This is a genomic window from Sporolactobacillus caesalpiniae (assembly GCF_040513385.1).
GTDB lineage: Bacteria > Bacillota > Bacilli > Bacillales > Sporolactobacillaceae > Sporolactobacillus.
In genome coordinates this window covers 1-57671 of the sequence record NZ_JBEVCB010000006.1, presented here as the reverse complement: position 1 = coordinate 57671, position 57671 = coordinate 1, and the positions used below count along the sequence as shown (strand labels likewise).

The 57671-nt window shown below is 42.2% G+C and carries 51 protein-coding genes and 1 pseudogene; 17 read left to right on the top strand and 35 right to left on the bottom strand.

Going from position 1 to position 57671, the window contains the following annotated elements; translation table 11 throughout:
- Positions 1-78: 78 nt before the first annotated feature.
- Positions 79-291, top strand: a complete 213-nt coding sequence (locus ABWW58_RS12655) for a PspC domain-containing protein (protein WP_353869473.1) — start codon at positions 79-81, stop codon at positions 289-291.
- Positions 292-575: 284 nt separating this feature from the next.
- On the opposite strand, the gene ABWW58_RS12650 is transcribed toward ABWW58_RS12655, so the two are convergent.
- Positions 576-788 (bottom strand): YneF family protein, encoded by a 213-nt coding sequence (locus ABWW58_RS12650; protein WP_093669355.1) that lies wholly within the window; start codon positions 786-788, stop codon positions 576-578.
- A gap of 349 nt (positions 789-1137) precedes the next feature.
- Complete coding sequence (yneA, locus tag ABWW58_RS12645) at positions 1138-1431, bottom strand: cell division suppressor protein YneA (RefSeq protein ID WP_353869472.1); 294 nt, start codon at positions 1429-1431, stop codon at positions 1138-1140.
- Positions 1432-1591: 160 nt separating this feature from the next.
- Here yneA and lexA point away from each other — a divergent pair, with 160 nt between their 5' ends.
- From lexA to ABWW58_RS12630, 3 genes are all read left to right on the top strand, one after another.
- The gene (gene lexA / locus ABWW58_RS12640) at positions 1592-2206 is read left to right on the top strand and encodes a transcriptional repressor LexA (protein WP_177184587.1); all 615 of its coding nucleotides are present in this window, start codon (positions 1592-1594) and stop codon (positions 2204-2206) included.
- Between the two features lie 822 nt (positions 2207-3028).
- Positions 3029-3355, top strand: coding sequence for a phasin family protein (locus ABWW58_RS12635; protein ID WP_353869471.1), 327 nt, complete (start codon positions 3029-3031; stop codon positions 3353-3355).
- Positions 3356-3373: 18 nt separating this feature from the next.
- Positions 3374-5053 (top strand): ABC1 kinase family protein, encoded by a 1680-nt coding sequence (locus ABWW58_RS12630; RefSeq protein WP_353869470.1) that lies wholly within the window; start codon positions 3374-3376, stop codon positions 5051-5053.
- On the opposite strand, the gene ABWW58_RS12625 is transcribed toward ABWW58_RS12630, so the two are convergent.
- Positions 5027-6325, bottom strand: coding sequence for an MFS transporter (locus ABWW58_RS12625; protein WP_353869469.1), 1299 nt, complete (start codon positions 6323-6325; stop codon positions 5027-5029). The two genes, ABWW58_RS12630 and ABWW58_RS12625, sit on opposite strands and share 27 nt — an antisense overlap.
- 128 nt (positions 6326-6453) lie before the next feature.
- Positions 6454-7044 carry a hypothetical protein gene (locus tag ABWW58_RS12620; RefSeq protein ID WP_353869468.1) on the bottom strand — a complete coding sequence of 197 codons (591 nt, stop codon included), beginning with the start codon at positions 7042-7044 and terminating at the stop codon, positions 6454-6456.
- 238 nt (positions 7045-7282) lie between these two features.
- Here ABWW58_RS12620 and ABWW58_RS12615 point away from each other — a divergent pair, with 238 nt between their 5' ends.
- Positions 7283-9013 (top strand): pyruvate oxidase, encoded by a 1731-nt coding sequence (locus ABWW58_RS12615; protein WP_353869467.1) that lies wholly within the window; start codon positions 7283-7285, stop codon positions 9011-9013.
- A gap of 105 nt (positions 9014-9118) precedes the next feature.
- Here the strand turns inward: ABWW58_RS12615 and gnd are convergent, their stop codons facing one another.
- The 5 genes from gnd to ABWW58_RS12590 all read right to left on the bottom strand — a co-directional run bounded on the left by gnd (position 9119) and on the right by ABWW58_RS12590 (position 16340).
- Complete coding sequence (gene gnd / locus ABWW58_RS12610) at positions 9119-10018, bottom strand: phosphogluconate dehydrogenase (NAD(+)-dependent, decarboxylating) (protein WP_353869466.1); 900 nt, start codon at positions 10016-10018, stop codon at positions 9119-9121.
- Positions 10019-10161: 143 nt separating this feature from the next.
- Positions 10162-12351: a glycosyltransferase-like membrane protein gene (locus ABWW58_RS12605; protein ID WP_510770843.1), complete on the bottom strand. Its 2190-nt coding sequence runs from the start codon at positions 12349-12351 to the stop codon at positions 10162-10164.
- Between the two features lie 149 nt (positions 12352-12500).
- A complete protein-coding gene (locus ABWW58_RS12600; RefSeq protein ID WP_353869464.1) occupies positions 12501-14411 on the bottom strand; it encodes a PTS fructose transporter subunit IIABC in 1911 nt (636 codons plus the stop codon).
- Between the two features lie 165 nt (positions 14412-14576).
- Entirely contained in the window at positions 14577-15344 is a 768-nt protein-coding gene (locus tag ABWW58_RS12595) for a DeoR/GlpR family DNA-binding transcription regulator (protein WP_353869463.1), read from the bottom strand.
- Positions 15345-15467: 123 nt separating this feature from the next.
- Positions 15468-16340: a putative RNA methyltransferase gene (locus tag ABWW58_RS12590; RefSeq protein WP_353869462.1), complete on the bottom strand. Its 873-nt coding sequence runs from the start codon at positions 16338-16340 to the stop codon at positions 15468-15470.
- A 142-nt stretch (positions 16341-16482) separates the two neighbouring features.
- Between ABWW58_RS12590 and ABWW58_RS12585 the strand changes: the two genes are divergently transcribed.
- Together ABWW58_RS12585 and ABWW58_RS12580 are read left to right on the top strand one after the other, a co-directional pair.
- On the top strand, positions 16483-16932 hold the full coding sequence (locus ABWW58_RS12585; protein WP_353869715.1) for a DUF4395 domain-containing protein: 450 nt from the start codon (positions 16483-16485) through the stop codon (positions 16930-16932).
- 99 nt (positions 16933-17031) lie between these two features.
- On the top strand, positions 17032-17382 hold the full coding sequence (locus ABWW58_RS12580; protein ID WP_353869461.1) for a hypothetical protein: 351 nt from the start codon (positions 17032-17034) through the stop codon (positions 17380-17382).
- Positions 17383-18041: 659 nt separating this feature from the next.
- Here the strand turns inward: ABWW58_RS12580 and ABWW58_RS12575 are convergent.
- The 4 genes from ABWW58_RS12575 to ABWW58_RS12560 all read right to left on the bottom strand — a co-directional run bounded on the left by ABWW58_RS12575 (position 18042) and on the right by ABWW58_RS12560 (position 21637).
- Entirely contained in the window at positions 18042-18587 is a 546-nt protein-coding gene (locus tag ABWW58_RS12575) for a DUF6944 family repetitive protein (RefSeq protein ID WP_353869460.1), read from the bottom strand.
- 98 nt (positions 18588-18685) lie between these two features.
- A complete protein-coding gene (locus tag ABWW58_RS12570; protein WP_353869459.1) occupies positions 18686-19285 on the bottom strand; it encodes an ECF transporter S component in 600 nt (199 codons plus the stop codon).
- A gap of 321 nt (positions 19286-19606) precedes the next feature.
- The gene (locus ABWW58_RS12565) at positions 19607-20011 is read right to left on the bottom strand and encodes a phage holin family protein (RefSeq protein ID WP_353869458.1); all 405 of its coding nucleotides are present in this window, start codon (positions 20009-20011) and stop codon (positions 19607-19609) included.
- 579 nt (positions 20012-20590) lie between these two features.
- A complete protein-coding gene (locus tag ABWW58_RS12560; RefSeq protein ID WP_353869457.1) occupies positions 20591-21637 on the bottom strand; it encodes a C39 family peptidase in 1047 nt (348 codons plus the stop codon).
- A 163-nt stretch (positions 21638-21800) separates the two neighbouring features.
- On the opposite strand from ABWW58_RS12560, the gene ABWW58_RS12555 reads away from it, so the two are divergent.
- Positions 21801-22748: an exonuclease domain-containing protein gene (locus ABWW58_RS12555; protein ID WP_353869456.1), complete on the top strand. Its 948-nt coding sequence runs from the start codon at positions 21801-21803 to the stop codon at positions 22746-22748.
- Between the two features lie 478 nt (positions 22749-23226).
- Here ABWW58_RS12555 and ABWW58_RS12550 read toward each other — a convergent pair whose 3' ends face one another.
- The 11 genes and pseudogenes from ABWW58_RS12550 to ABWW58_RS12500 all read right to left on the bottom strand — a co-directional run bounded on the left by ABWW58_RS12550 (position 23227) and on the right by ABWW58_RS12500 (position 32960).
- A complete protein-coding gene (locus ABWW58_RS12550) occupies positions 23227-23733 on the bottom strand; it encodes a DUF3189 family protein (RefSeq protein ID WP_353869455.1) in 507 nt (168 codons plus the stop codon).
- A gap of 290 nt (positions 23734-24023) precedes the next feature.
- Positions 24024-25358 (bottom strand): type I glutamate--ammonia ligase, encoded by a 1335-nt coding sequence (glnA, locus tag ABWW58_RS12545; protein ID WP_353869454.1) that lies wholly within the window; start codon positions 25356-25358, stop codon positions 24024-24026.
- Between the two features lie 57 nt (positions 25359-25415).
- Positions 25416-25802 carry a MerR family transcriptional regulator gene (locus ABWW58_RS12540; RefSeq protein ID WP_093669397.1) on the bottom strand — a complete coding sequence of 129 codons (387 nt, stop codon included), beginning with the start codon at positions 25800-25802 and terminating at the stop codon, positions 25416-25418.
- Between the two features lie 105 nt (positions 25803-25907).
- Positions 25908-27188, bottom strand: a complete 1281-nt coding sequence (locus tag ABWW58_RS12535) for a methionine gamma-lyase family protein (protein ID WP_353869453.1) — start codon at positions 27186-27188, stop codon at positions 25908-25910.
- A gap of 2 nt (positions 27189-27190) precedes the next feature.
- A pseudogene (gene hflX, locus ABWW58_RS12530) lies at positions 27191-28445 on the bottom strand (GTPase HflX).
- A gap of 23 nt (positions 28446-28468) precedes the next feature.
- Positions 28469-29422: an AAA family ATPase gene (locus ABWW58_RS12525; RefSeq protein ID WP_353869452.1), complete on the bottom strand. Its 954-nt coding sequence runs from the start codon at positions 29420-29422 to the stop codon at positions 28469-28471.
- A gap of 269 nt (positions 29423-29691) precedes the next feature.
- Positions 29692-29925 (bottom strand): RNA chaperone Hfq, encoded by a 234-nt coding sequence (hfq, locus tag ABWW58_RS12520; protein WP_353869451.1) that lies wholly within the window; start codon positions 29923-29925, stop codon positions 29692-29694.
- Between the two features lie 214 nt (positions 29926-30139).
- A complete protein-coding gene (miaA, locus tag ABWW58_RS12515; protein ID WP_353869450.1) occupies positions 30140-31081 on the bottom strand; it encodes a tRNA (adenosine(37)-N6)-dimethylallyltransferase MiaA in 942 nt (313 codons plus the stop codon).
- A 71-nt stretch (positions 31082-31152) separates the two neighbouring features.
- On the bottom strand, positions 31153-31341 hold the full coding sequence (locus tag ABWW58_RS12510; RefSeq protein ID WP_353869449.1) for a hypothetical protein: 189 nt from the start codon (positions 31339-31341) through the stop codon (positions 31153-31155).
- 143 nt (positions 31342-31484) lie between these two features.
- Positions 31485-32105 (bottom strand): DUF5052 family protein, encoded by a 621-nt coding sequence (locus tag ABWW58_RS12505; protein ID WP_353869448.1) that lies wholly within the window; start codon positions 32103-32105, stop codon positions 31485-31487.
- A 558-nt stretch (positions 32106-32663) separates the two neighbouring features.
- Positions 32664-32960, bottom strand: coding sequence for a hypothetical protein (locus tag ABWW58_RS12500; RefSeq protein WP_353869447.1), 297 nt, complete (start codon positions 32958-32960; stop codon positions 32664-32666).
- Positions 32961-33568: 608 nt separating this feature from the next.
- Here ABWW58_RS12500 and ABWW58_RS12495 point away from each other — a divergent pair.
- The 3 genes from ABWW58_RS12495 to ABWW58_RS12485 all read left to right on the top strand — a co-directional run bounded on the left by ABWW58_RS12495 (position 33569) and on the right by ABWW58_RS12485 (position 35576).
- Positions 33569-33745, top strand: coding sequence for a hypothetical protein (locus ABWW58_RS12495; RefSeq protein WP_353869446.1), 177 nt, complete (start codon positions 33569-33571; stop codon positions 33743-33745).
- A gap of 611 nt (positions 33746-34356) precedes the next feature.
- On the top strand, positions 34357-35118 hold the full coding sequence (locus tag ABWW58_RS12490) for a hypothetical protein (RefSeq protein WP_353869445.1): 762 nt from the start codon (positions 34357-34359) through the stop codon (positions 35116-35118).
- Between the two features lie 278 nt (positions 35119-35396).
- Positions 35397-35576, top strand: coding sequence for a transposase (locus ABWW58_RS12485; protein WP_143128420.1), 180 nt, complete (start codon positions 35397-35399; stop codon positions 35574-35576).
- Positions 35577-35874: 298 nt separating this feature from the next.
- Here ABWW58_RS12485 and ABWW58_RS12480 read toward each other — a convergent pair whose 3' ends face one another.
- From ABWW58_RS12480 to mutS, 4 genes are all read right to left on the bottom strand, one after another.
- On the bottom strand, positions 35875-37659 hold the full coding sequence (locus ABWW58_RS12480) for a peptide ABC transporter substrate-binding protein (RefSeq protein WP_353869444.1): 1785 nt from the start codon (positions 37657-37659) through the stop codon (positions 35875-35877).
- Between the two features lie 725 nt (positions 37660-38384).
- Positions 38385-38609 carry an XtrA/YqaO family protein gene (locus tag ABWW58_RS12475; RefSeq protein WP_281242856.1) on the bottom strand — a complete coding sequence of 75 codons (225 nt, stop codon included), beginning with the start codon at positions 38607-38609 and terminating at the stop codon, positions 38385-38387.
- 696 nt (positions 38610-39305) lie between these two features.
- Positions 39306-41171, bottom strand: coding sequence for a DNA mismatch repair endonuclease MutL (mutL, locus tag ABWW58_RS12470; protein WP_353869443.1), 1866 nt, complete (start codon positions 41169-41171; stop codon positions 39306-39308).
- A gap of 22 nt (positions 41172-41193) precedes the next feature.
- Positions 41194-43821 carry a DNA mismatch repair protein MutS gene (mutS, locus tag ABWW58_RS12465; RefSeq protein WP_353869442.1) on the bottom strand — a complete coding sequence of 876 codons (2628 nt, stop codon included), beginning with the start codon at positions 43819-43821 and terminating at the stop codon, positions 41194-41196.
- Between the two features lie 187 nt (positions 43822-44008).
- Here mutS and ABWW58_RS12460 point away from each other — a divergent pair, with 187 nt between their 5' ends.
- The 4 genes from ABWW58_RS12460 to ABWW58_RS12445 all read left to right on the top strand — a co-directional run bounded on the left by ABWW58_RS12460 (position 44009) and on the right by ABWW58_RS12445 (position 48660).
- The gene (locus ABWW58_RS12460) at positions 44009-44953 is read left to right on the top strand and encodes an AAA family ATPase (RefSeq protein ID WP_353869441.1); all 945 of its coding nucleotides are present in this window, start codon (positions 44009-44011) and stop codon (positions 44951-44953) included.
- The gene (locus tag ABWW58_RS12455) at positions 44950-46146 is read left to right on the top strand and encodes a DUF58 domain-containing protein (RefSeq protein ID WP_093669422.1); all 1197 of its coding nucleotides are present in this window, start codon (positions 44950-44952) and stop codon (positions 46144-46146) included. The genes ABWW58_RS12460 and ABWW58_RS12455 overlap by 4 nt, the downstream gene beginning before the upstream one ends.
- Positions 46139-47350 (top strand): hypothetical protein, encoded by a 1212-nt coding sequence (locus ABWW58_RS12450; RefSeq protein WP_353869440.1) that lies wholly within the window; start codon positions 46139-46141, stop codon positions 47348-47350. The genes ABWW58_RS12455 and ABWW58_RS12450 overlap by 8 nt, the downstream gene beginning before the upstream one ends.
- Positions 47351-47448: 98 nt before the next feature.
- Entirely contained in the window at positions 47449-48660 is a 1212-nt protein-coding gene (locus ABWW58_RS12445) for an MFS transporter (protein ID WP_353869439.1), read from the top strand.
- Positions 48661-48749: 89 nt separating this feature from the next.
- Here the strand turns inward: ABWW58_RS12445 and cotE are convergent, their stop codons facing one another.
- The 3 genes from cotE to miaB all read right to left on the bottom strand — a co-directional run bounded on the left by cotE (position 48750) and on the right by miaB (position 51305).
- The gene (cotE, locus tag ABWW58_RS12440) at positions 48750-49304 is read right to left on the bottom strand and encodes an outer spore coat protein CotE (protein WP_093669428.1); all 555 of its coding nucleotides are present in this window, start codon (positions 49302-49304) and stop codon (positions 48750-48752) included.
- A 142-nt stretch (positions 49305-49446) separates the two neighbouring features.
- A complete protein-coding gene (locus tag ABWW58_RS12435) occupies positions 49447-49824 on the bottom strand; it encodes a YlbF/YmcA family competence regulator (protein ID WP_093669430.1) in 378 nt (125 codons plus the stop codon).
- On the bottom strand, positions 49821-51305 hold the full coding sequence (gene miaB / locus ABWW58_RS12430; protein WP_353869438.1) for a tRNA (N6-isopentenyl adenosine(37)-C2)-methylthiotransferase MiaB: 1485 nt from the start codon (positions 51303-51305) through the stop codon (positions 49821-49823). Before miaB ends, ABWW58_RS12435 begins: the two co-directional genes overlap by 4 nt.
- 289 nt (positions 51306-51594) lie before the next feature.
- On the opposite strand from miaB, the gene ABWW58_RS12425 reads away from it, so the two are divergent.
- Entirely contained in the window at positions 51595-52866 is a 1272-nt protein-coding gene (locus tag ABWW58_RS12425; protein ID WP_093669434.1) for an MFS transporter, read from the top strand.
- 126 nt (positions 52867-52992) lie between these two features.
- Here ABWW58_RS12425 and ABWW58_RS12420 read toward each other — a convergent pair whose 3' ends face one another.
- On the bottom strand, positions 52993-53454 hold the full coding sequence (locus ABWW58_RS12420; protein WP_093669436.1) for a CBS domain-containing protein: 462 nt from the start codon (positions 53452-53454) through the stop codon (positions 52993-52995).
- An 83-nt stretch (positions 53455-53537) separates the two neighbouring features.
- Positions 53538-53714 carry a type II toxin-antitoxin system antitoxin gene (locus ABWW58_RS12415; RefSeq protein WP_093669438.1) on the bottom strand — a complete coding sequence of 59 codons (177 nt, stop codon included), beginning with the start codon at positions 53712-53714 and terminating at the stop codon, positions 53538-53540.
- A 502-nt stretch (positions 53715-54216) separates the two neighbouring features.
- On the opposite strand from ABWW58_RS12415, the gene ABWW58_RS12410 reads away from it, so the two are divergent.
- A complete protein-coding gene (locus ABWW58_RS12410; protein WP_093669440.1) occupies positions 54217-54477 on the top strand; it encodes a stage V sporulation protein S in 261 nt (86 codons plus the stop codon).
- A 155-nt stretch (positions 54478-54632) separates the two neighbouring features.
- Here the strand turns inward: ABWW58_RS12410 and ABWW58_RS12405 are convergent, their stop codons facing one another.
- Positions 54633-55430: a TIGR00282 family metallophosphoesterase gene (locus ABWW58_RS12405; protein WP_093669442.1), complete on the bottom strand. Its 798-nt coding sequence runs from the start codon at positions 55428-55430 to the stop codon at positions 54633-54635.
- Positions 55431-55653: 223 nt separating this feature from the next.
- Positions 55654-57222 (bottom strand): ribonuclease Y, encoded by a 1569-nt coding sequence (gene rny / locus ABWW58_RS12400; protein ID WP_425441031.1) that lies wholly within the window; start codon positions 57220-57222, stop codon positions 55654-55656.
- Positions 57223-57671: the final 449 nt, after the last annotated feature.

Sequence of the window (57671 nt, the reverse complement as noted above, 5' to 3'; positions counted from 1 at the left end):
ATTATTTTCTCAAGTCATTACATCTTCACAAAAAATAGACTAATCCTAACACTTTATTCGTTAGATAAAGGAGAAGCCATGTATAGTCAAAGATTAAAGAAGTCAAAATCTGACCGCGTTCTTTCAGGTGTTTGTGGGGGAATTGCTGAGTTCTTAGGTATATCTTCATTTGCTGTGCGTTTAATTTTCTTTGTTTGGTTTCTTTTTTCAAAATCTCCTGTAGCAATCATCGTATATCTTATCTTAGTTTTCGCTCTTCCGAAAGATCCGCCACTCTTCAAAAAAAGTTAAGAATCTCTCCTGTCGGTTTCATTTCTTGTTCTTTTGTATGATCCATACAGCCATAGGTTCAGACTTTCCTAACAAATAGCATCCAAACTTAACCGTATAAAAAATAGCGCCACCTTCTGTTTATTTTCAACAGAAAATGGCGCTAAAGAAAAGTAAAGTTGAACCCTTAATCAAATCAAATTTCTAATTAAGATAAGGACGTCAACTCATGAAATAAGCGAGACACGTAGACGTATCAGTGTTTTATATAAACCGTTCAAAACCTTGCTGCGCCTAAGCGTTGCTTATTTCGTTTGATGATTGATCGCTTTCATCATCTGATTAATTTTCTTTTGTGACGGGTGCTGGCCCATTTGCGCCATCATCACGCGCAACATGTTCTCATTAATCGGCGGGTTTTTCTTAAGATAGTTCATCATATATTTACGGGCGATTAAAAAGCCGAGGATCAATCCGGCTGCCAAGCAAATGACGCCCACGAGTATGTACCAGAGCATTCGTATGCTTCCTCCTTGTGTCAATTATCCATAGTTCAGTTTACACTATCTCATGATTTCCGGTCAACCTTGTACTCCTTGAAATCGTTCATTTCATCAAAAGATAGATAAAAAAAAGAAAGCGTGTTCTTATAATAATAAGAAAAGCTTTCTTCTGAAGGAGGATGAAAAATGGCCATTAATAATTGTAAAATCATTAACGGTTAAAAACTTCGCAAACACCAAAAATCAGAAAGGGAAAAAGCGTTTGTACCAATACATAAACATCTAAATCCCTTTGTTATATAACAGTATATCACAAAAACATACTTCTGCCAACGTAAAATAACCCACTCATAAATTTAACAACTCACTTTTTCACCGGAATGATAAGCCTTTGATTTGGAATTATGTGATCACGGATTAATCCATTCTTACTCTTTGTCCAACTGACGAATGCCTGTTTTGAGAGCCCTGGATTCTCATTTTGGTATTTTGTGGCAATAGACCAAAGCGAATCCCCCGCTTTAACCGTAATTTTTTCATAGTTATTTTGATCAGCAGCAACTGTATTTGTTAATGTCAAAAATAAAACAACTGTCATAATACAAAACAAGATAAGAAACGAAAGACCTTTTGTTTTTTTATTCGGAACTAAATTCATTTAAAATTTCCCCCTCTAAGGAATGTGTGTTCTCGAGAACTTTTGTTCGTTGTAACTATCTTAATGCGAACGTGCATTTGTGTCAATGGTTTTAGAACAAATGTTTGCTTCTGTTTTTTTTGAATGGTATACTATTGACAAGATAAGGAAAAGGAGAAGCATTATGAAAATCTCAAATCGGCAGCAGTCTATATTAGATTTTATAAAACATGAAGTTGCGAGCAAAGGCTATCCACCATCGGTACGTGAAATTTGCGACGCCGTCGGACTCGCATCGAGCTCAACGGTGCATGGTCATCTTGCACGCCTAGAAAAAAAAGGATATATCCGGCGTGATCCCACGAAACCAAGAGCTATTGAAGTGTTGGACCATGACAATGATGTATTTACGGAAAAGACAGTAAATATTCCTGTTATTGGAAAAGTAACCGCCGGGCTCCCAATCAGCGCCATTGAAAATATTGAAGAATATTTTCCCATTCCAAGTTCAATGGTTGAGGATGCTGACGCATTTATTCTTAACGTATCCGGCGAAAGCATGATCAACGCAGGCATTCTTGATGGAGACAAGGTAATCGTCCGACAGCAGCATACAGCTGAAAATGGTGAAATTGTTGTTGCGATGACCGATGAGGACGAAGCAACTGTTAAGCGTTTCTTTAAGGAAAAAGACCATGTAAGACTTCAGCCGGAAAACTCACTGATGGATCCAATATTACTTGATAATTGTGTTATTCTTGGGAAAGTCGTTGGTGTCTTCCGGTCAATCAAATAACCTGATACACAGATTCAAAGAACAATGTATGCAAAAGCCTCGGAGAAACTAGTGATCTTCCGAGGTTTTTCTATAAGCAAGAAAGGATGATTTTGGTCCGGATACTAAGATAAGTGGCATTTTAAAGATATGAAAGGTGAGATGCCTGCAGGAGCGTCTCTGTTGATTGCGAGGCAGGGAGCTCCCCGCAGATAATGGTCTGTTCGAGGAGGCTTCCAGATCGCCCCAAGCGAACAATCGGAGCGTACACAAAAATCAGTATGGTTTAAGGCCAAGCACAGCTTGGTTTTTCCTAACAGGTAAAGAAAGTTTATCGTTTTGCCTTGCCGGTACGACGATATGGTCATAAGATTCGGATGGACGATTAGGTAAGCCGCCCAATCTAAGAAATAAACGGAAAAATTCCGCTTATTTAGAAAATGAATGAAAAAATAGCTTAAATAGACGGAAAAATTCCGCTTATCGCATCGAAAAACGTGAAAATAGAGGGCTTTTCCGTGCATAAGCGGAAAAATTACCCTTATTTACCTGTAAAACAAGCACCATGATGCAAATAGCCGGAAAATCTCCGCTTATTTTATTCCGGCCACGTTACTTAATTAAGGATCAAAATGATTCATGAACTAGAACTGTTTGTTCAAGACAAGCTTGATGATTCAAAACCGCATTTAGCGAAAGTCACTGCATCCTGCGGAAGTAAGGACCGGGCTGTGCCCGGTTTTTCCCAACTCTCCAACTGAATTACAAAAAATACTCACCCGACTTCGTATACATGACCTACAAAGTCGGTTAAAATGAAGGAAAGTGCGAGGAGGAAGAACAATGAGTGATTTTCTAAAAAAAGGGTTTCTTATTGGACTTGGCGCAACACTTGCCAGCAAGGAAAAGGCTGAAAACTTTCTCGATGATCTTTCAAAAAGCGGCGGTGCAGCTGCTGAGGAAGCAAAAGCACTCTTAACAACGTTAAATGACAAAGGAAAAGACAGTACGGACAAATGGCGTAATGGTTTGCGACAGGAGGTTATTGATGCAATTAAGGATCTCGGATTTGTAAGCCAGGATGAATACACACAAGTGCAGGAAAAGCTTGCTGTTTTAGAAAGCGAACTGTCTGAGTTAAAGAAAACAATAACAAACAATGAAAAATAACCTGTATAGGTGAAGTCTATGATTGGAAAACATATACGCCATATTAAAAGATATCAAGAAATCGTCTCTGTACTCGTGAAATATGGCTTTGGTTATATTGTGAAAGATGTCGGCTTGTTTCACTTACTATCATTACCGAAACAGATCGTTTCTGATTTTTCAGGAAACGGAAACGATCAAAAATCTCTAGGTCAACGTATCCGGTTAATGCTTGAAGAACTGGGGCCGACCTTTATCAAGTTGGGTCAGCTTTTGAGTCTCAGAACAGACATTCTTCCGGGCCAGATCGCCGAGGCAATGCGGGATCTTCAGGATCGGGTTACACCGGTAGATCCACAACAAATCAAGACTATTATCTCTCAAGAATTCGGTTCATCTGTTGAGGATGTGTTTGCTCAATTTGATGAAACCTGCATGGCCGCTGCTTCAATTGCTCAAGCGCATCATGCCATTTTAAAGACAGGTGAAGAGGTCGCTGTAAAAATTAGACGACCGGATATTGAAGCGGTGATAGAAAACGATATTGAGATTCTTTGGGATCTTGCATCGCTTGTTGAAAAACGATACGAATGGGCACGTACCTATCAGATCATAGACCTTGTAGAAGAGTTTTCACTTGCGATCCGTAAAGAACTGGACTATATCATGGAAGCGCGGACAACTGAAAAACTTCACGACTTTTTCAGTAAAGATGATCATGTCATTATTCCAAAGGTCTATCACGATTTTTCAACAAAGAAAGTATTGACTTTGGACTATGTTCACGGCTATAAGTATGGAGAATTGATTAATGGCCATCCGAAAGGCATCGATAATAAACTAATTTGTGAACGGCTCGTGCGTTCGTTTCTTGATCAGGCATTAATCTGTGGCATCTTCCATGGTGATCCCCATCCTGGCAATCTTTTCTTTTTTCCTGAGAATAAGATTGTCTATATTGATTTCGGACAAGTCGGGTATTTGAATGAATCAATGAAACGTGATTTTGGCGACCTGATTATTGGACTTATGAAAGGGAACACCGAACTGCTTTACCGCACTATTTCGGCAATGGCCATGATCCCTGACGACTTGAATGAACGTCAGTTTAAAGCCGATCTAGATGTTCTTCGTGAAAAATACTATCGCCTGCCCTTTAAGGACGTTCACATTGGGAAGGTTATTCGTGATGTTTTTGACGTGACAAAAAAGCATCATATTGGTATTCCTAAGAACTACACACTGCTTGGCAAGGCGTTGATTACGCTTGAAGGCCTGATAACAAAACTAGATGATGACATCAATATACTTGAACTTGCCGAACCTTATGGACATCGGCTAATTATCAGACGCCTGGATCCCAGTGAACTGTCAAAAAAAATTCTCATGAATGGCTATGACGTTGTTGAAAACAGCATGCGCCTCCCCTCTCTATTACGAAAGACCTTAACACATCTTTATAAGGGAAAGACCCGGGTGGAGATGAAACTGCCTCAGCTGGAATTTTTGCTTGCTAAAGTAGATCGTGCCGCTAATCGCATCTCATTCAGCATCATGTTACTTTCATTCAGCATTATTTTGGCATGCATTATTCTCGGTGAAACGTTTGGATCACGCTCACTCCTCAGCAATGTTCCGATTCTTGGCATTGCTGTTACAGTTGTCCTCTTCATGTTCATGATCGTTCTCTTATCAATCTTTCGCTCCGGGCGTTTCTAAGGAGCCCTTCACCATCGGCTCTATTGCAGCTCGTTCCTCAATTGTATCTGCCGGAACAAAAAACAAGTAATAAAACGCTGAAAGTACAGTCATTGCTCCTACAATTAAGAACAGTGATTCTATCGACAAGACTTTCGGATAAGAGAAGGTAATAAATCCAAGAGTCAATGACTGAGAGAGCATCAGTATCGGTGTACTCCAGCTCTCCACCCGTCCCATCATCTTAGGGTCGACAATATGAGGCATCCACCCTCCAATCGCGACATTTACCAGAGGAATCATGAGTGTTGAAAGAAAAATCATTACAAAAAAAAGATAGACAGTTGATACATAACCCGCACAAATCATGAACAAGCCGCTTGTAAGTAAACCGATAATGATCATCGAACGGAAGCGGCATTTGCCAGCGCATACAGATGCCGCCACGCTGCCAATTAAAATACCGAATCCCGCAATAACACCCGCCCAAACGGAAAACAACTCATATGAATGAGGAACCAGTTTATATTTTAAGATAAAGATGAGCATAACACTGCATCCACCGTTAATCACACCAAAAATTGTGAAGCTGGCAACAAGTGAAGTTAACAGTTTATCCTTTATGATATAAAAGAAGCCTTGATTAAAGTCTGAAAAAATTGATCGAATCGTTGTTGACTTTACGTTGTAACTGCCGTTTGGCAAACGAACTTCTGCGCGAATTTTCGGCAGACGTATTAAAATTGCCGAAATAATAAATGATAAAGCGTCAATTATTATTGCGCCTTGCGGTCCCATGTACCAGTAGACAAGTGCCCCTAACCCATTTCCAAAAATCATAAAGATACTGCTTACCATTTGGTTTAATCCTGCGGCGACAGCATAGTCGCTTTTTCTTAATATACCTTGTAAGATGGCCTGTTCAGCAGGTGCAAAGAATTTAGCGATGGCTGCTCTCAAGAAGATAACCGGAAAAATCCAGCTCAAATGCTCGAACTCGACCGCAACGAGTAATGCGATCGAAAGATAAGCGCTTATCCAATCACAGTTAGATGCTATTTTCTGACGATCCATTCGATCTGCCGCAACGCCTACGATCCAGAAAATTAACAGCGACGGTAGGGAGAACATCAACTCATTCAATGTTGCCAAGTAGGGCTGATGACTAAATCGATCAAGAAAATAGAATATTAATGCGGTCATACCGATGACGCTCCCTAACTGAGATGTTACAGAAGCAGTAAAGAGTAAAGAATATTGCCTATTTTTAAAGATGGCAAACGACGCTTTCATTTTGTTCCACTCGTTTCTTAGTCATGATTTTTCTTCATGACCCAATTGTAAAACGCAGCCTAATAAAATGATTCGACCTGCTGTAGGGTTTCTTTCTCCGGCTGAGGTCTGAATCTTACTCAGCCTCTTTATTTTTTTATCAACAAATGAAAGACGCGTGAGCCCGTCGTTGGATCAAGTGTTGTTACGAATTGATTTAATCTATTCTGAGCACGGATCACATTCCTCAAATCATCTTGACCATGCGTTTGAATCAAGCGATTAAATTCCTCTGCGATGCGTTTAATTTTACGTTCGTCTATCCCCTTTCCCGCCATAAATAGTGTTCCTGCTTTTCCTGATTGCGGATGAATGGCAACCCAGTCGCTATTTGCTTGGTTTGATATCATGTGACACTCGACTTGTTGAACCGCCTCGCCAATAACAAGCAGCACATCCTGCCTTTGGCTCGGTACCGTTTGTACCTCCTGCTTGAGCTGTTCAAAAACGACAGCGTTAAACACATATGGGTTTTCACTAAAAGGAAAGTCACGCTTAATTTTGTTTCGTATCGAACGACTTCCTGTACAAGCAATGAACTGTTGTTTTGATATTTGAATAAAGCTCGCTTTTTGTCCTGGACAAACGTGACACTCCCCTTCCGCTGTAATTTCCACCAAATTTCCATCACTAACTGCTGAAATCCATTGATTCGTTGCAATGATCGAGACAAAACTCATGAAAAAACCTCCTCTGCTTTATCTTCTATTATAAGAACTTAAGCATTGAAAAGAGAAGAAGAAGAAATTCGGATAATTAGTCGAACGAACGAGCATTTTTATTTGCTTTTTATTTTCAAAGTCATAAAATGTACCCATAAGGTTCATTTATTTGTCACATTTATATAAAAAGAAGTCTTGAAATTTGGCAATTAATTAGATTCCAAGACAAAGGCAAGATTCTGAAGGAGGAACAATTATGGGAAAGGTTAAAGCAAGTGAAGCTGTAGTCAAACTGTTCGAAAATTGGGGAATTGATCACATCTATGGTATCCCAGGAGATTCTATTGATACGATGGTGGAAGCTCTTCGCAAAGAGGAGAACAAGATCAAATTTTATACGGTTCGTCATGAAGAAGTTGCATCACTGGCTGCTGCTGCGTACTCAAAGCTTACTGGCAAGATTGGGGTGTGCCTCGCGATTGGCGGACCAGGTGCGATACACCTGTTGAATGGTATGTATGATGCCAAGATGGATCATGTACCTATGCTTGTTCTAGTCGGACATATTCCAGCAAGATTAACCGGTACAGATTACTTTCAAGAAGTCAATACGGTTGAACTATTTAAAGATGTTGCCGTTTATAACAAAGAAATTACCAGTGCAGAGAGCTTCCCAACGGTTGTCAACCAAGCAATCCGTACCGCTTATCAAGAGCGCGGTGTAGCTGTGTTGTCTATACCGGATGATATTGCACTTGGTGAAATTTCAGACGGTGCGCCTCAGCTCTCAACAGTTTTCGAAAAGAAAATCCCTGGTCTCGTACAAAATGATCTTAATGACGCTGTCGCTCTGATTAATAGCGCAAATAACCCAGTGATCCTTGCCGGCGTTGGTGCAAAAAGCGCTAAAAAAGAATTACGAGCATTTGCCGAACGTATTTCTGCGCCCGTAGCCGTGACCCTTCCCGGCAAAGGTGCAATTTCTGATGATCATCCGAACTTTATCGGAAACATTGGCAAGATCGGCACTAAACCTGCTTATGAAGCAATGAAGAGCGCAGATCTGCTGATTATGATCGGCACTGATTATCCATACGCCGCTTATCTTCCGGAAGGTGCGAAATGTGTTCAGATTGACATCGATCCTCTTAAGATTGGCAAGCGATATTCTGTTACTGTTGGCATCGTCGGCGACGCGGCGGACGCCCTATCCAATCTGACAGAACATATAACACCCGTTGCGGATCGTCCATTCTTGAAAACATGCCAAAGTAAGATGAGCACTTGGTGGAAGTGGATGACTGAAGACCAAGACAAGAAACAGACACCTATTGCCCCTGAAGCACTTATGGCTGCTATCGAATCAATTTCCGAAGAAGATACCATCTACTCTGTCGATGTGGGCACATCAACGGTCTGGTCAACCCGTTATCTCAAAGTCTCAGAAAAGCAAGATTTCATCGTTTCCGCTTGGCTGGGTACAATGGGCTGTGGTCTCCCCGGTGCAATTGCCGCAAAACAGGCATTTCCAGAACGCCAAGCCATCGCGATCAGCGGCGACGGTGCGTTTGCGATGGTCATGCAGGACTTTGTCACAGCCGTCCACTATAAATTGCCGATCATTATGATTATTCTCAACAACAAGCAATTGGCTTTCATCAAATATGAACAACAATCTGCCGGTCAATTAAAATATGCGGTTGACTTTGGAGACATTGACTATGCCAAATTTGCCGAGGCATGTGGCGGCAAGGGCTTCCGCGTTGAAAATTACGAGGACTTGCAACCTGCACTCGAACAAGCCAAAGCATCAAATGTACCCGTCATTCTCGATGTAGAAGTTGATGTCAACGCCGCGCCCCTACCAGGGAAGATTGTAATGGACGAAGCAAAAGGCTATGCTAAATTTACCGCAAAATCGATTACGGAAAATCACAAGTTGGAAAAAATGCCGCCAATGAAAACAGTCGTGCGCAGATTCTTATAAATTTCAATTTAAAATGTCCAAATGGGATAATCCCATTTGGACATTTTTTTGTAGTATGAATTGTCGATTCATAAAGAATTAAAAGAGCTTCGACTGTTTAACATGTCATTTCGTAACAACCGCATGCCCGCCGAATTCGTTGCGCAACGCGGCTACAACTTTTCCAGAGAACGTGTCGCTTTCAAGCGAACGATAACGCATCAACAACGACAGTGCGATGACCGGCGTTGGCACCTGCATGTCTAGTGCGGTTTCCAAGGTCCATTTTCCTTCGCCCGACGAAGCCATAACACCGCTCAGTTTTTCAAGATTTCCATCTTTTGAGAAGGCGTCTTCAAGCAGTTCAACCAACCAGCTCCGAATCACAGAGCCATGATTCCAAACCTTCGCAACGGCCTGATTGTCGTAGTCAAAATCGCTCTTCTGAAGGACTTCAAATCCCTCTGCGAGTGATTGCATCATTCCGTATTCCACGCCATTATGGACCATTTTCAGGAAGTGCCCGCTTCCTGCTTTTCCTGTGTAAAGATATCCGTCTTCAACGGATATCGCTTTAAAAAGTGGTTCGAGATAGCTAAATGAACGCTCATCACCGCCAACCATCACACACGCGCCGCTTCGCGCTCCGCTCATGCCTCCGGACGTTCCCACATCCATAAAGGAAACCCCTTGTTTTTTACAGAGCTGATAGCGGCGAAGGGAATCCGTGTAACGAGAATTGCCGCCATCAAGAATGATGTCCCCTTCACTAAGCAAAGGCAACAAATTTGTGAGTGTCTGCTCTGTCGGATCTCCCGCAGGAACCATCATCCAAAACACACGTGGTTTATCCAGCGTTCTAATAAGCGCTTCGATCGATGCGAATCCCTCAATACCTTCGGACGCCTCTGCTTTTTTGACAGCCTCAGTCGAGAGATCAAAAGCTTTTACTTCAAAACCATGTTCGGACATATTCAATGCAAGATTATAGCCCATTTTTCCTAATCCAATTAATCCGATTTTCATTTTCAATCACCTAATTTACCAATTATTTAAGACATTCCATAGTTAAGTTTAACCCATATACGTAGCTTCTCCAAATCTATTTATAAAAAAATGGTAATAAATTTATTTTCAGACAAAAAATCACGATTAATAAGCGGTGCGCGTCATACAGGATCTGTATCTGTATGTAAGTGAGCCGTACTTGAAACGAGCGGTTTACGATATGTATCCGCAAAGATAAGGATCGCGACTAAAGGAATGCTCATTAAAAGAAAATAGATCGCCCTATTTAGGTAAGGTCTTGTTTCCCGACGATAAATTCGAAATTGAAGATCTTTTCCTTCATTCATTCTGCCATTTTGAAACAGTGTGCCTCCTTGATACAAGTCTCTTTGTTCAAATAAACCTTTTCCATGGATCGCTAAATTCAAAAAATCCTTTGATCCTTCAGAAATCATTGAGACGGATAATTGATAATTTTTGTCACCGGAGAGCTTGCGGTCTAACTTAATATCCGATAACTTCCCCTGTTCGAGCACTTGGTCTGAGAATGCAATTCTCTCCTCCTCAAGTGTCCCAGATAGTGAATGGATGACCAGTTCATAGGCACCATGACCGTGCGCGCTTACCTTGCCTAATGAAATATAATCAAAAGGTTGATCTGCATAAAATGTTTGTTGCACAGTACTCGTAGCAGAAACATGTGCGTTCATCGTTCCTTTTCTTTGATTTTGATTGACTGCATACCGGTACTGCACATCGGGTTTCTGTGTCAACGGTGCCAAATGAGCCACAGTGATACAAAGAAGAATACTAAAAAGGATGTGGGCTAAACTTTGCGCGTTTACCCGTGTTTTCAAATACATTAATGCAAATTGGTTTTCATTTGAATAGGAGACCAATTCTTTAATCCCATAACAATTTCCAATTAACATCGGAAATATAAAGAGCAATGCGTATCTTGGCTCAGCTTCCCATACAAAAATATAGAAGAGATAATTTCCAAACAGCATGATCTGAATCAGCAAATTGGCATCTATCTTATGCAGTCTAAAAAAGCGTAAGACAGAGCACAAGAGAAGCCATAAATTGACACAATGAAAGATTTGACTAATAAATTGTATCAGTCTTCTCTGTCCGCCAAAAAAGTAATCGTACATCAGTGTGTGCTCAGATGTGTTCCCCATATACCAGTAATATCCCATTGATCCGTCCACATACACACGGAATGCTTTTACCAGCCACAAATAAAGTAGTTCGCTTTTTTTTCTTGTAAGTCTCCTTTTTATTTCTTGCATGTTCACTTCTTTTTTTTTCGCTTGCGTGTGCTGATTATAACTGCGTCTGAAATCTTGCCAGTTGTAGCGCCCCTGCTCAGAAAGTCCGAGCATGATCCAATGCGTTGTCGGCATTTTTAATTGCTGGTTTGCATTTATGTGCACTTGCTGCGCTAGCTGGCTTGTTGATGCTTGCCAAATGAATAAGGCGGCTAATGTACCAATTACAATAAAAACCGCTTTTTTTACATTGGATTTGAGAAGTAGATACAATGTCAGCGCCGGCAAGAATAAAATTAAATTTTGCCGAATGACACAGCCTACCGCAAGTAAAAGACACAGCATAATGATGTCGATCAAGCGTTTATCGCGCTCATACCGCAGCCAAAGATAGATAAGCAGCGGCGGCATCATGATCATGAGCGTATCTGAATAAAAATATAACGAGTAAAAGAAGATCGGTAAGCATGACAACACAATCACGAGAAACAATACAGTCATTTTTCGACCGAGCTGCATCAAAACGATTTTCCATGAATAATAAATACCAATATTAAGAGCAACCATACACACTAAGTGATCCAGAATAAACAGCATTTCTCTTGAATAAACAGGTGCGATCAAGTAGAGACCATACCGAATAAGCGTGATCGGAATATTGTTTGGATAGATTTGGAAATAAATACCATCATCATGAGCGTTTTTGTTCTGTAGCAAATCCAAAGCCTTCATAAACACATGACCTCCATCAATCTCAGGAGGCTGCAGCCCAGAAAATGTTACTAGAAGAAAACATTCGAAAAGAACGATTATGGCAAATAACGAGACAATCATCCTATTTAATTTACGGTTGGTACATCTCGATAGAAGGTGATTCGTTGACAACAAAAAAAGGAACGACACTACAGTAAAAAATAGCAGCATTCCCGTAAGATCAAGGGCTGAAAAAGCAAAATTCCCATAATGAACGCTTGATCCCAGAAGAAACGGAGCTACTATACTCATGAGTAAAAAAAGACCGACAAGCAGCGCGAATGAAATGCAAAATAAACGAATTAAGATCTTTTTCAGATACACTCTGTATCACATCCAGATACTTTATTCCTTTCACTATCTTAATTAGTATCCGTCAACACATCTCAATTTATAACGAAGGTGAACATAAAAAGCAGTCGATGTTATAATCGACTGCTTCTGACACGCCATTTTATCTGGTGAATTAATGATTAGTTGTTTTCCGTCAAAGGCTTTTTCCATAATCCAAGTATAAATCCGGAGATCACTGCTCCAAGAATAATGGATATTAAGAAAAGAATTGGATGGTTACCGAGCAATACTACAAAAATACCTCCGTGAGGTGCTGGAATATTAATGTTCCACAGCTGAGTCAAACCGCCAGCAATCGCAGCACCGACAACACTCGATCCAATCACACGAAGAGGATCAGATGCCGCAAATGGAATCGCACCCTCGGTAATAAATGATAACCCAAGAACATAATTGGTGATACCTGCTTTACGCTCTTCTTCAGTAAACTTATGCTTAAACAATGAAGTTGCTAATGCGATGGCGAGCGGAGGAACCATACCACCGGCCATAACTGCCGCCATCATAAAACCGTTTGTATTTCCGCTACTTGTAAACACGCCAATGGCAAATGTATACGCCGCTTTGTTAACCGGGCCACCCATATCTACAGCCATCATACCAGCCAAAACAATACCAAGGACAATCGCATTGCCTGTACCCAAATGATTCAATGCTCCAATTAAACCTGTATTAATCCATTTGAAAATCGGATCAAAAATGTAATACATCAAACCACCGGTTAATAAGAGGCCTAAAACAGGATAGAGCAGAATCGGTTTCAAGCCATCCAGTGTCCGAGGCATTCCTTGAAAAACCTTTTTCAGCAAGACAATAACCCAACCAGCAAGGAATCCGGCAGCTAAACCGCCGAGGAATCCAGCACTAGCATTAGACGCCATGAAACCGCCAACCATACCAGGCATCAACGCAGGCCGATCGCCAATACTCATCGCAATATATCCGGCCAAGATCGCGATCAGGAAGTGAAATGCACCTGTATCTCCACCGGATATAGCGCTGAGCATTTTAAAAATAGTATTGTCAGCCCCAAGCACTCGTTCCAGAAGGAAAGATATGGCAAGTAAAATACCACCACCAACAACAAATGGAAGCATGTGCGATATACCATTCATCAAATCTTTGTAGATTTTGCTCCAAATCGATGTATTTCCTGCCGATGCGTTTTCTTCAGAATCGCCGCCTTCAGCGTGATATACCGGCGCTGTTCCTTCGAGCGCTTTGTTGATCAATTCTTCAGGCTTACGAATGCCATCACTAACTGGCGTTTGGAGTACCTTCTTCCCATCAAAACGCGCCATCTCGACCTTTTTATCTGCTGCTACAATGACACCGGCCGCACGTGCGATTTCTTCTTTTGTCAGCACATGTTTCGCGCCTTCTGAGCCATTTGTCTCAACACGAATAGAAATTCCCATTTCTTTAGCTTTCTTTTTAAGCGCATCTTCAGCCATATACGTATGGGCAATACCTGTCGGGCATGCCGTAACAGCAACAACAAATTTTTCTCCAGTGGACGCAGGCGTTGCTTCTGTGGACTTTTCTGCCGCTTCCTTCGCCTCTTCAGCATCATGATCTGCCTGTTTCTCGTTAAAAAGTTGAGCAACGTCACCTGTTGTCTGAGCATGCTTCACTTGTTCAACGAATTCATGATCGATCAAGAGTCGTGATAATGCAGCGAGCGTTTGAAGATGTACATTATCTGCTCCCTCAGGCGCTGCAATCATAAAGAACAGGTATGAAGGCTGTCCATCCAAAGCTTGATAATCCAAACCCTGTTTGCTTCTACCGAAGACAACAGTCGCCTCATTCACCGCTTTTGTCTTCGCATGCGGCATGGCAATTCCATCACCAATACCCGTGCTCGACTGAGCCTCGCGTTTCAAAATCATTTCTTTAAAAAGCTTCGGATTATTTATTCTTCCGTTTTTTTCAAGGCTGGCAATTAATTCATCAATAGCGCCTTCTTTGGTTGTGGCTTGCATGTCCAAGACCATAACGTTTTCAATCATTAGATCTGTAATTCGCATTAGTTTTACACTCCTTTAGCCTGTATTCACTTCTTAGTTGCGCAATATAATTGATTCGATTTTTTATAGAAACCGATTTCAATTTATTGCATTCATGAACCACATTCATGCATCATAGTACCAGTAACGCGTTTTTTTGCAGAGCGAATCGTTGACAGCTATTCATTATGACAGTTTCGTTGCTTGATTTGCAATACAAACAGATGTTTTGTCTGTTATTAAAGAAAGATATCTTTCCGGCACTTCATCCGTAATAATTGTTGCCTCGCCTAAATCAAACATCTTACAAAATGAAATCTCTGCAAACTTGCTGCTATCTGAAACGACGTAAGAACAATCAGCAAGATCATGTGCGCGCCTTTTCAATGCGGCCTCTTCCGGATCCGGAGTCGTGTAACCCATAGACGGGTCAATTCCATTAACCCCAATGAACGCAGCATCAAAACGAAAAAGATCAATATTATTCATTGCGATGCTTCCGACGATTGCCTTTGTCGTTGGTTTCATCAAACCACCGAGCAAATAGCAAACCTTATGTTTACGAATAAGCAGGTCGCAATGAGCAGGGGCATTAGTGACAACGGTTACATTATTTGCGGCTATAAATGGAATCATTTCTAATGTAGTTGTCCCAGCATCTAAATAAATGCAATCATTGTCGTTAATTTTCTGAGCAGCTAACTGCGCAACCATTTTCTTCTGCTGCACATTTCTTAACGTCTTGGCCTCCATATCCGGCTCTTCATTGAGTTTTCTTAATAGAGATGCACCACCATGAATGCGGCGGAGAAAATGGCGGCTCTCTAAATCGTGCAAGTCACGACGAACTGTCGATTCGGAAGCATCCAGCATGAGCACAAGTTCCCGCAATTTAACAACATGCGACTCGGTCAAAAGCTTCAGGATCATCTGCTGTCTTTCTTCAGCCAACATATCTCATCCCTCCACAATTTTTATTTTAACATAGTTCCAATCAAAATCAATCAATAAAGATCATTTTTTGTCACCGTTTACAATTTTTTATCCACAAACCATGATCGAAAGTGACCGTTATATTCACCCTTTACCGATTAATAATTCAAATTCACATGTGATGTCCGCCGATTCTTTTTCAAGCCATTGTGTGCGTTTTTCTTCAGAAACATTCCAAGCGAGTGGCGTCATACGTATTAAATCACGGATTCCTTCTCGATTTAAATGAGCTACATAGTAAATGTTTTGTGTGATTGTGTCTGGAAAATGTTCTGTGAATAGTGTACGAGTGTCTGCGTTTGAATACTGTGCTTTATCATGTTCATAGATTGAGGAGCGCAATTCCTTAAGATACCCGCTTCCGGGAATAACCTTAATCACATAACCACCCGGCTTCACCATCTGATCAAAGGTCTGATAGTTTGATGGTGAGAGAATGTTGAGGATAAGATTAAATTGACGCTCTTTAAATGGAGGTTGGGCAAGATCTCCGACAAGCCAGATTTGTTCGGTATAATATTTTGCTGCGAGTTGGATACCTTCTTTAGCAATATCAATACCACAGCCTGTTACGCTGCGAGATGCGTCATGAATGAGCATTTGACAGATTTTGGCGAGATGTGACCCTTCTCCGCAGCCAAGATCCAATATTGATATATCCGTGGGTAAGTTCAATTGTTTGCCGATTTGTTCTGAAAGAATATGAATGAGTGGGTTGAAGAACCCGTGATCCACAATAATTTTTCTGCGTGCTTCAAAAAGTGTTTTCTCATAATGAGTATGAACCTGTTTCGTCGATAAATTAACGTAACCTTGCTTTGCCAAATCAAACGTATGTTTTTGCGCGCAAATCAAACTTTTTTGTTCCACAACGCTTAACGACTTTCCACAGATCGGGCATTTCAATAAGTATATTTTTTGATGTATTCGTTCAGCGCAACGTGTGCGTTTATTCATATATCTGCACGACCTTTATCATAAAATTAATCAACTAATTCGTTTAAGCATGTGTTTCATTATAACACAGTAATAAAGATGCGATTTTATTGTGCCCTTTTCACTAGTGCGTGTATAATAAATGTATTCCTACGTGAAAGGTATGATTAATGTGAGTGACATAACGCATTCAATTCCCCGTCCACTTGTCAGAACAAACCAATGGGTGATTGTCCTTAGTACTCTTCTCAGTTTGCTTACCGGGTACTATTGGCTGCTTTTAGTGCCTCTGCTATCCGGGTTGTCCGGACTTTTAGTGCATTTCAATCCCGTGATGGTTCTTGCAAAAAAATTCTTGAGAAAACCAGCCACTGCTTATATTCCTGAGGACAAGGATCAGCAGAAATTCAATCAGACGATTGCTGTTTCATGCCTATCGATCGCTTTTGTAAGTTATCTCATGCGCTGGACAGTCCTTTCAATCGTCTTTTCTGTGATAGTAGGTCTTGCGGCATTCGTAGCGATTTTGGGCTTTTGCATCGGCTGTTTTATTCACTTCCAATGGTCACAATATCGACAAAGACGTATTCAGGAGCAAACTACACCTAAATAAACTCATGAATATACTCCTAACCTCATCGGCTCCAATGATGTGCGTTTGTCACAGGTTAAAAACTGGGTGAATACACTAAGGGGAAAAGGAGCGATGAATATGACAGATAATTATAACGTAAGTGAGCAGCAGTTTTTCGTCCCGCAAACGATGGATGACCGAAATACAAACAGTTCGCCAAATAACCAATCGATTAACGATTTATGTCGCAAGTACATGAACTATCATGTCATTGCGCAGATGGCAGACGGCTCAAGAATTGAAGGAATTATTGAAGATGTAACTGATCAAGGTGTCGTGATGCTGGTACCTGAAGATGTGAATGAAAATGACCGATACTTTTATGGCCCTGGACCCGGTCCACGTCCGAGATACAGACGTTTCAACCGATTCCTTTTCCCTTTTTTACTTTTTTCAGTGCCTTTTCTATTTCCATATCCTTATTACTGAGCTCCTGAGACTAATGAATTTAAACAGTTTTATTAGAAAAACCGGGCAAAAAGCGCCCGGTCCTTGCTTCCGCAGGATGTGAAGACTTTCGCTAAATGCGGTTTTGAATCATCAAGCTTGTCTTGAACAAACAGTTCTAGTTCACACTGGTAGGAAAGTATAAGAAAACATTTAAAGGAAACGAGTGTAAGCGGTCCGAAAAAACGCCGCGTCCTGCGGCTCATCGGACACTAGGCCGTCCATGGCCGTCGCAACTAAGGCTTCGCCTTCGCCAGGGGCTTGGCGAAGCCAAGTTTTCTAATAAATCATTTTGATCCTTGATTGAGTAACGTGGCCAGAATAAAATAAGCGGAGATTTTCCGGCTATTTGCATCATGGTGCTTGTTTTACAGGTAAATAAGGGTAATTTTTCCGCTTATGCACGGAAAAATCCTCTATTTTCACGTTTTTCGATGCGATAAGCGGAATTTTTCCGTCTATTTAAGCTATTTTTTCTTGCATTTTCTAAATAAGCGGAATTTTTCCGTTTATTTCTTAGATTGGGCGGCTAAAAGGAGCACTTATGCCAGCTTCTGATAAAGACTCATACTATTGTATAAAAAGGCACTTCCTCAACGGGCGTGAAAAAAGAGGAGGTGCCTTTCATTTTTTGCTATTTCTCAGACTGTCTCCGCCAGATTACCAAGCATAATCGCCATAGATCCTCCAGCTTCCATCCATGTACCCGCCGTCACTGTTGGGTCAAAGATTGTATAATCTTCGCTTTCATCCAATAATCTCTTTCTTCCCTGTGCTTGAAGAAAATTACCGATGCAAAGCATAAATGTGCCTACGATCTGATACATTTTTTTCCATAACTTAGGATCAGTTAAAAAAATCATATTTGCCAGTACTTCCTTCAAATTTGAGGACATTGCTTGAACAAGTAATTTCCGATCATCATCTTCGTCACGAATAAATTGAATAGCAAAAGAGCCATAACCAATAAAGTTCAAAGCAACTCCTAATTGTGCGACCGGATCATCAGTAAAAAATTCCGCAATTAATGCACCTGCGCCCACCTGGATCAAACTACCGAGAAATACTAGCTGATCTTGTGTCTCACGGTCCAAATTTTTCATTGGCGTCTGTCCAACGGCGGCCATTACTTTCCCAACTGTTATGGATAGGAGCGCAAAATTTTCAGCCACATCGTCTCTCTTCACAGTTGTCCCCACCCGTCTTCTGATGCTCATTACTATATCGTATTCACTCGTCACATAAATTGACCGAGTAGAATCATTGTACCGGCTGTCACCAGTTATCAACCGGAGTTCTTTTTTATTTTTAAAAGAGGATTCGCAACAATCGGAGAAATAAGGCAGGCGGCAAACGCTTCAGCAAGGCCATTTGTTAACACAACAGCGAGTAAAGCCGGAAGTAATTTGCTGACATCAATTTGCAAATAGTTCGCATAAGGATGACTGTAAAAGATGTAGATTAACCCTAGAACTAATAGGGTATTCGTCAATGACCCAAGAAGTGCTGCGATCGACATCGACGGGATACGCTGTAACCTCGTTCTCTTCAATCTGAGATACACGTAGCCTGCAACAAGTCCGACAAAAATACGTGGCAAAATTGAAATCAATGGGTTGGTAAACACAATTGGTGCAATTGGACTGCTCGGAAATGTAAATGCGCGTATGAAAGTCGTCATCCCCCATACGCCACCAATGATTGCCCCATCTGCTGGTCCAAGAACAATGGCAACAATAATGACCGTCAGATGGATAATTGTAAGACTAAATACGCCAATAGGTATATAGCCTAAAAATGGCAAGAAATTCTGTAAAATAATTATTGCAGTAAAGATACTTAATAAAACTAATCGGTACGTTTGACTGCCACTGTCTTTTTCCATAATAGACTCCTTTACCTACACCAACGAATTTTTGCTCTTGTTTTCAGACGGCTTAATCAGCCTACATAGAATTATAAATCCTTTTTTTAATCAAGCAAATAGACCTTCTTGATTTATTCCTATAGCGTGCAAAATCAATTATATGATATGTAGTGACTAGGATACAACCACTGTTGACTATACAATTAGTTTACATAATATTATTATTGACTTCTTGATATTATAAAAAAACAACACGTCGACTTCTTCAATCAGCCTGATATGTTGTCTTCAATCTAAATTTGATACAGAGTAACTGTTTAACGCCTTTTATATCCAGAACTATTCTCCCCCATCTTTTTCTTTCAGAACACTAATCAATTTTTTGATTTGGTTCGGAACAGGAAGTCCGATTTGACCAGCGTTCTCCAAAATTGACAGGAGTTCATTTGCGAGATAAAAATAGATCGTCGCATCCATGATAATATTTTTTGAGCCGACAATGACATCACACAAATGTGCGGCAGCCACAATCGTGAAAAGCATGACCTTCTTAGCTATCCCCTGAAATCCGATTTTACTTGATAAGGAGCCAATGTAAGCCGCTGCGATAAGACCGGAAATATAATCAATAATGACAAACGCGACGAGTACAGCAATCAAAGATGACCATTCTCCATACAGATAACCCGAAACGGCTCCAAGGAAAGCTGCAATACTTCTGAAAAACAACTCATATTTTGTCAACAGTCAACACCTCACTAATTCATTTCTATAGTTTATGATTGTCCTTTAAACTATATAGAGGCTAGCGAAGCAGCAAAAACACCCATTTTTAAGACAAAAAAAGATCCCTATAGTTAGGGATGTAAAATTAATACTTGTTTTGGGAATTATTGCTTTTATGCACTATAAATAGTAACACAGTGTTTAGTACCTATCATCAAACTAAGGTTGCTATTCATCTAGGCCTAAGGTCTTAATAAATATAATAATGAATTTAAGGTGAATATTGTTGCGACAAGCAAATCTTTAATCTTCATGGATGGGAAAATTAGAGAGGAAAACGTTATTGCACCAAACGCACTTGTGTTTTAAATACGCTTGAAAGATTAAGTATTTGGGGCAAGATTTGCTGAGGGCACAACCATGGATTCACCTCAAATCCAGCCGGCAAAGCAATGGATCGCTTAACCACTATTATCATAGCTCGTTTTCGCCCGCCACAACAACGTATTTATGTTGCGTTACCCCGCATATTTTATGCGGTACCACGCATGATCACGCATGAGATGCGCCGTTTTTCGTATTACACCCTCAAAAATGTTAATAAGTAAGGGCTCTTCGGTCAAGAGCATTCCAATGGGTAAGCATCTGTTCATTATTCATCCAGCGTTTCGTCCCTGTCCAGGGATCATTATAATAAAATCCATTCTCTGTATAGCCAGTAAGCACCAACGCATGAAAGTAAAAACCGTCATATGTGCCCCAAATCACGACCGGATGATCTTTGCTTAAATAATCTTTCAATTTGTCAGTTGACGCTCCGGTCAGATTCACAGAAGTTCCCGCATACTTTTTCACAAGATTCATTAGAGCAGGTGGATAGATGGTCATTCCCGACTTAGAGTACGGACTGCCGACAAACCCGGTATTAGGATCACCGTTTGTTGCACGCGGCATTTCCTCTGCAAGTGCCACTTTGGTCACACGTGCTCCTTTGTGACGGAGCATCATTGTAACTGCCGTAATCTCGCACCCTGCAGGAAGTTCCGGTAATTGACTCATGACGGCAACATTTATACGATGACTTTTTGGAATTTTAATTCCTGAATAGATAACCTTAGTCACCGGCTCATTAATCACTTTTTCAGATATTGCCTTTCCCAACACAACCTTACTGCCAACAAGTTTTGCCTGATAACGGACAAGTTTCGAACCTTTAATGCCTGTTTGATGAATAGTGGTTTCTCCTCGAACCATTGATGACTTTTCAACATTTTTCGTTTTGAATGTGATGCTTACTTTCTTTTCATAGATTACTTGAACTTTTTTTGAAAGCGACGTGCTAACACCACCACGTTTAAATGTATAGGTTAGTTTATACGTTCCGACTCTTTTAGTATCCACATGACCTGAAATCTTTAATGACTTCAAGGACTGTTTGTCTCCTTTCTGATTAGTCACGGTAACATTTTTTTTCGGATCAAAATGTTCACCTAAATGAATGGTTTTTGGCACACTTTTTACATTTATTTTGACGGTTTGCCCAGATGCAGCTTCTCTAAACACTTTTAAGGAACAACCGAAAAGTTGAAGAGCAATAATGAGAATAAAAGCAATGATAATAAAGCTCTTTAGCCGTTTATGCAACTGGTACGTCCCCCCTTTAACAATGGATAACTGTATTACAAAAATTTAACGAAGAATACTTAATTTTTGCTTAAAAAATTTTGGGAGATTACGATTTTTGAATGCCATGTTATTATAGTTATAGATATGGACCAACTATTTGAAACGAATGGAGGATTTGTTGATGGCGGACTTATCTTTTGTAGCAATAGATTTCGAAACCGCGAATGCGCATCGCACATCCCCGTGTTCCGTTGGTTTAACAAAAGTGAGCCAAGGACAAGTTGTTGACTCCTATTATTCATTAATTAACCCTGAAGAATTCTTCGATGCATGCAATACACAAATACATGGAATTCATGAGGATGATATAACCACTGCCCCGACAATGGCTGAGCTATATCCAAGACTTCTCTCGTTCATTGATGGACTTCCTTTAGTCGCACATAATGCCAGTTTTGATATGAGCGTCTTGCGCTTGACACTGGATAAATATCGGTTGCCTTATCCGGAGGTCAATTATTTTTGTTCCTACATTCTTGCCAAGAAACTATTGACTTTATCATCCTATCGTTTGGATCAAGTTGCTTCATATTACCACATTGCATTTCATCATCACCAAGCCTCTGAGGATGCTTTGGTTTGCGCGGAAATCGTTAAAAACATGATGCAAGAATTTCAACTTGATAGTTTAGATCAAATGCAACGGACAATTAATTACCGGCTCGGCCGCCTACATAAGCATTCCTATGCTCCATTCTCATCAATTGCGAGACGCCGCGGAACATCATACTTCAAGCCGTCAGACATAATAACAGCTAAGAAGCATTTTGACGAACATCATCCGCTTTTTCACCAAGTCGTAGTGTTTACTGGAGTGATTCAATCCATGTCACGTCAGGACGCATGCCAAATCGTGGCTGACTTTGGTGGCATTAACGGCAACAGCGTGACTAAGCAAACAACGCTGCTCGTGGTTGGCAACCCTGATCCTCGGACACCTACGAATCAAAAAAGCAGCAAAGAACTCAAGGCAGAAAAACTTTCTTCACAAGGACAAGAGATCAACATCATAAGCGAAAACGAATTTATATATATGATTAATCTGACACAAGCCAAAACAGAACAATAAAATTTAGACAACAAATAGTCGAAAATATAAAAGGACCTCCAGCTAATTCAGGTTGGAGATCCTTATCAATTTCTCTACCATGTAATTCATTTTTATCTAGCGGAGCGTCTTGTCTCATCTTTCCAAATCAGCACACAATAATGAAACGAAATGTGTATTGAGCGAAGAATTGACTGCTTTCTGCGATTGTTATGATATATATTCATAAACAGCCTGATTACTTTCAATCTTTGCTTCCATGTTGGTTGCTCAATTTGTGTTTGAACAGGTTGTTTCATTTACATCCATCCTTTAGGAGGCAAAATGCATGACGACGCCTGACTATAGCCCGTTTTTGAAAACCTGATGCCTATTCATACCTTAATATTAACAAGCATGCCACAATAGCATGGTCATTATTTAATATTCTTAAACATAATAAATGGTGACTAATACCGCTGACAGCGTCAGAAACCACCAATGGATGCTGGATTGAGGATTATTTAAATGAATTATTTTGTAACACAGTGACAGTTTTTTGAGTCGTCCGTGCAGTTTTTTTTGTATATGCTACAAGCCGAACGATGTCGTTACAACATTGCTTTGCACCAATTACCAACAGCGGTACACCGATAAAATCAATTTTTAACCATCGTGAACACAGACCACCTAGTGTCATAGCGAATGGAACCGTTGGTGATGTATTCGAAAAAATAATCTTTTCACTGCCCTTATATTTTTGCTGCAACAATAAACTCAAATTTGATAATGCTGCAAGCATATGCTTTGATGATCCGCGGCCAACCGTATAGACTGAATTTCCATCATCATCAATTCCATGGAAGATTAGTGTACCCATATCAGCCGAGGTAAGCCGATTAAAATAAGGTACAGATATGATTTCAGCTTTGGTTAATTTATGATCTGGAGATATTTTTTTTAGATGATACGCAGCCGCTAGTGCTGTAGTATGCGTGCCGCCAAAATCATTATATATGTAAATCAATGGGATCATCCTTTTTCATGCAAGTTTCCATTAATTTTCCCTATTGAACCATGAATTATCCAATGCCGGTAGATGATTTCAGAGCAGCAACGAAGTAGACAGATACTGTGATTGTTAACTTATTTACTCATCAAAAGGACAAAATGCAGAAAGACTTTTGAAAATCGGGGCAGATTCAGGGCGCAAACAAAAAGAAACCAATAATTGAGCGTTTGCCCCCCTCTTTTTCAGGGCAAAACAAAAACCCCTCAAAGCCATACGGCTCAAGGGGTTTCAGCAAATCTATTTGATTAATATTGTTCCATGTATTGATCGCGTTCCCAAGGGTGTACTTGAGTGCGGAACATATCCCATTCAATTTCTTTTGCATCGTTGAAGTGGGAAACCGTATGTTCGCCAAGCGCGCCAGTGATAACTTCGTCTGCATTAAACGCATCGACAGCTTCTTTAAGAGATGCAGGCAATTCATGAATGCCAAGTTCTTCGCGTTCCTGATCGTCCATCACGTAAATACTGCGGTCAACTGAAGCAGGAGGTGTCAAGCCTTTCTTAATACCGTCAAGTCCAGCAGCAAGCAATGCAGCCATGCCTAAGTATGGGTTAGTCGCAGGGTCAACGCTACGTACTTCGATACGTGTGCTGAGACCGCGAGCTGCAGGGATACGAATCAGAGCGCTTCGGTTGCTCAATGACCATGCAATATAGCTTGGTGCTTCATAGCCAGGAACCAAACGTTTGTACGAGTTAACGATCGGGTTCGTAATGGCAGTGAATGCACGCGCATGTTCTAGAGAGCCGGCGATAAATGCCTTTGCTGTCGCACTAAGACCATCTTCAGAATTTGCATCATAAAATGCATTTTCTTTACCCTTGAAAAGAGACATGTTCGAGTGCATACCTGAACCATTTACACCAAACAGCGGCTTAGGCATGAATGTCGCATGCAGTCCGTGCTTACGGGCAATCGTTTTAACAACTAATTTAAATGTCTGGATGTTGTCACAAGTTTTAACAGCATCTGCATATTTGAAGTCGATTTCGTGCTGACCAGGAGCTACTTCATGGTGAGAAGCTTCAATTTCAAAGCCCATGTCTTCGAGCTCAAGTACGATATCACGACGACAATTTTCGCCAAGATCCGTAGGAGCGAGGTCGAAATATCCGCCTTTATCATTTAAGTCAAGAGTCGGTTCGCCTGATTCATTCAATTTGAAGAGGAAAAATTCTGGTTCCGGTCCAATGTTGAACGAAGTGAATCCAAGTTTCTCCATTTCAGCTAGCTGAGCTTTCAAAACCGAGCGAGGATCGCCTGGGAACGGCGTACGATCTGGTTTGTAAATGTCGCAGATGAGACGTGCAACTTTACCTTTTTCTGCTGTCCAAGGGAAAATGACAAAGCTGTCATAATCAGGATACAAAAGCATGTCTGATTCTTCGATCCTTACAAATCCTTCGATTGAAGAACCATCAAACATAATACTGTTATCAAGTGCTTTCCCAAGCTGACTTACGGGAATTTCAACATTTTTAATAATCCCAAGCAAATCAGTGAACTGCAAACGAATAAATTTAACATTTGCTTCATTTACCTTAGAAATAATGTCTTCTTTTGTAAACTTTGCCATTCAAGATCCTCCCCAAAGATAAGTTTCTGTTTTCAAAATTATATACACAGAGAAATATCATCGAAAAAACCGTGATAACTCCCCTTGTATTAACGAAGTTTTGCCAAACTTGCCTGCTTGCACGAGCTCGGACTTAAGGAATTTCATGAGTTCAGCATCCGACATTGCTTTCTTTCCTTCAGCAGGTCGGTTTGCCACTACAGGCTTTTCACTGAGTACTCTCCTAATACCAGCTAGATTGACACCTTCATCTAAAAGAGATTTGATGTCCAAAAGCCGATCGACGTCGTTAAAAGAAAAGACGCGGCGATTTCCTTCACTACGCTCAGGATGAATTAAATCATTTTCTTCATAGTAGCGTATCTGCCTGGCCGTCAGCCCAGTTAATTTCTGAACAATACCCATGGAGAATAAAGGCATTGATCGGCGTACGTTATCAGCCATTTCGCCTCACGCCCCTTCCTTAAACACATTATAACGGGCAGCTGATTTGTTGTCAATCAATGTTAGTTTATCTTACGGCAATTTGTTATGATTTTAATTGAATTGTCACAATTTGATTAAATCATGATCGAGCAGTTCCTTTTCCATTAGATGATTAACCGCAATCATCAGCGCCGCTTTGACATGCTCAAAGGTCAATCCTCCTTGAACATAAAGAGTATACGGAGGACGAATCGGCCCATCCGCCGTTAATTCAAGACTTGCTCCTTGAATAAAAGTGCCCGCTGCCATGATGACATCGCTTGTATATCCCGGCATTGGACTTGGGTAGGGTTGCACATGAGCATTGATTGGGGAAGCCATTTGTATCGCCTGACAGAATGCGATCATTTGATTCGGGTCATGGAAAGTGACTCTCTGAATAAGGTCTGTCCGCATCTTTTCCCATGAAGGCGACGTCTCCATCCCTAATTTTTCCATCAGTGCTGATGTGAAAACTGCACCTTTCACCGCTTGGGCGACCGTATGCGGGGATAGAAAGAATCCTTGATATTGATCTTTGAGTTCACCAAGCGATGGACCTACTTCTTTTCCCAATCCCGGCGCTGTCAGCCGTTCCGCACACAACGAGACCAAAGCCTCGCGACCTACTATATAGCCGCCAACTTTTGCCAGTCCTCCACCCGGATTCTTAATTAGAGATCCTGCCATTAAATCCGCACCAACATGACACGGCTCGCGCGTTTCAGTAAATTCGCCATAGCAATTATCAACAAAGATAACAACATCTGGGTGTGCCTTTTTAATTGAGGAAATTGCTTCACCGATCTGACTGACCGGTATGGAGGGTCGGTTTGCGTAGCCGCAGGAACGCTGAATACCGATCATCTTTGTGTTCGGGGCAATCGCATCAATCACAGCCTGCGTATCTATTCTCCCCTGCCTCAGCGGAACCGCTCTGAATTGGATACCAAAATCCTTCAGTGAACCGTGACTGTTTCCCGATAATCCGATCACACCTTCCAATGTGTCATAAGGCTTACCGGTTATGTACATTAACTCATCACCCGGCCGAAGTACACCAAAAAGTGCGGTTGTGATTGCATGTGTACCCGAAATCATCTGTGAACGCACGAGAGCTGATTCCGCTCCGAAACAATCGGCATACACAGATTCAATACCTTCTCTCCCAAAATCGTCATACCCATAACCTGTGCTGCCATTAAAGTGGGCATCACTTATTTTATTTTTCTTAAAACTTGATAAAACGCGGTATTGATTTTCTAGAGCGATCGCATCAACTGCTTTCAATTGTTCTGCAATTTGCGCCTCGACCGCCGCAGATATGCTTATTAATTCTTTTCCAAACGTTAGTGCATCAAACATTTTTATAACTCCTTATTGGTTGAATCCTGATTATGAATTAACTTCGATGCTATTGCCGTTTCCGGGTAGACGAATCCTTCAACTTCATACTTCTGAGCGGTTTCATCATAGACTTGTTTTTTTAAGATCGTGTTCAGTTTAATGTCATTTAATAATTTACCTTCATCGGCATCCAATAGTGCGTGAAAAGGCACCATTTGCTGCACAATCTGCGATTCAATTTCAGCGAGAATCCGATCACGATCATTGGTGTCACGCGCAGACACGAGCAAAGAACCTTTGGGAACGATGAATGGAGTCTGAAGCAAATCCTTCTTATTGTAAATTGTCAGCATTGGCAATTCATCTGCGCCCAACTCCTCGAGCAATGCGCGCACCGTTTTCTCGTGGGTGATCAAGTCCGGATCAGATGCGTCAAGCACGTGCACAATAAGTTGCGCGCCTGTTACCTCCTCAAGTGTCGATCGGAATGCAGCAACAAGTTGTGTCGGCAGCTCCTGAATAAATCCTACCGTATCGGACAAAAGACAAATAAACCCATTCAGAAGGTTCATTTTACGCGTCAGAGGGTCCAGTGTTGCGAACAGTTGATTTTCGGCGTATGTACTTGCCGCAGTCAGCTGATTGAACAAGGTTGATTTCCCCGCATTTGTATAGCCAACCAGAACAACCTGGCATTGATTATTCATCATTCGTCGATCACGATAACGTTTACGATGCTGTACAACCGTTTTCAATTGATTACTGATATCCTTCATCCTGCTTCTGATATAGCGTCTGTCCGATTCCAGTTTTGTTTCCCCAGGTCCACGAGTCCCGATTCCGCCGCCCAGGCGTGAGAGCGACTCGCCCATGCCGCTCAGACGCGGCAGTAAGTACTGAAGCTGCGCTAGTTCAACTTGAAGTTTTCCCTCTCGTGAGCGTGCCCGTACGGCGAAGATGTCCAAAATAAGCTGAGTCCTGTCCAGGACTTTTGCATAGAGCAATGCACCGAGACGTCCCTGCTGTGACGGGGATAGCTCGCCATTAAAGATCACCGTTCCTGCACCTAATTCTTTTTCCAAAGCCTCAAGTTCTTGTAATTTACCACTTCCTATATAAGTGGCTGAGTCAATTTTTTGTCTTTTTTGAGTCACGACGGCAACAACTTGGCCACCAGCCGTTTTTCTTCAATGCTTCCAGCTCTTCAAGCGATGATTCAAAATGATCATCGGATTGAGAAAGGAGCTGACAAGCTACGAGTATCACGTTTTCCATAGGTACCTCTCTTTAATTCCAGGTCATGCTTCATCTGCATGAGACATAGCCGATTGTTCTTCTTCTGCCAGATCACAAGCCCGAAGTGTCAGAAGTGCGTCACGATCAAAGCTGTTTTCTCTGACGAGACGTACTGCTTGCTGACGGATCATCTTTTCAATAATATTACGGACGTAACGTCCATTACTGAAATGAGGTTCAAGGCTTGCGACCTTCTGCTGAAGCAAACGAAGTAATTTTTTTTGTGCCTCCGCGGTCATCGTATACTCACGATCACAGATCATCTGTTTCGCAATATCGAGCAATTCCATTCCGGAGTAATCAGGAAAAGACATAATCATCGGAAACCTTGAAGGGAGTCCGGGATTTATTTTTAAGAACTCCTCCATCTCGTCGGAATATCCCGCAAGTATCAAAATAAATTCGTCTTTATGATCTTCCATCTGCTTGACTAATGTGTCAATTGCTTCCTTACCAAAATCTTTTTCTCCACCACGTGACAGTGAATAAGCCTCATCAATGAAAAGGACACCACCAAGCGCCCTCTTGACGAGATCTCGCGTTTTTTGCGCAGTTTGCCCTATATATTCGCCAACTAGATCTGCGCGTTCCGCTTCAATTAAGTGACCCTTAGGCAGTATTTCCATTTCCCTGAACAAGTCACTCAAAAGGCGAGCAACAGTTGTTTTTCCTGTCCCCGGATTGCCTTTGAATAACATATGAAAGGATTGTTTTCGTACCTTCAACTGCGCTTCCTCACGTTTGCGATAAATATAAAGCCATGCATACAGTTCGCGTACCATATGTTTAATTTGATCCATACCAACCAAACGATCAAGCTTGGCTTCCAACTTCTCAAGCGGCTCATGAGTCACGCGCTCATCAATTGGAAACGGCGTGATTGTGTTTTTTTCTGTTTTTTGATTGAATACAACATTGATCTGACTTTTCTTCGTAAACGTATAGGCTTCTCGCATGATCCGATCACCTCGCTGTTCTTTGGATCGAGTACCCCGTGCATACCTGCGTTGTTATGTATACGCCGGTCGAAACGTGTCTGTGATAATTGCCCACTTTTCAAGTACCCATTAAAAGATGTGTGGACTGCTCTAGTTTATGATTGCCACACTCTATTCAGAATCGACGGATCCAAGATGCGCATTTCGGTGAACCGAATTTATTCCCTCCAAAAAAAGCCCCACGAAACAAAAGAAAGACAGCGCAACCGCTGCCCTTCCAGAATCTATTATGACTCGTCTTGACTGGTCCAATTCACAGGTTTTGAAGGAGTAAACGTGGAAATCGCATGTTTGAAAATTAATTGCTGCTTTCCTTCACTTTCCAAAAGCACCGTGAAATTATCGAAGCCCTTGACCTTACCTTTCAATTGAAAACCACTGACAAGAAAGACGGTCACAAACGTTCCTTCTTTTCGCAACTGATTGAGAAATGTATCCTGGATGTTAATTGACTGTTTCATTTTATTCCTCCTCTTTTCTCTCTAAATAAGACTATTTCGATTTAATGTAAAGATATCCTGCATCGAACTCTATTTTTATCTGATCTTTATCTCTGAGAAGGAATTTAATTGTCCAATCAGAAAGATCTACAACTAAGATTATATTTTAAATTTCCATCATTTGCAAAGATCGTTTCGAAAACAAAACAATATATGTGAGATTAGTTGACGATAGTCACTCATTCGCCTCGTTTTTCAAAATAAAGCTGTATATTTCTTCAGCTTTTGCAGAGAAATTATGCACAGCCTCGGTCATATCGAACCAGTGTACAGGCATTTGCCGTCTGAACCATGTCAGCTGCCGTTTCGCATAATGACGCGAATTTTTTTTCAATTGATTCACAGCTTCATCAAGTGGACACGTGTCATCGAAATAGGGGATAAATTCCTTATAGCCGATCGCTTGCATTGCCTGCGCTTTCCCTAGACCTCTTTCATATAATGATCTTGCTTCTTCAAGCAGTCCTTCATCCATCATTTGGTCAACGCGTGCGTCAATCCGCGCATACAGCGTCTCACGCTCCATCGTCAACCCGATGCACAGATGGGGATAAAGAGGCTGAACCGACTCATCCGGCGAATGATTGCTAAAAGGTTTCCCGGTTTCATGGTAAACTTCCAATGCCCGCATCATACGTACTAGATTATTCGGATGAATTCGTTCTGCAGCAATAGGGTCCACGCGTGCCAATTGATCAAACAGTTCTCTTCCGCCGCCTTCGCGTACAATCCGCGCCAACTCACGGCGATATTCCGGATTCGCCCCACTTGAAGCGAACTGATAATCAAAAAGCGCTGCCTTGATGTAGAACCCGGTACCGCCGACTAAGATCGGCATTTTCCCTTCAGATGAAATAGTGTCGATCATTCGCCGAGCGTCGCATTGATATTCCGCAGCTGTATACGCTTCATTTGGTTCGCGAATATCAATCAGGTGGTGCGGCACGCCTTCCGCTTCCTCATTTGTTACCTTCGCGGTACCAATATTCATGCCCCGGTAGACTTGAAATGCGTCACCGTTAATGATTTCACTGTGAAGGCGCTTAGCAAGTGCCACACTTAACTTTGTCTTACCGACAGCAGTCGGTCCCACAATGACAATCGTCGTTCTTTTCATAAAATAACTCCCAAATAAAATGTGGGTTCAGTATAACACAATTCGAACCACGCGTGCATTGGATCCAGTGATCACGAGGCCAATCGAATGACGTGAGTCGCTAAGATGCCCGACCTGCGAAAGATACGAATACCGCCTCGCTTATAGCAATAAGCGTTAACATATGATTCGGTTACGCGCAAAATGCGCACATGACGTTGACTAATCTTGCCGCTCCCCGCTGCCTGATAAATCAATTCGATAATATCGCCTCTTTTCATAAACGTCGCCTCCATGATTCCATTATAGCGAACGTGCGTTCTTTTGTGCAAACAAAATCTTTTGATCAATGAAAATGTCTGAACTAATCACTAGTACATAACTGTATGTCCGTTTTTACGATCATCCATTCATATTGGCAGCTTTATTTTTTCAGAAGCTGCGTGTCATACATGGTAAAATCACAGCGATAAATAAACAGATATTTCCCATCAATAATTAGCCCGGTCGAATTTGGTACTTCAGTCGAAAAATAAGAGACATGATTGCCTGCAAATGTGGCAATTGGTTTCCCAAGCTGTGAACGAATCAGAATTACTTTCGATCGTCCATCGAAATAATTGTGGTAGTTGTTAACGATTCGATTAACAAACGGCACACTGCGTTCTTGATTTTCAACCAGCACCTTTTGCGGTAATTTATTCATGACATCCTGTAAACCTTTTTCATACATAATCAATGTGCTGCCCACATGAACAACTTGCTTTCCTCCAATAGTAATAGCCAAAACTGACGATTCTTTTGTCGTCTCACCCTTTTCATTCGTGCGGTCAAATTTATTGTCTCGCGTTATTGATCCCGAGACCCCTTTTATTGTATCAATCGGTTGTCCGTCTGCGTCATAGGTTTGCATCGTAACATTGAGTCCCTTTAAACTTCCTTCAATTTGCGTTGTAAAAAAATCCAACACCTGACATCCGGATAGCACAACGACCGATATAACGAATAGTGCTGAAATCAATAGGATTTTAATTTTCTTTATCAATGAATCTCTCTCCTGCCTCTTGAGGGAATCTAGTAAGCTACTAAAATCATAGCGCGTGCATCACCTTTTGTCATCCGTCTCGAGACAGAGTTGAAAAAAATGTACAAAAAAAAGAGAGCCCTCTCAGGCTCAAGAAATGACACTATACGGTAAACAAAGAATAGCACGCCCCACTGAACAAAATCTGAACAAGAAAAAAAGACGCCGCAGCGCCTTAAAAAGGGGGAAGTTATTACTTTCATGTTTCTATCCTAGCTTAAGTTTCTTAAGAAACCCTTAATATATGTTGCGTTATCTATGATGTTTTCGTTTTCCTTTTGTAATCATGATGATGCGCTTGCTTTGACTCTTATTTAGCAATAAAAATAACATAGATCAGAAAAAGTACTGCTAAAATGACGATGATGGACATGCATCCGGATCTCCCGATAAAAACACGATCAAAATTATCGTTTTGCCGCTTATGATTAGGGTCATCCAATGGTACTATGCGCATCCTTTCTTAATATACTAGGCGAGTTGTTCCATCAATCAAAACAGTAATGACAAAATCTTCACTCACACCCTAGGAACTCCTGCAATTAATAGAAACGTAGTCCACAAGAGAATCAGCGTACAGATAATGATGCCGATCACCTTTGTAAATAAAGTCAGACTGCTTTCTTTCCTCGCTTTATTCAGCGCTCCAAGCAGAATGAGTGCAGCAATCGTCGTGACATACGTGATCCCTGCGCCAACCCAATACCAGAGCGGTCTTGGTCCCAAATAAGCCATCCCTTGAAACCCGCTGCTGAACGCAGCGCCAACAAACATAAGAAAAAATGCGATTAAATTAGGGTATTTCAGTTTTCCCATGGGTAATCTCCTCACCTACCAAGTCAATCTGCCTTGTCTATGAAATTTTAAGATCTTATTATCTATGCCGGTACATCACAGGCCACCTGCGCGCGTGGATAAAAATGGATAGGTCCGGAAGATCGACGTTGTAATCATACGAAACCGTTACTGAATCCAGCTTAAACAACCTAGGAAAAGATCAATCAACACCTTCAATCCTATCTTAACGACTAACTTTCGTGGGGGCAAATCACTCATACACCCTTCAGAAACCCCGTTACTGTACGCGTTTAAACATCTTTTCCATTTCGTAGGCGATGAATAAGATTATTTTAAGCCATTTCAATTCTTTTGAAAAGCTTGATATATAGGCATTCTTAAAATTTCTGTTTCAAGATGAATCAAGTGATTTCAAAAGAATGGGGGCAAAGGAGTGCTGAATAAATGAGTACAAAAAAAACTAAATGCTGCAGAAATTATGATTAATACCAATAATCAAAAACTTGTTGAATTAAGAAAATATGAAGCAAAGCATCATAACCATTTACCATCAGATGCCATATATTGGGCTGTCGTTCATGAAATTGAGCATATCGAAAAACAAAATCAGGAGTTGATCAGTTAAAATGTTCAATCGATTTTTAATTGATGCCATAATTGAAGTAATTGATGGAAAAATTTCTGATTTAAGAAAATACGAAGATGAGCACCAGAATGACTTAAACAACCGTGCCGTTTATTACGCAATTTGTCGTGATATTGATTGGCTTGAAAAAGTAAAAAAAGATCTGATTGATGCTTAAATAAGTTGATAGAGAGAGTATTGCAAGATGACCTAATATTTTCCCACTCCCAAGCGAGGGTGTGGGATTTTTTATTGTCGTTGACTAAAAATGGTTCATGAAAATCCTTGGGATTTCATGAACCATTATTAGTGTCTCTTTGTAACACTTATCAGTGATTAATATATTACACGATAATAATCGGTTGTTGTCATACCGGTCAAAACAAAGGTAGGAGCTAAAAAGAAATTTTATTTTTTATTCCCTGAAAAATCAAAATCCGCCTCAATAAGTTGAAATTCCTGGTTAATCCATTTTTGAACCAACCTGGTAAATGATAGATTCTCTGAATCCAGAATAGTCCTTAACTGATTTTGATTTTTTCTAGTAAGTGTTACGGATTTTCGCATATTTCCACTTATTATAGTGGTTGGCCGGACGGTGCTATTTGGCAATGGATGACTATTTCAAGTGGAAGGCACAGCACTCTAAAAAACAGTCTCAGGATTCATTCTAAAGTGTCTTCACTTTCACCTAGCTAACGACCTGTTCCAACTGAGATCAATTGACACACAAATTCGGACTTGACCGGTTTATGCGTTATAATGAGGCAAGATAGGTGGGATTTAGATATGAACAAATGGACAAAATCAGTAATGATTTCAGTACTTGCTGTAGCGAGCTTACTGACTATAACAGCATGCAATAAACCTAATACTTCCCATACAGCAACAACTAAAGTGGGCTACACGCCTTTAAAGACAGCTGGATCCACTCGTAACGTGGTTGCTACGGGTAAACACGCCCTTTATACGAAACCCGGCACGGTAAAAGGGGCTAAACTAGTGGCTTCCAAGAGCAAGATGGCAAAATTTGCTTCTTATACTCGTGCAGATGCTGATTATTACTATGGTCGTCTGAAGAACCACGCTTATAAGGGTTCAACTTATTATTTCCGTGCCTACGGTTATAAAGTCACCCACACCGGTTCCGTTTATTATCGTGTCGTGACGATGAATGGTAAATATCGGGGTTACATCTATGGGGGTAAAAAAGTAGGTTCATTTGCCGGCGGAGTTAAAAAAGCAACGACTACCCAACCCACAACAATTCCTGCTAACTTTATGAATTACGTCGGGGTTGCCATTCCAGGTACTGTTTGGAATCATGTTCCTTACACTCAATACAAGACTAAGAGCTTTGGTCAAGTAAACTCAACAATTCCAAGTCTGGCTAAATTTAAAGTCACTAAGGCTGTAAAAAGGACTCGGGAACAAGATATTTACTTCTACCTTAAATCTCAAAAGAGCTCAGTACCTTCAGGTTGGGTACGTTTCCGTTACGTTCGTTCTTACAGTGAAATTGAAGGCAATGAAGGCATTATTCACAATTGATGGCTCTAATGCGTCATGACAGGTCACTCATCAACTATCAACCTGCATTCCCCGTGAATTTATACCTATGATGGAATCGTCACCCCAAGTGCCTTGAACAGATGCATCTGGGTTTTGGTCATCTCACCAATGGATGGCTCATGAACCGCGTTGCCGGAATTGTTCAATGACATCCAATTCATCAAGAACTTCTTGAAGTGTGTACCGTTTGAAGAGGTCATGGTCGCTCGCTCATTGCTTTTTTTATGTATGATAAATAGAACAGGGCAATATATGGAATGGAACGACTGAATGAAGAATTTCGTCGCATGGGATGGGGTACTCATTCGCATTTTTCCAAACGTGAGTCAGTGACTCGCCTCATGGGCTCAGTCTTCATGGAGATCAATGAAAAGTGGCTGGCCGGACGCCGTTCAATCGGAGTATATCCAGAATCGATAATAAAAAAAGGTGCCTAAAATATAAGGTACCTTTTTTTATTACTCAAAAGTAATATTACTTGAAAATAACATGAACGCAAACCTATATTATTGTCAAACGGTTTCGACCGCGATATATATAATGTTTTTTCGACTGATACTTGGGAGAACAGCAATGGAAAAAGATAAAACAGTCTATTGCGATGGCACCCGCCATTTGACAAGAAGTGAACTTCAGAATCTGGTCGAACGTTCAGAAACTAGGCACAATGTTCTGAATGCTGCCCTCCAGAGCTTACTGATCATGTTAGCTCGGCTTTTTTGTTCATTTCATTTTTTAGTGCTTTTTAATGTAGACGCCGGTAAAGTCAACCCGCGGTCCGTAAACCGGATACTGTAATCCCTTGACATAGGGCTTCTGCATCCAAATCTGGCCGTCCTGTTCCAGCGGAATGATCCCCGTATCCTGAATCAGAATTTTTTCTGCTGCTTCCAGGTCATCCCAACGTTTGGTCTCATTGGCCTCATTTTCTGCTGAGGTAATCAGTTTATCATACGTTTTGTTTGACCAGGCTGACGAATTTTCCGGATGTCCGGTCGTGAACATATCCAGATAGGTCATCGGGTCCTGATAATCCGGTGCCCGGCTGGCGTATGAAAGATCAAATTTGAAGTCTGTCCGTAGTTTTAAGAAATTGGCAAAGGGCTGCTGATTGATCGTCACATGAACGCCTTTGAGTTTTTCGAACTGTGAAGCCAGATATTGATTGTAATTCTTCAGCTGATCGCCATCCGGCGTCAGGAAATTGAGATTGAGTGTTTTAATGTTCAATTCTCTTTTGGCCGTTGCCCAATCCTTTTGCGCCTGTGCCGTACTGCCCAGCGGATAACCATTTTCTGTCCCGGCACGGAAATCCTCCTCGTGAGGACCTCTGACGAAGAATTTCGGAACCACAAAGTTCGAAGGCAATAATGAGCCCTTCATCAGCTTTACGACAAATGAATATGCATGACGGTCGATCGATTCGCTGAGCGCTTTACGCAGGGCAGCATTTTTCAAATACTTATTTTTTTGATTCACATAAAGGAAACGGGTTGTCGAGGTCAGGCCGTAATAGAGCTGATCGGGAATCTTATTTTTGAGCTGTTTGGCCTGATCACCGGAGATACTTTCAATCATGTCGGTCTCCCCCGCCTTATACAGGTTCACCTGTGTCGCTTCTTCCTTGATGACACGAACAGTTATCTTCGTCAGATGAATTTTTTTGGCATTCCAATAACTGTTGTTCTTCACATACGTCCAGCCGCTACCTTTATTCCAGGCCTGCAGTTTAAACGGCCCATTATATAATAGATTTTTCGGACCCATGGCATACTTTTTGCCTTGCTTGGTAATAAAATCCTGGCGCTGCGGATAAAAGGCTGGCGTCGAAAGCAGACTTAGGAAGAACGGCGGTGCCGGTTTTGCAAAGGTGACCTGAACTTTATGGGTTCCAATCGCTTTGATACCGAGTTTTTTATACTTGCCATACAACGGATCTTTCGGATTTTCAATTTGTTCCGCGTTCTTGATTCCTGCCGAAGCATACAGGAAATTATAAGCGGGTTTGGCTTTCGGATCGTTTTCATGCTGCCAGCCATAGACAAAATCCTGCGCCGTTACCGGTTTTCCGTCCGACCACTTGATCCCTTTCCTGAGCGTAAACGTATACGTCCGTTTATCAGCGCTTGCTTTAGCGCTCTTCGCCAGATCCAGCTGCACTTCACCACTTGGAGCCCCGAGCTTATCCAGATGCATCCGCGTCAGACCGCTGTTCACCATCGCCAGTGTATTGGTTGACTGCGTGTCCGTCGCCTGCGTATAGTCCAGCGTCGGGATATCGGCAGTCGTCGTGACGCGAAGCACTTGCTTTGCCGCCAGACCGGTCTTCCCTGAAGAAGTTGAAGAGCCTGAGCCTGAAGAAGTTGAAGAAGTTGAAGAGCCTGAAGAGCCTGAAGAGCCTGAAGAGCCTGAAGAGCCTGAAGAGTCAGAAGAGCCACCTCCTGAGCAAGAAGAAAGGATCAGCACGGGGACAAGGACGAGCGGCGCCAGATACTTTGCCCATTTTGATCTCTTTTGCATATGTAATTCCCCCCAAACTTTAAATACGGGTATAAACGGCGATAGGCTGCTAAAAAAGCGAAAAGATCAAACGTCTGAATTTTGCAAATTTATCCGCGGTTTCGGCACTCAGCCGTTTCCGTTTAATTAGGCAGACATCATCCGTCAAACCTCGGGAATATTATACACCAATTTTCTGGAATGATGATAGAATAGATCTGTTATTCTATTTTCGCAAAAATATATATATAAATTATGGGATTCAATTACAATAAATAGATTTAGCATTTAATGGAGAACGATTGACAGAATCATGAATTCTAAACTACGATAAGAACAAAGAAAGGAGCAGATGATGCCCAGATTAATTTCTATTCAATTAAAAATGGCAACTACGAAATTTCATCTGCTGGGTTGGCTTATCCTCATTGTATGTTCACCCCTTGTGCAATTTTTAATAATCCGACAGGGATACCAATACTTTAAACCTGTCGAAGTCTTTCAAAATACAGTATCCGGTCTGATTGCGCTACTCAGGTTGGGTAAGCGCCATGCGCATTCTTTCTTATTTTGAGATTCAGTGAAATTGAAGGCAATGAAGGCACTATTGATAATCGACAGCTCTAACTCGTCATTACATGTCACTCATCAACGATCAAATAAAAAAAGTTACCTAATATTGGTAGTAGTATTATAGCAAATTATTTAGTACATGAATCCGCACTTTTCGTGCGTGACCCCCGCAACTATGATGCGCGATCACCCACGGCATTGCAGTACAGTAACACATTATTAAAACTAATTATTTTTTTTAGATCCATATAAAATAATTCCCCTTCCCCATACTTGATTTTGGTAACCTTTCCCTTTGCTGTCTCTATAATTGTGAAACCATGTTCACCAGCTTCGGCTACTTTCGCTTTGTTTTGCACACCATCGAGGACAAGCACTAGAATCTTATTTGACTCAATATTTTATGTCACCAATTTTCGATCTGAATTCAGTTCAATTTCCTTTTCTCGCATAGTTACCACTCCTCTCTGATTGCATTCATTGTCTGTTTACTTACCATCGTGGCTATCATTTCCATTCGTTTCATCCACGACCTCACAATCAAGCATTCAACCAGGACGTTCATAGATTCCAGTACTTCATTTGTTCATTACAGTTCGAACAGAAATATTCATCCATGATTTTCATCGACCCGGTCATAACCTCAGATATGGAAAATCTATGGTCAATTACATAAAACGTGGTGATAAGTGATAATGCCGGATCATTTATCTTGGTGGATACCGGTCGGCAACTATAACATAGACACAATCAGCGATTCATTAAGAGACTCAAAAAAGCACACAAAATAACCCTACAGTCGATTCACTCCATCTTCTGCACGGTTAAGAATAAAGCCATTGAATTAGAAATGTTGTCCTTTATAAGTTTTAAAACGTATCAATCGCTAAGACGGAGTCAAAATCTTTATGGATACAACCGCGAACTGTGATGCGCAAATCTATCAAGATCACGAACTCACTTGACAAGACTGGTTGTTCCCACCAAATACCGTGTCCAGTATCCGTACGATCACTAATGACGAAAGACTCATCGCACAATTTCTGCAGTATCCGACAGGGGGGAAATGGATTTGCCCCCCCTTAAAAACCCCGTCACTGCACACGTTTAAACATCTTTTCCATTTCGTAGGGCGTAAAGTGAACGAGAACTGGACGACCATGTGGGCAGGTGAACGGATCCTTGGCTTTACTGAGTGTGTCGAGCAACGCTTGGATCTCATCCTGGCGCAAATAATGATTGGCTTTGATCGAACGCTTGCAAGACATCATCATCGCAAGTTTCTCACGGAGTTTCTTGATCGACACTTTGCCCGTTTCAATTAATTGATGAACAAGATCATTAATCATTTCTTCTTCTTTGCCCTTCGGCATCCACGTTGGGCAGGAGCGGATGATCAGGCTGCGCGCACCGAACGCTTCAAAATTCAGACCGATGTCACGCAGATAATCTTGATATTCCATAACAGTCTCGTATTCAGACGCGCTGAATTCAAAGGTCATTGGGACGAGCAATTCCTGCACTTCGCGTGCTGTTTCACCGACTTTTTCACGAAAGTATTCATACTTGATCCGTTCTTGCGCTGCATGCTGATCAATAATATACAGGCCGTCCTCATTCTGAGCGAAAATATAGGTGCCGTGCATCTGCCCAATCGGATACAGTTTTGGCATCCGCTTCTTCGGTTCATCGGCGAGTTCGTCGTCCACAGGCTTTACCTCATTCACAACGGCTGATTCAGTTTGAAAAGCCGCCGCAATCTCATTAAAATCTGATTGAGCCGCGAAATGGTCGGCTTCCGGTTCACGCACGTGTTCCGAAAAAGCGGAACTGTTCGCTTCATCATCTTTCCATTCTTCTTTATTAGAAAGTTCCGGGCCGGTGACGGCAGCCGGAGAAAAGTCTAAGGCTTGCTGTTCATTCTTTGGTTTATCCGATGCCACATGAGGTTTTCCTGAAACAGAAGGAATCAGTCGTTCACGGTGAAAAGCTGCCCGAATCGTTTCGCTGATCAGTGCGCACAGTTCCTTTTCCTTGCTGATTCTTGCCTCCAGCTTAGCCGGATGAACGTTTACATCGACAAGCGATGGATCCATCTGGATATGGAGCACACAAATCGGATAACGCCCGATCATCATCAAGGTGTGGTAGCCATCCATGATACCGTTGAAAATCGGATAATTTTTGATAAAACGGTTATTGATGAAAATATAGACATACTGTCTGCCTGCTCTGGAAATCTGCGGATGCACCGCAAGGCCCTCAACCTTAAAATCGAGCGATTCGCCTGAAAAAGAAAAAGCGGCTTTTGCCGTGCGAACACCGTAAATGGCAGCTAGTACATGGCTCAGATTACCGCTGCCATTGGTCTGAAAGAGCATTTTCTGTTCGTGAGTTAAGCTAAAACGCACCTTTGGATAAGCGAGCGCCATACGGTTGACAACGTCGGTAATCTTTCCGAGCTCCGTATGTATACTCTTCAAATATTTCAATCGCGCCGGAGTATTGTAAAAAAGGCGTTCCACCTTTATTTCCGTGCCTTTCCTGCTTTGAGCGAGACCCGATGAGATCACATGACCGCCTTGCAAAACAAGATGCGTGCCGGGGTGTTCACCATCGGATGTGGACAATTCCAGATGCGATACCGCCGCGATACTGGGTAACGCTTCGCCGCGAAAGCCTAGTGTTGCAATATGAAAGAGGTCGGAATCCTCATGAATTTTACTCGTCGCATGCCGTTCAAAAGCTATTTTGCAATCTTCGGGAGCGAATCCGCGGCCGTCATCTGTAATTTTGATTGATTTCAATCCGCCCTCTTCTATGTCAATCAATACTGAGGACGCATCTGCGTCAATCGCATTTTCCACCAGTTCCTTGACAACCGATGCCGGACGTTCAACCACTTCTCCGGCGGCTATTTTATTCGCAAGTGTCTCACTGAGCCGTTTAATTACGCCCATGTGAATCTCCCCTTTCACATGCTTACTTCTTTAATGCTTTCTGCAGCTGATAGAGCTTATTCATCGCATCCATCGGATTCATCGTTAACAGTTCAATTTTACCCAACTCATGCAGCACTTTTCGTTCACGCTTACTGAGCGACGGTGCCATATCTTCTTGTTTCACGTCGGCAAAGAGTGCCAATTGCTCCGGCTCTTCTTCAACAGTCTCAGCTGCTGCAATTTCCTGATCAGCTTCCGCTTGAACCGTTGAAGCCGTGCTTTCCACCGATTCCGGAGACGATTGTTCAAGTCCCTGCAAAATCTCGTCCGCGCGATCGATCAAATTATCCGGCAGCCCGGCCAGCTTAGCGACATGAATGCCATAGCTTTTGTCTGCCTGACCATCAAGCACTTTATGAAGAAAAACAACCGTACCGTTTTCCTCCATCGCGCCAACATGAATATTTTTAAGCCGATCCAATTTCTCCTCGAGAAAGGTCAGCTCATGATAGTGTGTGGAGAAAAAAGTCTTGGCCGCAATATGATCATGAATGTACTCAACAATTGCCTGAGCAATCGCGATCCCGTCGTAAGTCGACGTTCCTCGGCCGATTTCATCAAGCAGAATCAGACTGTTCTGTGTAGCGTGACTAAGCGCGTAATTCGCCTCGTCCATTTCCACCATGAACGTACTTTGGCCGGATACAAGATCGTCAGCGGCTCCAATGCGCGTGAAGATTTGATCAAAAACCGGCAGTGTTGCTTGATCTGCCGGTACAAAGCATCCGATTTGAGCCATGATCGCTGTTAGTGCGGCTTGGCGCATGTAGGTACTTTTTCCACCCATGTTCGGGCCGGTAATCATTAAGAGATCACAAGTCTTGTCCATATTAAAATCGTTTGCAACGAAGGTTCCTCGGCGCATGACGCGTTCGATTACCGGATGCCTGCTGTTCTTAATCGACAATGTGCGATCGTTTGAAAACTGCGGGCGCACATAGCCGTTGCGATCGCTAACAGAGGCAAAGCTCTGCAGAACATCCAAGTTGCTGACCAGCCGCGCCAACTTCTGCAGACGTGCTGATTGTTCTTTTATTTTTAAACGGACATCGCCGAACAATTGAAATTCAAGACCGACGCGCTTTTCTTCCGCCTCTAAAATAACCCGTTCTTTTTCTTTCAGTTCCGGAGTGATGAATCGCTCTGCATTTGAAAGCGTCTGTCGGCGCTCATAGCGTCCCTCCGGAATCAGTTTCAAATTCGGCCGAGAAATCTCAATGTAGTAGCCGAATACTCGATTATAGCCGATTTTCAAAGACTTAATACCGGTTTCTTCGCGCTCCTTGGCTTCAAGTTCAGCAATCCAGCGTTTCCCATTTTTCGATGCGTCTCTATATTGATCGAGTGTCTCGTTATAGCCGGATTTAATCATTCCGCCGTCCGCTGTTGAGAAAGGCGGATCATCAACAACTGCCCCAGCAATCAATTCCCGAACTTCATCACACGGATCCATCTCTTGTTCATACACGGAAAGCGACGCTTCGCCAAGCTCCGCCAAGGTACGCTTGATTTCCGGAATCTGTTCCAGAGAACGCTTAAGCTGCACGACTTCACGTGGATTGACGTTGCCAAATGATACGCGACCGACCAAGCGTTCGAGATCATAAACATTGCCAAGCAGCGAACGCAGCGTCTCACGTTCCAATAGATGTTCCTTCAACGCTTCAGCGGCATCCATTCTTTTCTCAATTTTTTTCTGATTAAGCAGCGGTTTCTCGATCCATTGCTTCAGGCGCCTCCCACCCATCGCTGTCTTCACATCATCGAGCAGCCAAAGAAGTGATCCGTACGTTTTCTTCTCACGATTGGTGTGCGTCAATTCCAAATTGCGCCTGGAATGCTGATCAATCATCATGTATTCATTAATATGGTAGACATCCGCCGGCTGCAAATGGTCGAGCGAACGTTTCTGCGTGCTCAGCAAATAATTCAACAATCTGCCTAACGGACGGAGCAGCTTTTCTTGTTCGATCCCCTCAGTAATGCTTTTTAGTTGATCAGGTACTTGGTCTTCTTTGCTTTCTGAGAAAGTCGTATTCAGCCGTTCAACCAATTCCTCTTTTTTTGTTGGATCGAAATCCGGCGTGAGGACAAGTTCACGTACATCGTTCGCATCCATCTCTTGGATAACGCCGTCCCAAGTTGTGATCAACGTGACCCGAGTTTCACCGGTAGTCAAATCGCTCATGGCAAACCCATAGGAGCCATCGGAGGAAGCGTTCAGTGCGGCAAGATAATTATTCTTTTTCGGCTGCAGTGATTCATCCTCCATAATTGTCCCTGGAGTAATTAACTGGATCACTTCGCGGCGCACCATGCCCTTTGCCTGCTTTGGATCTTCCATCTGTTCGCATATTGCGATCTTGTAGCCTTTATCAATTAGTACCTTAATGTATTGTTTCGCCGCGTGATAAGGAATGCCGCACATCGGTATGTATTCATCCTTACCACCGTTCCGAGAGGTGAGCGCTATTTCAAGCTCCTTCGATGCCTTCTTCGCATCCTCAAAAAACATTTCATAGAAATCTCCAAGCCTGAAAAAGAGAAACGCATCTTGGTACTGCGCCTTAATCGCCAAATATTGATGAATCATAGGTGTATAGCTCATTGTCTTCCCACTCCACCTTGCCTATGTTTATATACAATTTATCATTCTATTATTATAGCACAGGGACATACCCGCTTGAGTCGATTCATGTAGTGTATCCCTTTCCAAGTTATCGATCATTTTTTCGGTTTGCATTTCAGAATAAATGATATAATAGACAAAATCGTAATTGAGAGGGACCTGATTCATGAATAAGAATTTAGAATCTTTAAAGAATAATGTCGGAACTGTACTCACCGGCAAGGATAAAATGGTTGAATTCATTTTTATCGCGATGATCTGCGAAGGCCACCTGCTCATGGAGGATGTTCCAGGTACCGGTAAAACAATGATGGCCAAAATCATAGCCAAATCGATAAAAGGCAAGTTTCGACGCGTGCAATTCACGCCGGATCTGCTTCCCTCCGACATTACCGGCATCCGATTTTTCAATCCGAAAACGCAGAATTTCGAACTGAAGATGGGACCGGTGATGACCAATATTCTTCTTGCCGATGAAATTAATCGCGCGACACCGCGCGCACAATCAAGCCTGCTCGAAGTTATGGAAGAACGCCAAGTGACGATTGAAGGCGAAACGTTCGCCATTGACAAACCGTTTCTCGTTATCGCCACACAGAACCCGATTGAATCCCAAGGCACATTTGCGCTTCCTGAAGCGCAAATGGATCGTTTTTTTATGCAGATTTCCTCCGGTTATCCAGATTTCAATGAAGAAAAGGAAATGCTTCGTCTCCATCGAATGGGAAATCCCCTTGAAAAAATTGAAGCAGTCATTGAACAAGAAACGATTGCCCACTTGCAAGAGCAAGTCAAAGCGGTAAAAATGAGCGAACCGGTCGAAGACTATCTGCTTCATATCGTTCGCGCAACACGCGCACATGACTGGGTGGCAAACGGTGTCAGTCCTCGAGGTACGTTAGCATTCATGCGAGGAGCCCAAGCCAAAGCTTTGATCCATGGTCGCGACTACGTGGTTCCTGAAGACGTAAAAGCCATGGCAGCACCCATTCTCGCTCACCGGCTTGTGCTGTCAATGGAAGGGGAATTGCACGCCACTAAGGAACGCGTTATTAATGCCGTGCTTGAGCATATCGATGTACCTGTTGAGGCAGGAGCGTCGCAGAAATGAAAGGATATGCAACCGGGTGGCAAACGCGTAATCAGTCACTCTTTTATTTATTCGGCTTCATTGTCTTTTTCATTGGCTTCATCAGGAATACATTTTTACTGGCACTAACAGGGTTAGTTTTTATTGCACTCGCCTTTGTGTCAAAATGGTATTTAGTACATATGATTCGCTCCTTGTCTATTGAAAATACGGATCGCAGTTTGCGCTTGTCCATTGGTGATACAGGCGATTTGATCATCACTTTTGTCAATCCATCAAAGCTGCCCTTCTTTTCATTAAAAGGCCGCATCGTATCCGACCCGATTGTTTCCTTTTCAAACGAAAGCAGTCACGTAAATGAATCAGAGTATCAATTTACCCTTACGTTGCCCGCTCAGAAAAAGATCCTTGTGCATTGTCCGGTAAAAGCGCTTGAACGTGGAACCGCACGCATGCGTTCGTTTGAATTGACCTGCTCAGATCCGCTTCATGTAGTTACCTGTTCCCTTCATTTTAATGAATTGTTGAAAAGCAGGCTCATCGTTTTTCCGCAACCTGAAGTTGTAAACCATCTGAAACTTGTCGCGCCACAGAATTTAGGCAGTCTTCCATCCGCGCGTTCGCTTTTTCAGGACTATACAGCGCCCGCTGGAATTCGCGATTACGCAACTTCTGATCCATTTAAGCAGATACACTGGATGGCTAGCGCGCGGTTAGGGCGACTTCAGACGAAAACATTTGAACATGTCTCGCAACAAAGCTGGACATTCCTTTTTCTCAATGCGTCAAGCCACATGAGTCATAAACGCTCTGAGGATCTTGAAAAACGCATCTCTGCGGCAGCATGGTTAACGCAGGATGCGCGAAAGCGTCATATTGAATTCTCGCTTTACTGTAATACAAAAACGATTGGAAGAAAGCTATTGGGACTCGATCCTGAAGAAGGCGGTGATCACTTAAGGCAAACATGGGAAATGCTTGCCTTCTTGCAGAAATGGCAAATCAAGACACCGATCCCGCAGGCGATGCGAATTATCGATCGCAAACTGAATCAGACGCGCATCCTGATTATTGCAGCTCTTGATCAACCGGAGCTCGCGTCTCCATTTCTTTCTAAATGGCTAAGAGATGGTCATATTATATTTAAACTGCATGTATCCGATCAGGGATGTGCATTGGAACGGATTGAGAAAGGAGCGATCATGGTTGACTAAATCAAAAGAAATTGTGTCGCTCGCTCTCTACTTTAGTTGCGAGTGGCTGTTCTGCTTTCTCGTCCTCCTTCCGATAATGGCGGGGCAATGGGCGTTACTGATCCCTTTTATCGTGCTCGCGCTTATTCACTGTTCCATGCTTCTTCTATTGAGACAGATGAAACATTCAAGTCTTGCCAGTTTTCTCCTTGTCGCCGTAGTTACCGGTTTGCTTGCATTATTTATTCTTGACCTGAGTTTCTTTGCCAGCGCACTATTAACAGCCATGCTTACCTATTTTTCGCTTAGAAATGATGAAGGCAAAAGTGCCGATAAACTTTGGCGATTCGTTCTGGTATTCTCGAGCATTGTTGTTATCTACGCGCTGTTTGCGCGGATTAACCATCCGAACGCCCTTTTTCTATTGCTGCTTGCTGAGCTTGCGGCGGCAATTGCGTGGATTAGTTTGAACAATGGGTTGGGCAACCGATGGCTATCTATCCTATCGACTTCCTTCATAACTGTAGCGGCGATTTTAACCTTAGTCGCAGGCATGTTAAAACCACTTGTCGCGGCGGTTTACGATTTTCTTTTTTATCTTATCATCCGTCCAATTACGTACGGTATTTCAACTGTACTTTTTGGTTGGCTAAATGGTTTTTCTAATAAACAAACCGGCAGAAGAATTCAACAAGCACTTCAAGGATCAAACACAAGCAAGCATCCGAGTCAAGGCCTGCCTCCCGATGGTCATCCACTGGTTAATTTTGGATTGCTCTTTGGACTATTGATTGCTGTTGTATTAGTTTTCATCGTTTTCCGGCAACTGCGGCGGATTAAAATAAGTAAGCACACCGCGCCTGCCATGACTACTGAGTTCAAAACCCGAGAAAACCTCCTTTTTGCCGATAAGGATCGTAAACGAAGTGTCAATCGCTTTTTTCCGCCGAAGCATCCTGTCCGGCGTGCCATTTACAAGCTTCAAAAGCTGGCATCAAAGCATAAATGCGGACGCGGCGCATCGGAAACATTGTCGGATTGGTTGAAGAGATTGAACCTGAGCGACAAGGATGTGTTAATGACCGCTTATGAAAAAGTTCGTTATGGTGGAAAAGAGCTCACTGAATCGGAACTCAACGCATTTCTTAAAACAGCTAAAAAAGCGGAACAGCAATTAAACAAGCCTGAACATCAGGAAAATGATGTAAAGAGCAGTGAAACATGATAGGATGAAATCATAAACTCGAAGGGATGAACATCCAAATATGTGATTGACGCATTTCTCGCCAAATTCATAACTAATTGAATAGGAGTGAATGCGTCATGAAAAACAGAGGATTTCAGTACCTCTGGATCGGACAGTCCCTTGCGAATCTCGGTGATGTTTTTTATATTGTCGGGTTGATGACATTTCTTTACGGGTTGACCGAATCGGCCATGTACATGGCATTGGTACCATTCATCAGTACGGTAGCTCGCTTTTTGAGTGCTTTAATGGCGCCACTTGTGATGGAATGGATGGGGCTCAAACGGAGTCTCGTGATCTCTCAAGCCTGCAAGACCTTACTTTTACTGGGTTTCTTTGGTCTTACCTTTTATTCACTGGACTCTGCACGTGTACCGATCGTATTCTTAGTGGTTGTCTTGGTCAGTTTTCTTGATGGATGGGCGACACCGGCAAGAGGCGCACTTGTGCCTGTGCTTGTCCCGGAAAAAAAGTTGATTGCAAAAAACAGTTTTCTTGCACTGATGGATCAAAGTATGACCATGAGCGGCTGGGCGCTCGGTGGCCTTTTCGCAGCTAAATGGGGAAGCACTTCTCTGATTGCTGTCACACTCATCCTTTACTGCACAGCGTCACTGTGTATGGGATTGATCCGTTCCCCAAAGAAAGATCTTAGGAAAAAGAGTCAAGGCGGCCAATCAAAATGGTCACTTTTGAAAAACGGTTGGCGAACCGTCTGGCAAACACCGGTATTGCGTATCATCTTTCTTACCGAATCCTTATGGTCGTTTGCCGATGTCGTATGGATTGCCGCGATCATATACGTTTTTGTTGATCAAGCATTACATGTGGACGCTTCTTGGTGGGGGTATATTAACTTTATCTTTTTTGTTGGGTTAATTCTAACTAGTTTTTATGGTATGCGTTGGAGCGCACATCTAAAAAAACACTCGGCACCTTTCGTAACAGTCGGAACACTTTTAGGATGTATTGTCACATTTTTATTCGGCATGAATTCATTACCTTGGGCAGCGCTCGTCCTTACCCTATTCTATGGGATTGCGTTTCAATTCCAATCTGTTATTTTTCTTACCATTGAACAGAAAACAGTATCTCCAAATCACCTCGCAAACGTTTTCGCTGCACAAGACGCGATACAATCTATTCTGTTTGGTATCGGCAGTTTGCTGCTGGGCTATTTGGCCGATACGCTCGGCGTCCGTTCCGTGTTTTATATTTCTGCCGCATTGCTGTTTCTCGCTTTTCTAGTTCTGTTCACTTCGAGAAAACACATCGTCTTCAAAAAATAATTCGCATCTCAAAAACCATGATCTGTCCAAAAGATCATGGTTTTTTACTGGGAATCTATGCAAAAAAAAGAAGAGGCGCGCTCTTCTTCTCAATCCTCTTCCTTGTCATCTTCAGTTAGAAACTCTGAATCCAGACCGTCCAATTCTTTATCTAGATCATCATCATCATCTGCAGCTTCAATCAAACCATCGTCATCCACTTGGACTTTAACTTTAGTCTCTCCAATCACTTCAACAAGAAACTCGCGCTCTACCTGAGCGACCACTTTGTTGCCGTTTGGCGAAATTTTCGCTTCCAAACAATTTGGTTCCTGCAGTGCTCGGCAAGTAACATCTACCTGGTCCGAAACAACTTGTTTGTCACGAAGTGTCAGCGGTACACGATCGCGATAATTTACGGTCTCGCATACAACTTCAGTTCTTGTGTTGTTGTTATAGGAATACCAAGTGTTAATGTCATACGTTCCTTCGACGATAACCGCATCCTTATGATAGTTGGTTTTATATTTATGATTAATGACCCAGCATCCAAGGATGTTCGATGGTTTATGCGTCGGTGTAACTGTGTGTGCGGATTGGCTGAATTTTTTGCCTTTCCCGCAAATGGCCTTTGTGATAATTTCCCTATATGCATTCTCTGCCAAAAGTCCAAACCTCCTTTACCTTCTTCATCTTCATGTTATGCAGGGCAAATGACACGTGTGAAACAAAAAGAAGGCGTAAGCAACAAAAAAAACTCCTATATTAGGAGTTTATGATTGGAACAGGTTCGTGAGTCTTCTGAATTCATGGACGGATATCAGAACGGGTCTTGTCATCGGTAACACGTTGCGACACAAGTTTCGTAAGCAGCTGCAAAAAATCATTGACATCTTCTTGAGACTGCCTAAATTCCTGGACAACAGGAATCGCGTCAAGTTCTGCTTGCAGCTGATTAATCACCGCTTCATTTTGATGATACGCTTCTGTTTTCCCGAAATGCTGCAGATTCACAGATTCCTTCTGATAGTGTTTGATTTGCTCAATTAATCGCTGAACTTTTTTATTTGCGCTAATTTTCGTTTCAGCTTGCTTATAAAAACGAATCTGGTCCGATTCGGATAATCGTTCTGCTATTTTTTCTGCCTGAGCAAGAATTTCTTCCTTTGAATAGTACTGCGTCATTGATTGAAAACCTCTGCTTCCTGCAATTCACCATCAAGCGACCACTTTTTGGTGTTCGTCACTTTAACTTTGACCAATTGTCCGATCAGAGATTTTGGGCCGCGAAAATTGACGACTTTATTGGTACGTGTATGACCGGAAAGAACCTCGGCATTTTTGCGGCTCTCACCTTCTACTAACACTTCCACGATTTTATCTTGATACTTGGTATTACTCTTTGCCGATAATTCATCCATCAGTTTATTTAAACGCTGCAACCGTTCCTTCTTCACTTCCATCGGAACATTGTCTGTCATGCGCGCTGCAGGAGTGCCTGCTCTTGGTGAATAGATGAACGTAAAGCCACCGTCGAATTGACATTCTCGTACAAGGGACATCGTCTCTTCAAACTGTTCATCCGTTTCGTTAGGAAAGCCCACAATAATGTCGGTCGTAAACGAAGCATTGGGAACCGTATCTTTAATCTTGTGAAAAAGACTGAGGTAGCGTTCCCGAGTGTATCCGCGGCCCATAATCTTTAGGATTTCAGAGCTTCCTGACTGAACCGGAAGGTGGATGTGTTCGCAAAGGTTGCCGCCCTTACCTAAGACTTCAATCAGATGATCGTCAAAATCTTTCGGATGACTTGTCGTAAAGCGAACGCGCGGAATACCAATCGTACGCATTTCATCCATTAGATTTCCTAGTCCGTAATTTTCCATGTTAGGCAGATCCTTACCATAAGCATTAACGTTCTGCCCGAGAAGCGTAATCTCTTTGTATCCTTTGCGGGCAAGATCACGCACCTCCTGAATAATCTCTTTCGGGTGACGGCTTCGCTCCTTGCCTCGTGTATAGGGAACAATGCAGTAGGTGCAGAACTTATCACAACCGTACATGATATTGACCCAGGCCTGAAAATGCCCCCTGCGGGATTGCGGGAGATTCTCGACAATGTCTCCTTCTTTCGACCAAACTTCAACAACCATTTCTTTACCGAACAAAGCTTCCTTTAAAAGCTGTGGCAGGCGATGAATATTGTGCGTACCGAAAATCAGATCGACTTGCGGGTGTTTGGCAAGGATCTTGTTTATAACAACTTCCTCCTGAGCCATGCATCCGCAAACGCCAAGAATTAATCCGGGCTTTTCCAGTTTCAACATTTTCAATGTACCGATATGTCCGAACACCTTGTTTTCTGCATTTTCACGGATGGCGCACGTATTGAGCAAAATCACATCGGCATCGATCGGCTCAGATGTCTCCTGATAGCCCATTTCTTCTAAGATACCGGCCATGACTTCCGTATCATGTTCATTCATCTGACAACCATACGTTTCAATCAGATACTTTTTACCTTTACCAACATGCTGCATATCTTCCGGAATACTAAAATCATTTATAATTTGTACCGCCTCTCTGCGACGCCTGCGTGCGTCTTTCAGAGAGGGCGGCTGAAAGTACTTCGAAAAATCAACTTTGCTGATTGTTTTATCAGCCACAGAGCAACCTCTCCTTCAAATCTCATCCCTAAATTATAGCAAACTCATTGATGTTATGAAAGAATGATCCATTGTTGGATGATAAAATCCCAAGAACATGATCACAGATCCACTAAACGAGTCAATATTATTAAACGTTCGTTTAATATAACCGTATATACCGCTAATTTCTTATAGTAATTTGTGTATAACATAATCAACATTTTGAAAAATGAATCGGAATTTATGCTATGATTTTGCAAATTAAACAAAGAATCATTTATCTTTAACATGGGGGCATTTAAGTCAAATGAATTTACTAAAACAAAATAGGAATTTTCGCTTCTTGTTCTCGGCACGCATGATCACGAATGTTGGTGACAGCATTTATTTTATTGCCGCAATGTGGCTTGTCTACCAGATGAGCGGATCATCATTCTACTCCGGACTCGCCGGCTTTCTTATCATGGTTCCACGAGCTTTGCAATTCGTCATTGGTCCAATTATCGACCGTTATTCAATCAAGCGATTAATTGTAGTCACTCAACTCGTTCAGGCTCTTCTTCTGATCACGATTCCTGCAGCTGCTTGGTTTAACATCCTCACCGTTCCACTCATTCTTACCGTCATGCCCATAGTATCGTTTTTTAATCAGTTTTCTTTCCCGGCAGAGAGCGCGCTTATTCCACACATATTAAATAAAGAACAGCGTGTTCAAGGTAATGGTTTAATGACGCTTGCCTATCAGGGAACCGAAGCAGTATTTCAGGCAATTGGCGGTGTCTTGGTTACGGTAATCGGAGCGATTTCACTGTTTAGTGCCGATATTGTTTCATTTTTAATTGCTATCGTGCTTTTCTCAATGCTCAAATTGCCTCAGGTTAATCAAACCCATACAAATCTATCTATTAAAGCGCAATGTACACGTTATTTCTCTGATTTGCGCGAAGGCTTCCATAGTGTTATTCATTCGTTAATAGGAAAAATGATGGTGGGTTCATTGATGACTAATTTTGCACTCGGTGCGTTGGTCGCGGTACTGCCGGCCTACTCAGACCAATTAGGCGGATCAAGCATGTATGGGTTGATGATGGCCGGAATGGCTATTGGTACATTAATCGGTGCGCTAATGGCGCGTAATTTTCAACGTAAGCCTATTGGCAAAATGCTTATGACCGGTTATTTTATTGGATTTCTTTTCTGGGTTGCGGCAGCAGTTGCACCATTTCCCGTTCTTACAGTCGTTTTATTTTCAGCAAGTTTGATTTTTCCCGGATGCAATAACGTCCTCAATTTTACACTCATTCAGAATGTGGTGCCACGAACCATGCTTGCTCGCGCCATGTCACTTGTGGCAAGTCTCGCAACCTGTATCATGCCGCTCGGATCGCTTGTCGGTGGTGCTCTTAGCTCTGTGTTCGGACCGAATATCATATTCATTGCCACAAGTTGCGGGTTTCTATTCTATGCCGTCTATGTTCTGCTCATGCCCGTACTGCGCACCTTGCCCTCTGCGGGTACCGTAAGACCGGAAAACTATGGATTCCAACAAGAAACAGAAACGATGAATGAACATGTTTGAAAAATGAAAGGTTTCAAAAACTGTGCATAGACATGATACGGCTGCATCTATTTATGTAATAAATGACTTCAATTATAAAACAGTAAAAAGAGCATTGCCTTTTGCAGGCTATGCTCTTTTTACTGTTTATTCATTCAATAGTTGTTCACCGATATGGCGAATGATATGGCTTCTCGTCACCAAGCCGATCACATGCCGCTCATCGTCAATAACCGGGATCCGTTTGATATGATCGTGAGAAAGCAGCTTCAAAACAGCATCTAATTCTTTATCCTTCTCTACTGTCCGCAAATTCTTTTTCTTCATCAAATCTCTCACTTGCCTAGTCAACAGATCTTTCAGTTTTTCTTTTGATAGATCAACACGGATCGCTGAAATCAGCGAATATAGATCATAAATGGTTTGTTGTTTCGGAGAAATCTCTCTTAATAGATCTCCGTCACTGATATAGCCGACAAGCTGATTTTGATCATTCACAACCGGAGCGCCACCAATCTTGTGATCAATCATGGTTTCAATCAATGTCTTGACCGTGTCGCTCTCGCGGACGGTCACAACATCTTTTAGCATCAATTGTTCAACAATCATAGAGATGCACCTCCTCGGAATCCTACAATCATGCCGTTCTCTCTTTAGTATACCATGATCATGTAACCGCTTATATAGTAAATTTACTGATCGGATTCATCTTTCTTCTTTCCGTTACCTCTGCCTGATTTTTTTAATGCATTACGCAGCAGAAATTCGATTTGCCCATTAACACTTCGAAACTCATCATCCGCCCATCTTTGAAGTTGGTCATAGACTTCCGGATCAATTCTGAGTAAAAAACTTTTTTTCTTTGCCATAATAGTACCTCTTTAATAGAATCTGTTCAAAAAGGAGGACAAAAAGAGCCGAGGTCAGGCAAATCGCCACGTCCTGTGGCATGCCTGACACTAGCTCGTCCTGAGCGTCGAAGATCAAGGAAGCGCAGTTTCGAGCATCAGAGCGTACTTTCACAGGATGTGATGACTTCAACGTTGTGCACAGGACGTGCACAACGTTGAAGTTCCCCTGCTGATACGTGAGGAGCGGAGAAACAAGCTGACACAGAACTTCCGCAGGATGCGGTGACTTCTGCGTTTTGCACAGGACGTGCATGCTGTTAGCAGAAGATCCTCATTGCCTTTTTCCCGGACTTTTTGAACACCCTCTAATAGAGGCTTCCTGTATTAATTACCGGTTGCATTCTCCACATTAGGTTGGCGAATGTATCCAGCGTCTCTCGTGTCCCAAAACAGGCATAGTCATCTTATCCAAGAATATAGTAATTTATGGGCGATCCTCATAAGGAGATGACAAGCGGAAATGGATGTATTAAAAGTTTCAGCAAGATCTGTACCTAACTCTGTTGCCGGTGCCCTTGCACATGCAATGAGGGAACAAAAAAAAGCAGAAATACAGGCGATCGGAGCAGGAGCGATCAATCAAGCGGTCAAAGCTGTTGCCATCGCCAGAGGCTTTGTCGCGCCAAGTGGCCTTGATCTAATTTGCATCCCGGCATTTACAGATATTACGATCGATGGCGAGGAGAGAACCGCAATAAAACTCATTGTTGAGCCGCGATGAGCTTTTGGCGATGCAAGAGCGTTTTTCCATACAAAAAGACATAAAAATGACAACAGTCATACTTTATGCCTTATAACAAACACGCATTAATGCGTAGCCTATTCATTATTGCCTCGCCTCAACCCGTGAGGCTTTTTTTGTCCTTAAAACCAATGTCAATCAAAGAACAAATGATCATCATTAATTAAAATACGATTGATCTTTGTCGCCTTACCTGTTTTTTCATCAATTTGAATGAGCACAGCACCAAGCTGACCCGGGCCATCCTCACTGTCGAAACGAACAGGCATGGAGGTCAGAAACCGTTTCGTCACGGATGCTCTTTGCACGCCGATAATCCCATTGTATGGGCCAGTCATACCGACGTCTGTGAGATAAGCAGTGCCTCGCGGAAGGATTCGTTCATCCGCAGTTGGCACATGTGTGTGTGTGCCAATGACCGCTGAAACACTGCCATCCAGGTACCAGCCTAATGCCAGTTTTTCACTTGTCGTTTCCGCATGTACATCAACAAAAATAATCGGCGTCTTTTGCCTTGCTTCATCGACAAGCTGACTCACGACACGAAACGGGTCATCAAGCGCTGGCAAGAACACACGCCCCTGTATGTTAATCACAGCTACCTGCGTATTGTGCGGCAGGGTAATATAGCGGATGCCTGTGCCCGGTGTACCTTCAGGAAAATTTGCAGGTCGAACAAGCTGTTTCGCATCTTCAATAAATTCAAAGATTTCACGATTATCCCAAGTATGATTTCCCATGGTGAGCATATCTGCTCCGGCTTCTAATAATTGCCTGTAGATTTTCCTGGTCAATCCTTTGCCATGTGCCGCATTCTCTGCGTTCACTATGGTTATCGTAGGCTGATACTTACTTTTCACTTTAGGCAAATAATCTTCAATCATTTGCCTTCCGGTACGTCCGTAAACGTCACCGACAAATAAAATTTTCATTGTACACGCTCTTTTCTAGTGCTTTTACCTCCGGGTATTAGAAGAAGCTGTCCCAAAAGGTTCATCACATTAAACTTATACTGTACCCCGATTATTCGCAAACAACTAGTTCGCCCCGCAAGAGTTTCGTATCTGCACGTTTGGGGTTCATAACTATACTTTTCTTGTCGTACAAAAAGGGTGTCTCAAAGTAAAAAACGAACCTTTGAAACACCCTTCTTTTTTATTTTGCGTACTCTACAGCTCGAGTTTCACGAATTACCGTTACTTTGATATTTCCCGGATAATCCAGTTCGTTCTCAATTTTCTTGGTAATTTCGCGGGCAAGCTGGAACGATTTTGCATCGTCTACGAGATCTGGTTGAACGATGATTCGAATTTCTCGTCCGGCTTGAATCGCATAGGATTTCTCGACACCTTCGAAAGATTCCGAGATCTCTTCCAATTTCTCCAAACGATGAATATACGTTTCAAGCGTTTCACGTCTCGCTCCCGGTCTAGCGGCAGATAATGCGTCTGCTGCTGCAACGAGAACCGAGATGACAGAAGTTGCGTCCGTATCTCCATGGTGTGAAGCGATACTGTTAATAACAACGGGATGTTCTTTGTACTTCGTTGCCAATTCAACACCAATTTCAACATGACTGCCTTCAACTTCATGGTCAATCGCCTTACCGATGTCATGCAGCAATCCGGCTCTTCTCGCCAGGTTTTCATCTTCACCCAGCTCGGCTGCCATCATACCTGACAAGAAAGCGACTTCCATAGAATGCTTTAACACATTCTGGCCGTAGCTTGTTCTGAAGTGGAGTCGTCCCAATATCTTGATCAGATCCGGATGCAGGCTATGAATCCCCACCTCAAAGGTGGTTTGTTCGCCATAGTCTCGAATCTTCTCGTCAACCTCATGGCGCGATTTTTCAACCATCTCTTCAATACGAGCCGGATGAATACGTCCGTCTTGAACAAGTTTTTCGAGAGCAATACGCGCAACCTCGCGCCTGATCGGATCAAATCCTGACAGAATAACCGCTTCCGGTGTATCATCGATGATTAGATCAATTCCGGTGAGCGTTTCAAGCGTTCGGATGTTCCGACCTTCACGTCCGATTATCCGTCCCTTCATCTCGTCATTCGGCAAATTAACAACAGAGACTGTGGTCTCAGTCACATGATCGGCAGCGCAACGCTGAATCGCAAGTGAAAGGATACTTTTCGCTTTCTTTTCCGCTTCTTCTTTCGCCTTTGCTTCGATATCCTTTGCGATCTGAGCAGCCTCGTGAATGGTTTCCTGCTTCACCTGGTTCAGGATCAATTCCTTCGCCTCATCATTGGTTAATCCGGAAATCCGTTCAAGTTCCGACTGCTGTTTTCGCAGCGATTCCTCCACTTTGCTTTCCATCTCTTCAATTTGTCTTCGTTTCTTGCTAAGAGTTTCCTCCCTTTTTTCCAAAGAACTTTCTTTATTATCAAGAGATTCACTTTTTCGATCGAGCAGATCCTCTTTCTGCAACAGACGATTCTCCTGCCTCTGGAGTTCGTTACGCCGTTCACGCGCTTCATTTTCCGTTTGGTTCCTAAGCGTATGAATTTCGTCCTTCGCTTCCAACAGCGTTTCCTTTTTCAAGGCTTCCGCATCCCGGTGGGCATCTTCAACAATTTGATGTGCCGCAGCTTCCGCAGAAGTTATTTTCGCCTCAGCAAATTTCTTTCGAATGTAATAGCCAACAAACAGACAAACTACAGAGATCAGTAGCGCAATGGAGATGATCACAACAGTAATAAATGTCATCATTTCACCTCCTTGCTTTTCCATATCGTCACCAGTAAAACAGATGCTTTTTACTTTTGAATGATGCTTAACAAAGAAACGATAGGTAAGAAGGGCATTTCGACTTGATATCCCTATTGCTCGTAAAAAACGAGTTGCTTGAAAGGAACATGGTAGCTTTAGTTACTCTCTTAATCGTCCTTTTAAGCATTTTCATGCGCAAAGTTTACATAATCAGGCAATCAATAACTTTGTAGTTACAAGTTCATTGTATAATTGCCTATTTGGGTTGTCAACCTTGTGCCATTGGATTGAAAGAATGTAAACTGATCTGCCAATTATTCTATACAGATTGTTGTGACCTTGCTGACCAATTGCATGATATGATCAAGCACGTGATGACAGTATTAAGAAAAACCGGGCAAAGAGCGACCGGTCTTTAATCTCCAGCCATGTGTGATGGTTTTGTA

What these genes read in the sequence shown, in the direction of transcription:
- ABWW58_RS12655 (WP_353869473.1), top strand. Translation starts at nt 79, where the DNA reads ATGTATAGTCAAAGATTAAAGAAGTCAAAATCTGACCGCGTTCTTTCA.
- ABWW58_RS12650 (WP_093669355.1), bottom strand. Translation starts at nt 788, where the DNA reads ATGCTCTGGTACATACTCGTGGGCGTCATTTGCTTGGCAGCCGGATTG.
- yneA (WP_353869472.1), bottom strand. Translation starts at nt 1,431, where the DNA reads ATGAATTTAGTTCCGAATAAAAAAACAAAAGGTCTTTCGTTTCTTATC.
- ABWW58_RS12635 (WP_353869471.1), top strand. Translation starts at nt 3,029, where the DNA reads ATGAGTGATTTTCTAAAAAAAGGGTTTCTTATTGGACTTGGCGCAACA.
- ABWW58_RS12630 (WP_353869470.1), top strand. Translation starts at nt 3,374, where the DNA reads ATGATTGGAAAACATATACGCCATATTAAAAGATATCAAGAAATCGTC.
- ABWW58_RS12625 (WP_353869469.1), bottom strand. Translation starts at nt 6,325, where the DNA reads ATGAAAGCGTCGTTTGCCATCTTTAAAAATAGGCAATATTCTTTACTC.
- ABWW58_RS12620 (WP_353869468.1), bottom strand. Translation starts at nt 7,044, where the DNA reads ATGAGTTTTGTCTCGATCATTGCAACGAATCAATGGATTTCAGCAGTT.
- ABWW58_RS12615 (WP_353869467.1), top strand. Translation starts at nt 7,283, where the DNA reads ATGGGAAAGGTTAAAGCAAGTGAAGCTGTAGTCAAACTGTTCGAAAAT.
- gnd (WP_353869466.1), bottom strand. Translation starts at nt 10,018, where the DNA reads ATGAAAATCGGATTAATTGGATTAGGAAAAATGGGCTATAATCTTGCA.
- ABWW58_RS12600 (WP_353869464.1), bottom strand. Translation starts at nt 14,411, where the DNA reads ATGCGAATTACAGATCTAATGATTGAAAACGTTATGGTCTTGGACATG.
- ABWW58_RS12595 (WP_353869463.1), bottom strand. Translation starts at nt 15,344, where the DNA reads ATGTTGGCTGAAGAAAGACAGCAGATGATCCTGAAGCTTTTGACCGAG.
- ABWW58_RS12590 (WP_353869462.1), bottom strand. Translation starts at nt 16,340, where the DNA reads ATGAATAAACGCACACGTTGCGCTGAACGAATACATCAAAAAATATAC.
- ABWW58_RS12585 (WP_353869715.1), top strand. Translation starts at nt 16,483, where the DNA reads ATGATTAATGTGAGTGACATAACGCATTCAATTCCCCGTCCACTTGTC.
- ABWW58_RS12580 (WP_353869461.1), top strand. Translation starts at nt 17,032, where the DNA reads ATGACAGATAATTATAACGTAAGTGAGCAGCAGTTTTTCGTCCCGCAA.
- ABWW58_RS12570 (WP_353869459.1), bottom strand. Translation starts at nt 19,285, where the DNA reads ATGGAAAAAGACAGTGGCAGTCAAACGTACCGATTAGTTTTATTAAGT.
- ABWW58_RS12555 (WP_353869456.1), top strand. Translation starts at nt 21,801, where the DNA reads ATGGCGGACTTATCTTTTGTAGCAATAGATTTCGAAACCGCGAATGCG.
- glnA (WP_353869454.1), bottom strand. Translation starts at nt 25,358, where the DNA reads ATGGCAAAGTTTACAAAAGAAGACATTATTTCTAAGGTAAATGAAGCA.
- ABWW58_RS12540 (WP_093669397.1), bottom strand. Translation starts at nt 25,802, where the DNA reads ATGGCTGATAACGTACGCCGATCAATGCCTTTATTCTCCATGGGTATT.
- ABWW58_RS12535 (WP_353869453.1), bottom strand. Translation starts at nt 27,188, where the DNA reads ATGTTTGATGCACTAACGTTTGGAAAAGAATTAATAAGCATATCTGCG.
- ABWW58_RS12525 (WP_353869452.1), bottom strand. Translation starts at nt 29,422, where the DNA reads ATGCGAGAAGCCTATACGTTTACGAAGAAAAGTCAGATCAATGTTGTA.
- hfq (WP_353869451.1), bottom strand. Translation starts at nt 29,925, where the DNA reads ATGAAACAGTCAATTAACATCCAGGATACATTTCTCAATCAGTTGCGA.
- miaA (WP_353869450.1), bottom strand. Translation starts at nt 31,081, where the DNA reads ATGAAAAGAACGACGATTGTCATTGTGGGACCGACTGCTGTCGGTAAG.
- ABWW58_RS12510 (WP_353869449.1), bottom strand. Translation starts at nt 31,341, where the DNA reads ATGAAAAGAGGCGATATTATCGAATTGATTTATCAGGCAGCGGGGAGC.
- ABWW58_RS12500 (WP_353869447.1), bottom strand. Translation starts at nt 32,960, where the DNA reads ATGGGAAAACTGAAATACCCTAATTTAATCGCATTTTTTCTTATGTTT.
- ABWW58_RS12495 (WP_353869446.1), top strand. Translation starts at nt 33,569, where the DNA reads ATGTTCAATCGATTTTTAATTGATGCCATAATTGAAGTAATTGATGGA.
- ABWW58_RS12490 (WP_353869445.1), top strand. Translation starts at nt 34,357, where the DNA reads ATGAACAAATGGACAAAATCAGTAATGATTTCAGTACTTGCTGTAGCG.
- ABWW58_RS12485 (WP_143128420.1), top strand. Translation starts at nt 35,397, where the DNA reads ATGGAACGACTGAATGAAGAATTTCGTCGCATGGGATGGGGTACTCAT.
- ABWW58_RS12480 (WP_353869444.1), bottom strand. Translation starts at nt 37,659, where the DNA reads ATGCAAAAGAGATCAAAATGGGCAAAGTATCTGGCGCCGCTCGTCCTT.
- mutL (WP_353869443.1), bottom strand. Translation starts at nt 41,171, where the DNA reads ATGGGCGTAATTAAACGGCTCAGTGAGACACTTGCGAATAAAATAGCC.
- mutS (WP_353869442.1), bottom strand. Translation starts at nt 43,821, where the DNA reads ATGAGCTATACACCTATGATTCATCAATATTTGGCGATTAAGGCGCAG.
- ABWW58_RS12460 (WP_353869441.1), top strand. Translation starts at nt 44,009, where the DNA reads ATGAATAAGAATTTAGAATCTTTAAAGAATAATGTCGGAACTGTACTC.
- ABWW58_RS12455 (WP_093669422.1), top strand. Translation starts at nt 44,950, where the DNA reads ATGAAAGGATATGCAACCGGGTGGCAAACGCGTAATCAGTCACTCTTT.
- ABWW58_RS12445 (WP_353869439.1), top strand. Translation starts at nt 47,449, where the DNA reads ATGAAAAACAGAGGATTTCAGTACCTCTGGATCGGACAGTCCCTTGCG.
- ABWW58_RS12435 (WP_093669430.1), bottom strand. Translation starts at nt 49,824, where the DNA reads ATGACGCAGTACTATTCAAAGGAAGAAATTCTTGCTCAGGCAGAAAAA.
- ABWW58_RS12425 (WP_093669434.1), top strand. Translation starts at nt 51,595, where the DNA reads ATGAATTTACTAAAACAAAATAGGAATTTTCGCTTCTTGTTCTCGGCA.
- ABWW58_RS12420 (WP_093669436.1), bottom strand. Translation starts at nt 53,454, where the DNA reads ATGATTGTTGAACAATTGATGCTAAAAGATGTTGTGACCGTCCGCGAG.
- ABWW58_RS12415 (WP_093669438.1), bottom strand. Translation starts at nt 53,714, where the DNA reads ATGGCAAAGAAAAAAAGTTTTTTACTCAGAATTGATCCGGAAGTCTAT.
- ABWW58_RS12410 (WP_093669440.1), top strand. Translation starts at nt 54,217, where the DNA reads ATGGATGTATTAAAAGTTTCAGCAAGATCTGTACCTAACTCTGTTGCC.
- ABWW58_RS12405 (WP_093669442.1), bottom strand. Translation starts at nt 55,430, where the DNA reads ATGAAAATTTTATTTGTCGGTGACGTTTACGGACGTACCGGAAGGCAA.
- rny (WP_425441031.1), bottom strand. Translation starts at nt 57,222, where the DNA reads ATGACATTTATTACTGTTGTGATCATCTCCATTGCGCTACTGATCTCT.